General features: G+C 48.5%; 50 protein-coding genes (1 of these 50 only partly in view). 14 read left to right on the forward strand and 36 right to left on the reverse strand.

Annotated features, from left to right (window positions below):
- Window positions 1-121, forward strand: the 3' portion of a protein-coding gene (locus tag VIS94_10410; GenBank protein ID HEY9161485.1) for an AEC family transporter. Its footprint begins 377 nt before the window's first position; the window shows 121 of its 498 coding nt (coding positions 378-498); its start codon lies off the left edge, out of view; its stop codon occupies window positions 119-121.
- Window positions 122-144: 23 nt separating this feature from the next.
- On the opposite strand, the gene VIS94_10415 is transcribed toward VIS94_10410, so the two are convergent.
- The 3 genes from VIS94_10415 to VIS94_10425 all read right to left on the reverse strand — a co-directional run bounded on the left by VIS94_10415 (window position 145) and on the right by VIS94_10425 (window position 3,360).
- On the reverse strand, window positions 145-759 hold the full coding sequence (locus VIS94_10415; protein ID HEY9161486.1) for a CDP-alcohol phosphatidyltransferase family protein: 615 nt from the start codon (window positions 757-759) through the stop codon (window positions 145-147).
- Between the two features lie 43 nt (window positions 760-802).
- The gene (locus VIS94_10420; GenBank protein HEY9161487.1) at window positions 803-1,828 is read right to left on the reverse strand and encodes a hypothetical protein; all 1,026 of its coding nucleotides are present in this window, start codon (window positions 1,826-1,828) and stop codon (window positions 803-805) included.
- A gap of 161 nt (window positions 1,829-1,989) precedes the next feature.
- Window positions 1,990-3,360 (reverse strand): MFS transporter, encoded by a 1,371-nt coding sequence (locus VIS94_10425; GenBank protein HEY9161488.1) that lies wholly within the window; start codon window positions 3,358-3,360, stop codon window positions 1,990-1,992.
- Window positions 3,361-3,550: 190 nt separating this feature from the next.
- Between VIS94_10425 and VIS94_10430 the strand changes: the two genes are divergently transcribed.
- From VIS94_10430 to VIS94_10445, 4 genes are all read left to right on the forward strand, one after another.
- Window positions 3,551-4,480, forward strand: coding sequence for a CsgG/HfaB family protein (locus tag VIS94_10430; protein HEY9161489.1), 930 nt, complete (start codon window positions 3,551-3,553; stop codon window positions 4,478-4,480).
- 23 nt (window positions 4,481-4,503) lie between these two features.
- A complete protein-coding gene (locus VIS94_10435) occupies window positions 4,504-5,865 on the forward strand; it encodes a hypothetical protein (GenBank protein HEY9161490.1) in 1,362 nt (453 codons plus the stop codon).
- Window positions 5,866-5,869: 4 nt separating this feature from the next.
- Complete coding sequence (locus tag VIS94_10440) at window positions 5,870-7,000, forward strand: hypothetical protein (protein HEY9161491.1); 1,131 nt, start codon at window positions 5,870-5,872, stop codon at window positions 6,998-7,000.
- Window positions 7,001-7,234: 234 nt separating this feature from the next.
- Window positions 7,235-8,623 carry an MFS transporter gene (locus VIS94_10445; GenBank protein HEY9161492.1) on the forward strand — a complete coding sequence of 463 codons (1,389 nt, stop codon included), beginning with the start codon at window positions 7,235-7,237 and terminating at the stop codon, window positions 8,621-8,623.
- Window positions 8,624-8,671: 48 nt separating this feature from the next.
- Here the strand turns inward: VIS94_10445 and VIS94_10450 are convergent, their stop codons facing one another.
- The 6 genes from VIS94_10450 to VIS94_10475 all read right to left on the reverse strand — a co-directional run bounded on the left by VIS94_10450 (window position 8,672) and on the right by VIS94_10475 (window position 14,502).
- Entirely contained in the window at window positions 8,672-9,169 is a 498-nt protein-coding gene (locus VIS94_10450) for a CsgG/HfaB family protein (GenBank protein ID HEY9161493.1), read from the reverse strand.
- Window position 9,170: 1 nt separating this feature from the next.
- On the reverse strand, window positions 9,171-11,114 hold the full coding sequence (locus tag VIS94_10455) for a tetratricopeptide repeat protein (GenBank protein ID HEY9161494.1): 1,944 nt from the start codon (window positions 11,112-11,114) through the stop codon (window positions 9,171-9,173).
- A gap of 52 nt (window positions 11,115-11,166) precedes the next feature.
- Complete coding sequence (locus VIS94_10460; GenBank protein HEY9161495.1) at window positions 11,167-12,366, reverse strand: serine/threonine-protein kinase; 1,200 nt, start codon at window positions 12,364-12,366, stop codon at window positions 11,167-11,169.
- Between the two features lie 3 nt (window positions 12,367-12,369).
- Complete coding sequence (locus tag VIS94_10465) at window positions 12,370-13,308, reverse strand: serine protease (GenBank protein HEY9161496.1); 939 nt, start codon at window positions 13,306-13,308, stop codon at window positions 12,370-12,372.
- The gene (locus VIS94_10470) at window positions 13,305-13,673 is read right to left on the reverse strand and encodes a hypothetical protein (GenBank protein ID HEY9161497.1); all 369 of its coding nucleotides are present in this window, start codon (window positions 13,671-13,673) and stop codon (window positions 13,305-13,307) included. Before VIS94_10470 ends, VIS94_10465 begins: the two co-directional genes overlap by 4 nt.
- A 97-nt stretch (window positions 13,674-13,770) precedes the next feature.
- Window positions 13,771-14,502: a Stp1/IreP family PP2C-type Ser/Thr phosphatase gene (locus VIS94_10475; GenBank protein HEY9161498.1), complete on the reverse strand. Its 732-nt coding sequence runs from the start codon at window positions 14,500-14,502 to the stop codon at window positions 13,771-13,773.
- A 61-nt stretch (window positions 14,503-14,563) separates the two neighbouring features.
- Here VIS94_10475 and VIS94_10480 point away from each other — a divergent pair, with 61 nt between their 5' ends.
- Window positions 14,564-15,490, forward strand: a complete 927-nt coding sequence (locus VIS94_10480; protein ID HEY9161499.1) for an FHA domain-containing protein — start codon at window positions 14,564-14,566, stop codon at window positions 15,488-15,490.
- A 35-nt stretch (window positions 15,491-15,525) separates the two neighbouring features.
- On the opposite strand, the gene VIS94_10485 is transcribed toward VIS94_10480, so the two are convergent.
- From VIS94_10485 to VIS94_10525, 9 genes are all read right to left on the reverse strand, one after another.
- On the reverse strand, window positions 15,526-16,827 hold the full coding sequence (locus VIS94_10485; protein HEY9161500.1) for a fibronectin type III domain-containing protein: 1,302 nt from the start codon (window positions 16,825-16,827) through the stop codon (window positions 15,526-15,528).
- 99 nt (window positions 16,828-16,926) lie between these two features.
- A complete protein-coding gene (locus tag VIS94_10490; protein ID HEY9161501.1) occupies window positions 16,927-17,256 on the reverse strand; it encodes a hypothetical protein in 330 nt (109 codons plus the stop codon).
- A gap of 110 nt (window positions 17,257-17,366) precedes the next feature.
- The gene (locus tag VIS94_10495; GenBank protein HEY9161502.1) at window positions 17,367-18,083 is read right to left on the reverse strand and encodes an MBL fold metallo-hydrolase; all 717 of its coding nucleotides are present in this window, start codon (window positions 18,081-18,083) and stop codon (window positions 17,367-17,369) included.
- Window positions 18,080-18,808: a glutamine amidotransferase gene (locus VIS94_10500; GenBank protein HEY9161503.1), complete on the reverse strand. Its 729-nt coding sequence runs from the start codon at window positions 18,806-18,808 to the stop codon at window positions 18,080-18,082. The genes VIS94_10495 and VIS94_10500 overlap by 4 nt, the downstream gene beginning before the upstream one ends.
- Window positions 18,793-19,461, reverse strand: a complete 669-nt coding sequence (locus tag VIS94_10505; GenBank protein ID HEY9161504.1) for a class I SAM-dependent methyltransferase — start codon at window positions 19,459-19,461, stop codon at window positions 18,793-18,795. The genes VIS94_10500 and VIS94_10505 overlap by 16 nt, the downstream gene beginning before the upstream one ends.
- Entirely contained in the window at window positions 19,454-20,353 is a 900-nt protein-coding gene (locus VIS94_10510; protein HEY9161505.1) for an SDR family NAD(P)-dependent oxidoreductase, read from the reverse strand. Before VIS94_10510 ends, VIS94_10505 begins: the two co-directional genes overlap by 8 nt.
- A gap of 69 nt (window positions 20,354-20,422) precedes the next feature.
- Complete coding sequence (locus VIS94_10515) at window positions 20,423-21,049, reverse strand: LysE family translocator (protein HEY9161506.1); 627 nt, start codon at window positions 21,047-21,049, stop codon at window positions 20,423-20,425.
- Window positions 21,049-21,597, reverse strand: coding sequence for a hypothetical protein (locus tag VIS94_10520; protein ID HEY9161507.1), 549 nt, complete (start codon window positions 21,595-21,597; stop codon window positions 21,049-21,051). The genes VIS94_10515 and VIS94_10520 overlap by 1 nt, the downstream gene beginning before the upstream one ends.
- Before the next feature lie 99 nt (window positions 21,598-21,696).
- Window positions 21,697-22,719, reverse strand: coding sequence for a metallophosphoesterase (locus VIS94_10525; GenBank protein HEY9161508.1), 1,023 nt, complete (start codon window positions 22,717-22,719; stop codon window positions 21,697-21,699).
- A gap of 481 nt (window positions 22,720-23,200) precedes the next feature.
- Between VIS94_10525 and VIS94_10530 the strand changes: the two genes are divergently transcribed.
- Both VIS94_10530 and VIS94_10535 read left to right on the forward strand, forming a co-directional pair.
- Entirely contained in the window at window positions 23,201-26,542 is a 3,342-nt protein-coding gene (locus VIS94_10530) for a pyruvate formate lyase family protein (protein HEY9161509.1), read from the forward strand.
- 95 nt (window positions 26,543-26,637) lie between these two features.
- Window positions 26,638-27,105 (forward strand): DUF4019 domain-containing protein, encoded by a 468-nt coding sequence (locus tag VIS94_10535; GenBank protein HEY9161510.1) that lies wholly within the window; start codon window positions 26,638-26,640, stop codon window positions 27,103-27,105.
- Window positions 27,106-27,508: 403 nt separating this feature from the next.
- Here VIS94_10535 and VIS94_10540 read toward each other — a convergent pair whose 3' ends face one another.
- A complete protein-coding gene (locus VIS94_10540; protein ID HEY9161511.1) occupies window positions 27,509-27,898 on the reverse strand; it encodes a hypothetical protein in 390 nt (129 codons plus the stop codon).
- Window positions 27,899-28,256: 358 nt separating this feature from the next.
- On the opposite strand from VIS94_10540, the gene VIS94_10545 reads away from it, so the two are divergent.
- Window positions 28,257-30,653, forward strand: coding sequence for a CocE/NonD family hydrolase (locus VIS94_10545; protein HEY9161512.1), 2,397 nt, complete (start codon window positions 28,257-28,259; stop codon window positions 30,651-30,653).
- Window positions 30,654-30,821: 168 nt separating this feature from the next.
- Here VIS94_10545 and VIS94_10550 read toward each other — a convergent pair whose 3' ends face one another.
- Complete coding sequence (locus tag VIS94_10550; protein HEY9161513.1) at window positions 30,822-31,397, reverse strand: flavin reductase family protein; 576 nt, start codon at window positions 31,395-31,397, stop codon at window positions 30,822-30,824.
- Window positions 31,398-31,618: 221 nt separating this feature from the next.
- On the opposite strand from VIS94_10550, the gene VIS94_10555 reads away from it, so the two are divergent.
- Together VIS94_10555 and VIS94_10560 are read left to right on the forward strand one after the other, a co-directional pair.
- Window positions 31,619-33,181, forward strand: coding sequence for a M28 family peptidase (locus tag VIS94_10555; GenBank protein HEY9161514.1), 1,563 nt, complete (start codon window positions 31,619-31,621; stop codon window positions 33,179-33,181).
- A 115-nt stretch (window positions 33,182-33,296) separates the two neighbouring features.
- Window positions 33,297-33,977, forward strand: coding sequence for a hypothetical protein (locus tag VIS94_10560; GenBank protein ID HEY9161515.1), 681 nt, complete (start codon window positions 33,297-33,299; stop codon window positions 33,975-33,977).
- Window positions 33,978-34,252: 275 nt separating this feature from the next.
- Here the strand turns inward: VIS94_10560 and VIS94_10565 are convergent, their stop codons facing one another.
- The 6 genes from VIS94_10565 to VIS94_10590 all read right to left on the reverse strand — a co-directional run bounded on the left by VIS94_10565 (window position 34,253) and on the right by VIS94_10590 (window position 42,486).
- Window positions 34,253-35,710, reverse strand: coding sequence for a hypothetical protein (locus tag VIS94_10565; protein HEY9161516.1), 1,458 nt, complete (start codon window positions 35,708-35,710; stop codon window positions 34,253-34,255).
- Between the two features lie 196 nt (window positions 35,711-35,906).
- Window positions 35,907-36,737, reverse strand: a complete 831-nt coding sequence (locus VIS94_10570; protein HEY9161517.1) for a glycoside hydrolase family 16 protein — start codon at window positions 36,735-36,737, stop codon at window positions 35,907-35,909.
- 90 nt (window positions 36,738-36,827) lie between these two features.
- Window positions 36,828-38,429, reverse strand: coding sequence for a C1 family peptidase (locus VIS94_10575; protein HEY9161518.1), 1,602 nt, complete (start codon window positions 38,427-38,429; stop codon window positions 36,828-36,830).
- A 176-nt stretch (window positions 38,430-38,605) separates the two neighbouring features.
- Window positions 38,606-40,642: a transporter substrate-binding domain-containing protein gene (locus VIS94_10580; protein ID HEY9161519.1), complete on the reverse strand. Its 2,037-nt coding sequence runs from the start codon at window positions 40,640-40,642 to the stop codon at window positions 38,606-38,608.
- A gap of 323 nt (window positions 40,643-40,965) precedes the next feature.
- Window positions 40,966-41,445, reverse strand: coding sequence for a hypothetical protein (locus VIS94_10585; protein HEY9161520.1), 480 nt, complete (start codon window positions 41,443-41,445; stop codon window positions 40,966-40,968).
- Window positions 41,446-41,463: 18 nt separating this feature from the next.
- Window positions 41,464-42,486: a clostripain-related cysteine peptidase gene (locus VIS94_10590; protein ID HEY9161521.1), complete on the reverse strand. Its 1,023-nt coding sequence runs from the start codon at window positions 42,484-42,486 to the stop codon at window positions 41,464-41,466.
- A gap of 178 nt (window positions 42,487-42,664) precedes the next feature.
- Here VIS94_10590 and VIS94_10595 point away from each other — a divergent pair, with 178 nt between their 5' ends.
- Both VIS94_10595 and VIS94_10600 read left to right on the forward strand, forming a co-directional pair.
- Entirely contained in the window at window positions 42,665-44,164 is a 1,500-nt protein-coding gene (locus VIS94_10595) for a S41 family peptidase (GenBank protein ID HEY9161522.1), read from the forward strand.
- 144 nt (window positions 44,165-44,308) lie between these two features.
- Window positions 44,309-44,920, forward strand: a complete 612-nt coding sequence (locus VIS94_10600; GenBank protein ID HEY9161523.1) for a hypothetical protein — start codon at window positions 44,309-44,311, stop codon at window positions 44,918-44,920.
- 61 nt (window positions 44,921-44,981) lie between these two features.
- On the opposite strand, the gene VIS94_10605 is transcribed toward VIS94_10600, so the two are convergent.
- From VIS94_10605 to tssI, 10 genes are all read right to left on the reverse strand, one after another.
- Window positions 44,982-45,629 carry a hypothetical protein gene (locus VIS94_10605; GenBank protein ID HEY9161524.1) on the reverse strand — a complete coding sequence of 216 codons (648 nt, stop codon included), beginning with the start codon at window positions 45,627-45,629 and terminating at the stop codon, window positions 44,982-44,984.
- Window positions 45,630-45,749: 120 nt separating this feature from the next.
- Window positions 45,750-46,442, reverse strand: coding sequence for a M15 family metallopeptidase (locus VIS94_10610; protein ID HEY9161525.1), 693 nt, complete (start codon window positions 46,440-46,442; stop codon window positions 45,750-45,752).
- Window positions 46,443-46,547: 105 nt separating this feature from the next.
- Window positions 46,548-47,357: a hypothetical protein gene (locus VIS94_10615; protein HEY9161526.1), complete on the reverse strand. Its 810-nt coding sequence runs from the start codon at window positions 47,355-47,357 to the stop codon at window positions 46,548-46,550.
- A gap of 49 nt (window positions 47,358-47,406) precedes the next feature.
- Complete coding sequence (locus tag VIS94_10620; GenBank protein HEY9161527.1) at window positions 47,407-48,210, reverse strand: cache domain-containing protein; 804 nt, start codon at window positions 48,208-48,210, stop codon at window positions 47,407-47,409.
- 83 nt (window positions 48,211-48,293) lie between these two features.
- Window positions 48,294-48,689 carry a DUF4150 domain-containing protein gene (locus VIS94_10625; GenBank protein HEY9161528.1) on the reverse strand — a complete coding sequence of 132 codons (396 nt, stop codon included), beginning with the start codon at window positions 48,687-48,689 and terminating at the stop codon, window positions 48,294-48,296.
- Between the two features lie 212 nt (window positions 48,690-48,901).
- The gene (locus tag VIS94_10630) at window positions 48,902-49,555 is read right to left on the reverse strand and encodes a DUF3540 domain-containing protein (protein HEY9161529.1); all 654 of its coding nucleotides are present in this window, start codon (window positions 49,553-49,555) and stop codon (window positions 48,902-48,904) included.
- A 55-nt stretch (window positions 49,556-49,610) separates the two neighbouring features.
- Window positions 49,611-50,660 (reverse strand): pentapeptide repeat-containing protein, encoded by a 1,050-nt coding sequence (locus VIS94_10635; GenBank protein ID HEY9161530.1) that lies wholly within the window; start codon window positions 50,658-50,660, stop codon window positions 49,611-49,613.
- A 2-nt stretch (window positions 50,661-50,662) separates the two neighbouring features.
- Window positions 50,663-53,311 (reverse strand): DUF2169 domain-containing protein, encoded by a 2,649-nt coding sequence (locus tag VIS94_10640; protein HEY9161531.1) that lies wholly within the window; start codon window positions 53,309-53,311, stop codon window positions 50,663-50,665.
- Between the two features lie 3 nt (window positions 53,312-53,314).
- On the reverse strand, window positions 53,315-53,686 hold the full coding sequence (locus VIS94_10645) for a DUF3592 domain-containing protein (GenBank protein HEY9161532.1): 372 nt from the start codon (window positions 53,684-53,686) through the stop codon (window positions 53,315-53,317).
- Between the two features lie 13 nt (window positions 53,687-53,699).
- Window positions 53,700-55,913, reverse strand: coding sequence for a type VI secretion system tip protein TssI/VgrG (gene tssI / locus VIS94_10650; GenBank protein ID HEY9161533.1), 2,214 nt, complete (start codon window positions 55,911-55,913; stop codon window positions 53,700-53,702).
- Between the two features lie 179 nt (window positions 55,914-56,092).
- Between tssI and VIS94_10655 the strand changes: the two genes are divergently transcribed.
- Window positions 56,093-57,571, forward strand: a complete 1,479-nt coding sequence (locus tag VIS94_10655) for a class I SAM-dependent methyltransferase (GenBank protein ID HEY9161534.1) — start codon at window positions 56,093-56,095, stop codon at window positions 57,569-57,571.
- Window positions 57,572-57,671 lie beyond the last annotated feature (100 nt).

A 57,671-nucleotide genomic window follows, 5' to 3' on the forward strand; every position in this document is an offset into this window, starting at 1 on the left:
TCCTGGCCCGGTTTTCGCAACTCAATATGACTGCGCGGCCAGGACGGCAACCCTGCTGACGTTCACCCACATCGTCATCAGCCCGGTTGTCGTTCCGGTTGTCTTTACTTTGTTCCCATAAGACGTGTAATTGCGGCTGCTGTGTTATCCCGCAGGCTTCATTATCCAGAAAACAGAAACAATAACGGCAAGGGCCGGGAATATCACATAGAAAATACCCTTCGGCTTCGGGAACGGAACCTTAAGCAGAAACAGAACGCCCACAGCCGCATATGAGGCGCGGACCGTCCAGATGTATGAAGGTCCGGAAAGCATAAACTTCACAGAAAAGACAAGCGGGAATATCATTGCCGAGAATGTGACTGGCAGGCCGGTATAAAACTTGACCGGCCCTTCCCCGATAAGACCTGAGATATTGAAATGTCCGAGCCTCATGGCTGCGGCACAGCAGTAAGCTGTCAACAATATATGATCAACAGGCGAATTGAACCCAGAGTGAAGTGCGATCATGGCGGGTGCCGCACCGAAATTGACAATATCGTTTATCGAGTCGATCTCTGCACCGAATGCCTTTTCCTGTTCGTTCAAATCGAACCTGCGTGCTATGAAACCGTCGAACAGATCGGATATGCCGGCCCATATCAGGCAGACAAGGGCATATCCTATATAACCGTTAAATGAAAAAATGCATGACGCCATACCGAAAATGAGCGCCAGAAAAGAAACAGCAGTAGGAATGTTATAGACTCCCAGAAACATAGTCTTACCCCTTCGGCAAGCCCGCTATAAAGAAGCTTTAGATTCAAATTATCCCTTGCTCGTAAAGTTCGCTTTTCAGATAGGCATAGTAAATCGGCGCGGCGATAACTCCCGGGATGCCGAAAGCGGCTTCCATGAATATCATGGTAACAAGCAGTTCCCAAGCCTTTGAATTGATCTGGGAACCCACAATCTTCGCATTCAGAAAATATTCCAGCTTATGTATTAAGATCAGAAATATTAGTGAAGATACGGCAATTCCCGGAGATATGCTCAAGCTGACTACAACTATGACCGTATTCGAAATAAGGTTTCCTATTATCGGTATCAGGCCCACAAGAAAGGTCAGGGCAATCAGGGTCTTGGCAAAAGGAAGGTGAATGCCCAGAAGCGGCAATGCAACTTCTATATAAAACCACGTAAAGAATGTATTCAGCGCCGAAATTCTCACCTGGGCAAAAACTATGCGCCTGAATGCCATATGAAACATGTAGACCCTCTTGCTCAGGGCCAATGTGAAAGGCTTTTCAGCAGGGTCATGAGTGACTTCACTCAAAGAAACGATGACGCCTATTATCATGCCGATGAGGATCATGGTCACCCCGCGCGCCGCCTGTTTACCTGCCATCGGCAACTCATAGGCATGCTGGTTCAGCCAGGCTATTGCAGACTCTTTCATTCCTTCAGCATCCTGGGGGATATATGCCATCAGCCAGTCAGGGATAAGCCTGTGCGAACCGCCGATGATCTCTGCCATCTTTCTGAACAGATTGGAGACATTATCCGAACCGCTCCTTAAAAACGATATGGCGCCCCATGAAACGCTTATAAGAATTGCGATCACGACAACGGAGATAGCCGCAACAACAACGGCTTTTGCACGCGAGCTTCCAAGATACCTTCCTGTTACATACGGGGAAAGGCTGTGGACGATTTCATAAACCAGGAAACCGGAAATAAGTGCGCCTAGCAGATGAAGCTTGAGCACAAGTATAAGCATTAAACATGCAAGTATCCACGCGATTATATCGCTTGCTGCAATACGTCCGGTTTTTTCAGTATCAGTCATTAAATAAAGTCCTGTCCCGTTTTCTGGCATTCTTTACTTGCCGGCAAGAATATGCGCACGGATTATAGGTTAATTTACAGACCTCGTAAAGATGAGTTCAAAGCACAGACCGTAATTCCGTAATAAAGGGCAGTGTTCTGATATCAGGCGCTGTTTCAGCGTCATTTGTTTTTATCTCTGGCCAGCGATGCAAACATACCGGCAATACAAAGCATTGAATTAAGAATAAAGCACAGACGTACAGCCTGTATGAACCTCGGATAATACTGAGGTGTTATCTCGACACGGCCGATCATCATTGTGAATATCATCATCACGACAGCCATGCTTATGGTCTGGCCGGTAAGTCTCATGGTGGCAAGCATGCCTGAGGCTACGCCGTAAGCGCTTCTGTCCACAGATCCCATGATCGCATTCGTGTTCGGAGAAGAAAACAGGCCCAGTCCGGCACCAAGTATGAGAAGTGACCCGGCTGCATACAAAGTATCCGATTTATCCGAAAGGAAAATGAGAAAGAAAAGCCCGAGGGCGGTAACAGCCATTCCCAGCGATGAAAGTATCCTGGCGCTTATCTTATCCGACAGCCTTCCTGAGAGAGGAGCAATGACGGCCATTACAACAGGTGAGGCAATAAGGACCAAACCGGCTTCCTCAGGCGACATGCCTTTTATGTACTGCAGGTAAAGGCTCATGATGAATCCAGTGGCAAATGTGGCGGCATAATTTATGAGCGCCGCAATGTTGGAAAAAAGGAAAATTCTGTTTCTGGTAAAAAGCTTAAGATCGATCAGAGGGCTGGATGATTTGCCTTCCCATAAAATGAAGGCAGCCAGCAAAGAGCCCCCTGCGACAACCAGAAAATACCCCCTGCCCGGCATGAGGGAAAACCCGTATATCGCCAGAAACAGTCCCAGCGCATATGTGAAGGAGCCTGTATAATCCATGGCGCATTTCTGAATGCATCCGTCTTCGGAAGACGTTATCCTGATGGCGAGAAAAAAGGCAGCAACTGAAAACGGTACGGTTGCAAGAAAAATCATCCTCCATGAATAGTGCTCGGTCAGCCATCCTCCCAGAAAAGGGCCTGCAGTAAGTCCGATATAGACCATAGCGATCGAATATCCTATCACCTTACCCCGGACTTCGGGTCTGTATACCATGGAAAGCATTGCGACACCCGTACTGAAGATGAAGGCACTCCCTATTCCCTGAACAACCCGCGCGGTTATGAGTACTTCAACTGATTTTGAAATCCCTGCAAGAAGAGTGGAGATGCTGAATATCGCCATACCAATGGCAAATATTCTTGCCCGGCCGTGGATATCCGCTATCCTGCCCACAGGCAATAGAAAGACTGCTGTCGCAAGAAGGAACGATGTGGCTACCCAGTTGAGCATAACCGCATTCAGACCGAACTGCTTGGCAATCTCAGGAAGGGCGATGTTAACAGATGATGACATGAAGGGTGTGATGAACGACGAGAGGAGCACGATAAATAAAATCATACCCCTTTTTGCAGCATTATCATCCATCTGCATTTTTCCCATAATTATTCCGAGTGTCCGTGATTATAGCCCGCCAAGTCAACATAATACTTGCAATAAAAGCAATGCTTGTGCTGATTAATCAAATTGACATTTTCCCTGCTTGGATGGATTATTACCCTGAATAAAAAACTTCGGTTCCCTTGAAATCAAAAAATCATATTGCGGGATGGTTATTATGATTGGAAAAACAAAATATATTTCAGTAATGACAGCTGTTCTCATCATCTTGAATGCAGCATCCTTGTGTCTGGCAGGAGAGGTAATTACAGATACCGCAAGACAGTGGGCTAAAGAGGCCGTCAGCCAGGAAAAATCCCTTTCATCCCCTTCTTCAGGAAACACGGTCGCAGTACTTAATTTCAAGAATGCATCCGGCGACCCGGCCCTGAATCCGCTGCAAAAGGGTTTCTCCTTCATGCTAATGACAGACCTGGCATCGGTTCCAGGTATACAGCTTGTTGAAAGGGTGAAGCTTCAGGCTCTCATGCAGGAACTTGAAATGGGGGCTTCAGGCATAATCGAAGACGCTTCGACTCCCAGAATGGGAAGGCTCTTAAGGGCAAACTACCTTATCGGCGGAGAGCTTACTCTTCCCAAGGCTGATGATCTGAATGTAGGTTCTTATCTGTGGGGTGTATCGGGAGACAGAATGCTAGGACAGCCGAGTGCAAGGGGAAGTCTCAACGATATATTCGACCTGGAGAAAAAGATACTTTTTGAAATTATCGATCAGCTGAAGATCAGCCTCACCGACGAGCAGAAACAGAAGCTGAAAAAGCCCTTTACGACAAGCGTCACCGCACTGTACTACTTTTCGAAAGGCATCGACAGCAGCGATAGAGGCAATTACAGGCAGGCCCAGATATACTACAACAGGGCAGTCGCGGCAGACCCCCAGCTGGGTGCGGCGAATTCAGCAAGAAATGAGCTTATCAGAATGAGGCTTGCCCCTGCCAGGCCGAAAGAAGACGCGGTTATCAGGTCAATGGAGGCACAGAATTCAAACTCTGCAAGCCTCAAACAGAATAATTCCACATTCAGGGCGCTTAATCCGTATCAGGTCGAAAAAGGACACGGTTCAGGCCAGGTAAAAGTGTCATGGTAGGCAATATGAAAGGGGGGCGTTTTATGAGGGGTTATCGTAATATTGGCATGCCGGTATTAATCGTCTTCGTATTTCTCATCTGCTCCTGCGGCACGTCGTCAACAGACAGCCCGTCAAATGAAACCGGATCAGTCAGGTTCTCTATTGATGTTGCGGAAAAAAGCCCGGCAGCCGTATCCCCTGGTATGGCGACAGTCGACTGCGAAAGAATGAGAATCTCTACGGTAACAGCCGAGTTGAGAGACAACCGGAACAACCTGACAGCAACCGGCGGGCCATGGTCCTGCAACACAAGACAGGGGACATTGAGCGGCATTCCTGCGGGCGAAGGATATACCCTGATAATCTTGATGAGAGATGCAGACGGTAATGTGCGCTACCAGGGGTACGTGTACGATATATTGGTTCCTGCAGCAGGAACGGCCGATGCGGGCACCGTTACCGTAAGAGCTGTAAACAACCCTCCCGTAATATCCGAGATAAGAGGGAATAACCGTGTAACAGGCGGCTCCGGAATAATGCAGCTCGAAGTCATTGCGAGTGATCCTGACGGAGACAACCTTACATATTACATGACCGATCTTCCTGAAGCTGAAGAATCTGGATATTTCTCCGGCGCCTCATTCGATCCCGATACCCATATATTCACCTGGAATACCGTGAATTATTATTATGAGACCGGAGAATATCTTGTCTGGTTTATCGTGACCGATGACGGCGAACCCAGAAGAAGCGCGTGGAAAAGATGCAAGATATTTGTTGATAGCCCGACCGGTTCGCCAACCCCCGACACACAGCTTGTTCTGAATACCGACAACGACACGACCGAGGTGGTCGGGAGAAAATACGCATCCGCAGGCGAACAGTTCACAATGCAGCTGAAAGACACCTCTTCCCCTGTGCATACAGGACTCATTTTCTCCATGTACCCGGAAATAGGGACTCTGAATGAGACATCCGGTCTTTTCACATGGACGCCAGACATAATCAATACCGGAAACTCGCTGCTGATGTTCTATATCAGGAGCGCTATGGCTGAACCTGACTGGAAGAAAATCCTTTTGACTGTTGGCGGCGTCAATGTCTGTCCGCTCTTGGAACCTCTCGGGCTCAGGAGGGTGATGGAGATAAATCATTCATACGAATTCTACGTTACCGCTGAAGACCCGGACAGCGAAAACCTCACATTCGAGGCTGTGGGCGGAACAGAAGAATATTCCGATCCTTTCGAATACGGTGCTCAGTTTAATGCAAATACCCACAAATTTTCCTGGACTCCGGATTCTTCAGACATTCAGTACAGTCCATTCGGCGTTTTATTTACCGTCACGGACAGTTATGGACAAAGCGATGTATGGGCAGTCTCCATAGATGTGAGAGAGTGAGATTATGAAGACAAAAATTACATTATTATCGTTGATTCTGGCTGGTGTTTTTTCGGCATCACTTCCCCTTTTCGCGACTGAAATCAATTTCAATTCCGGCCTGATGTTCAATACATGGAAAGACGACAGTTCCGATAAAGGCTTCCAGTCCGCCATACCTGTTGAACTTTCTGCTGATATAAGCGGGGTGAATCTGGATCTTCTGAACGCCTTTGTCTATACATGGGTAAACCAGAAGGATATGCCGAATGCCAACCTCGGCAATTTTCTGGATACCAAGATCAATGCCTCTTACCTGCTTGAGGACGTCATACCGGTGAATATTCTCTTAGGACTCGGCCTTAATCTTCCAACAGGGACCACGGACCTTTCCCAAAGGCAGCTCATACTCGTTGCGGACCCTGATCTGATGCCGTTCACCACTTTCGGTGAAGGTTTCAATGTCAATCCGTACATCTCTTTGTCAAAAGAATGGAAAAAGCTGGTTGTCGGCATTGGTGCAGGCTACACCTACCGCGGGAAATATGACTACTCGGAATCGACACAGAATTTCAAACCCGGAAACCTTATAACCGCTTCGGCAGAGGTATCTTACAGCTTCACCGACACCATCCATGCAGGTATTTTCGGTGAATATGCAAACTACGGCACAGATACCGTTGAAGGCAACGACTATTACAAGGAAGGCGACCTGTTCGTGATAGGTATAGGGGCCGGTTATTCCCGGCCGTCATGGGAGCTTGACGTCAATCTCGCAGGCCTGTTCAGAAACAAGAGCAAATTTCTGACAAATGACCAGATACTCGAACCCGAGGCGAAGAACAGCCATGGCATCGAATATGACGCCGGCATAGCATACAAGTATTTCCTGAATGAACTGACCGCACTGGGAGCAGGGGTGGATTTTACCTATCTCGGCAAAAACGACTACGATAGCGATTCGCCTTATTATATCGGTAACAGGACAAAAGTTGCTCTTAGCGGCGGTATCGACAGGACATTCATGGACAATCTCAAGGGCGGCGTGTCGATAAACCTTTACACGATAAAGGAAGAACGCGACTGGGAGCATCCGGACGACTCCCGGACATATTACGGAGGCACTGTTACAGCATCATTAAGCTGCACGTTCTGAATAAACGTCCGACCTATTCAAGAGTTTAGACGGGATGTATCCCGTGCGCACAGGACTGCGGGTTTGAAGCCGAGTTGGAAAACAACCGCCATGAACACCCATACCATTAAACTGAATCCTGCGATGAGCCGAATTCATCTGCGTCAGGCATGCAACAAGTATCTATTGATTTAGGAAAATGAAGGCGTAGAATAAAAATCTATCTACATGAGTCCTGTGTTCAAGGAGATTGATATGAATAATGCAGGAGGCAAAGAGGCGGCTGTCATCCCGGGCAAATCGCACCGCGTACGGTTCGGCATAAAACTCAGCTATGGAATAGGAGATATATCCAACAACATTTTCATCGTTACTACAGGAATGTATCTGCTTTTCTTTCTTACAAATGTAATCGGCGTCAACCCGGCTCTGGCAGGAACCATGCTGCTTTTCCCTAAACTCTGGGACGTGATCTCGGACCCTGTCATGGGCATGATTTCTGATGCCACGCATTCACGCTTCGGCAGAAGGCGGGTTTATTTGCTCTATGGCGCAGTGCCCTTCGGTATATGCTTTTTCGTGCTGTTCAACGTGCCGGGACTCAAGACCGAATTCGCCAGCGCGCTAACGGTATCGCTTCTCTTCGCCCTGGCCTGCACGGCCTTTACGGTGGTCAATGTGCCATATGCAAGCATGGTCCCGGAGATGTCCGACGATTACAACGAGCGGATGTCCATAACCTCCTTCCGAATGACATTTGCTTCGGTCGGAGCGCTGCTGGCAGGAGGATTGGCCATGGTGCTGGTGAAGGCGGGCGGAGACGGAGCGGAAGGCTTCCGTTTAATGGGTGCCATTTTCGGCGTCATGATAGTCATCTCATGCCTTATATGCTTCTTCGGGACAAGAAAAGCGACCAGCCTGCCTCCTCAGGCGGAGATGCCGCCCATAAAACAGCAGATAAAAATAGCATTCAGGAACTACCCGTTCGTTATGCTTATGTCTAGCTATTTCCTGCAGGCGCTGGCTATCGGCGTGATGATGGCCGGCTTCATTTACTATGTCAAATATGCCATGGCTTTGCCCGAGACGACCATGAATACCGCCTTCCCCATATTCATGATAACAGGCGTGCTTTTTATTCCCGTCTGGCTGGCGGCAGGCAGGCGAATCGGCAAGATAAAATCTTATTACATAGGACTGGCCGTTTTCACCGCTGCAATGGGGTCGCTTTTCTTCACCCCCTCTTCACTCGTCTGGATGTTTTATGCTCAGATATTCTTTGCCGGTGTGGGCTTCTCAAGCTTCCAGCTTTTCCCGTTTTCCATGCTTCCAGATACCGTTGAGTATGACCAGATGCAATCCGGCCTCAGACGAGAAGGTGTATTTTCAGGCATGTGGTCGGCAGGACAGAAGATAGCCTATTCGGTTGGACCGCCGATCGTGGGGTTCGCCCTTTCTCTTTCCGGTTTCGTTGCCGAAGGTGTCCAGCCCCCCGGTCTTGATACAGGAGTGAGGGTAATATTCTGCCTCTTCCCTGCGGCCATGATTCTGCTCAGCTTTATCCCCTTCAGCAAATATATTCTCACCGAAGAGGAGTTTGAAAAGGTAAAGGAGAAAATCATAAAGTCACAAAGAGAATCATAGCGCCGCTTAAAAAGTGCACCTGATCCGGACTAACCAGCTTTCCTGTCTTCACATGAGCTTATCGGCCGCTTCACCCGCCGCATCAATCCATTCTTCGGTTTCTCCGGCGATCACAGTCTCCTTGGCTGTTTTCAATATCTTGCCTGTCTCGACGTCAACAAGCCTTAAATCAAGCCTCATATTCAAGCCTGAAACAAGGTAGCTGCCGAATACCATGCGTTTTGCTCCGAGCATCCTGCCTACTTTCAGCCTCACCGACTCGTCCGCCAGGTCAGAGCTGCCCAGCTGCAGTTCCTGAAGAACGCTGACGAGCTTCTGCCTTTCTATTATCTGAACACCGGGCTTTATGGACAGCCTGCCTACAATTTCTGAAGATAGAAGCAATCCAAGGTCTTCCCCTGTGGAATCTTCAGGGCTGAGATTTTCGATGTCGAAGACTGCAATGGTCATGAGCCCGGATTTTTTACCTGTTGTTGAATTTGTTGCACACCCTGCAAACATTGCTGCCATAACCCATATCACTGACAGCAGGATTATGGTTCGCATATTATTTTTCTTTGGTCTCAGCATCGCTCTTCTCGATAATTTTATCGTCCTGGGAAACTGGCCTTTCCTGTTTTACAATCTTTGCATTGGAGAAATCGAGTTCGGTAGAAACGACCTCAATTTCGCCCACTTTTTTTGGAGAAGCCTTAAGGACCTTACCTTTATATTCCGTGGCAGGCTGTTCTTCAATTACATTGAATTTCGTTCCTTTAACCACTCCCTGATTTGATCCCACGTTTATCATCAGGTTGCCGTCCTTGTTGCTGACGACATATCCCTTTACCGGATATTCCTTGATTAAGGCCGCAAGCAGTTCCCTGTTAAGACTGTTCACGTTATCTTCAAATCTCTCGTCTGTTCCTATGTCCCTGTTTATAACCTTTTTAATTCCGGTGGTTTCGGTATCAATAAGCCTCATTCTTAACAGTGACACGTCGGGAAGGTTGAACACCACTCCTGTGCCGAGAACCCTTGCCGCAAGTATTTTGCCCAGCTTGAGCTGCGTTTCGGGATCAGCCAGGCCGGATGAGCCTATTTTGAGTTCTTCAAGCAGCCTGTCCATAACAACCCGATCAACCGCCTTTACACGGCCGGAACTGTTAAGCTTGTCCGCCAGATCCGTTGTAAGAACAGTCGAGATACCGTCCCTTTCCCCGAGCGCACCCTTTTCCTCGAAATCCACGAAAGCAATGGTGGTGACCGGCGTAGTCCAGTCGTCCTTCGGTGCTGCGGATTTTTTCTGTTCCCTGTACTGCCTGACAAGATCATCTACATACTTGTTTATGAGTTCCCTTCGCTGAGCGTCCTTCTGGAGCTTCACCATCTCGGTGGCCCTGGCCGCCAGTATCTTCGTATATGCATCTCCTTTTACTGCAGCTTCGCCTTCCTTGTATGATGTGAGAGCCTTGTCGTAATCGCCCTCTTTTTCATAAGTTACTCCCTTGTTAGCCATGGCTTCGACATAATAGGGGTCGAGTTCCACGGCCTTGTCATAAAGCTCGCGGGAGCCCTTGTAGTCTTTCGCACCCGCATAAAGCCTCCCCAGTTTATTATAAGCAAGCGCCTTCTGGAATGATTCCCCTTCCTTTTTACCGGCGGCATTTGCATATTCCTTCCTTGCCTCATCCTTTTTGTTCTTTGCATAGAGCACGTCGGCCTTGATTATACTTGCATAAGTCCTTTCCGGCGCGATTTTTTCGACCTCTTCGGCAAGTTTGAGGGCCTTCGCAGGATCACCCTTTCTTGCATAGACGGCGGCGAGGCCTTCCTTTCCATATACGACGGAAATGCCTTTGCCGTTTGCAAGACCAGTAAATATCTTTTCCGCTTCACCGGTTTTGCCCGCTTTGAGCGCGGCATAGCCTTTTGTCATGAGCGCTTTGGCATCGGCAGGGGCTTTTTTTATGGCCGTATCGCTCAAGGCCTCCGCAAGTTCCGTCTGTCTCTGCTGGAGTTTCCTTTCAGCCAGCCTTTCCAGCATGACGCTTGTGGTCTTACCGCCTCCCTGTATTACGTCAATGACCTTCTGGCCGGGACCAATAACACATACGGTTGGAAGGATATTTTTTGCATCATAGGCCTCGCTTACCTTCGCATTGTCAATGAGGACAGGAAACGACAGTTTGCTGCTTTTCGCGAAAGTCACAGCCTTGTCCTTTTGCGAAGCTGTAACTGCAAGCACATTGAGATCTGCTTTTTTGTATTTTTTTGCAATCTGATCCAGGCTTAACAGGCCTTCGACAGACGACTGCGATAAAGGATTGAAAAAATAGACAATCGTCATCGGACTTGCCTTCATGGTTGCCAGATCGTATTTTTTGCCCTGAATATCGAAGAGAACAAAAGGAGCGGCAGGGCCGCCTTCGATCTGTCCGGCATAAAGAGAGCCGCCAAGAATAAATATCAGAATGAGAAACAGCCAAGTTATCCTTTTCATCTTATTCATCTTACTCCCTCCTGTAAGGGCTGATCGGAAAACTTCATTTCCCGCATACATGCTAATCCGGTTTAGTCTCCTGCGGTTCCAGTCTTACCTTAAGAGGCTGTTCGCCCTTTTTGTCAAGATTTACCTGTGCGTCCCAGTCGAGATAGCCCGGCATGCTTACCCTCACCTCATGCTCCCCCAGACTTAGCGGAATCCTCAAAGGGGTCGTACCCTCTGATTTTCCGTCTATGAATATCCGAGCACCTGCCGGCTCGCTCTCGACATTCAGGACAGCATCGAGAGCAGGAGGTTTCTGCACCGGCTGAACCGCCGGTTTTTCCTTGTTGCCTGTCATAAAGAATATAACCGCCGCTATCAGAAGCACCGCTGCGGCAAAAAGAGCCGCCGCTGCAATCCTTTTGCCTGATTTTTTCGCCTGAGGGGCAGTTTCCGCCCCTCTTTGCAATCCGGTTCCTGCTGCAGCAAGCGCTTCGGCCATATCCCTGCCTGTCTGATATCTTAGTGCAGGGTCCTTTGACAGGCTTTTCATTATGACATCACACAGACCCTGCGGCACATCCGGTAACAGGTCCCTCAGACTGACAGGTTCTGTCGATGTAATTGAGTTGAATATTGAGCCCAGGTTTTCTCCCTTGAAGGGTTTGACCCCAGAGACGAGTTCATACATGATAACGCCAAGGGAAAACAGGTCGGACCTGCCGTCCACCTTCTTGCCCAGTACCTGCTCGGGCGACATGTAATTAGGGGTCCCCAGTATCTCGCCCGCCTGGGTCTGCTGAGCCGCCTCGGGATCGTCTATATGCGCAATACCGAAATCGGTTATCTTCACATGACCGCCCCCGGTAATCATTATATTGGGTGGTTTGATATCCCTGTGGACTATGCCCTTCCCGTGTGCATAATCAAGGCTTAAGGCAACCTCCATACCTATCCCGGTTATCTGTTCAAACGAAAGTGAATTTTCCCTTGCATAAACGTTAAGTGGTGCACCCTCGAGCAGTTCCATTGCAATGAAAACGGTTTTATTATCCTCTCCCACATCATAGACGGTAACAATATTGGGGTGCGCAAGCCTTCCGATGGCACGCGCCTCCTTCAAGAAACGCTGAACGAAATCCGCGCTTTCGACCCTGTCAGGACGCAATATCTTGAGCGCCACCTCCCTGCTGATATTTGGATCATGGGCCAGATAGACCATGCCCATCGATCCCCTGCCAAGTTCTTTTATTATTTCATAACGCCCGTATTTCATATGCTACCTTTCCCTGATAAAGAATAATACAGTATCAAGCGGTATGATGTAAGTGTAATCAAGCCTTCCCTTGAGCCCTCCCTTGATAATGCCTGCAAAAACCCCGGTTTCCGTAAACACAGGGCCGCCGCTGTCTCCAGGTCTTACATTCATATGGGCCTGCCAATAGACCTGACCCTGGACTTTTCTGGAATTCCCGCTGATGACACCGTGTATCGTCTGGCGTGTGTTCTGTCCGGCGCATCCGAAAGCAACAACCTTCTGAGAGTCTTTCACGGCCGATAAACCCTTCAGGATATCGACTTCTGTTTTGAAGGCGTAATTGCAATCGACAAGTGCAATGTCTTTTTTCCTGTCAATCTTAATGAGTTTTCCGCTGAGCGTTTCCCCTGTTATTGTAAATACCTTTATTGCCGCCTTCTCATTCAGATAATGGGCCGTACAGAGTATCAACCCTTTCTTATCCGCTATAAAACCAGTAAGGTTGACTGTCCCGCTATTCAGTACGGCTTCAATGCAAACTATATTTCCTGAAACATCCCCCACCGCATCTGTTTTATCCGGTTCCGGATTATCATTTTTTATCTTCTCATTTTTTTCATACCCGGAAAGGTAATCCGAAAGTTCGGCCTGTGTCTTGCCGCCTTCCTGAAAGTCATCGATGCTGACAGTTGAAGCCAGGGGGGAATCGGTTGAAACCCTTAAGTGAATATCGCCATTCTTTCCCGATGCCTTAATAAGCGTTACATCACGGTTTTCCTCTTTTGTGATCTCATAACCCTTCTGTTTCATCCATACCTCGATAACTTCTTCGGTCTCGGATTTCGGCATGGCGCAATGCAATATCTTAGCATCATCGAGGCCATAAAGAACCGGCGGGAAAAAAATTACCATGAAGACGCATGTTAAATATTTTATCAGGTCTGAACCGGGTTTGCTCATCGCTTCAACCTTGTACCACACTTCGGACAGTCTTTTCCGGTGCCTTCTGTGCCGTCCTTTGAACCTGCCGGCAAATTCTTCAGCAGTTCACCGCAGGCAGGGCATTTAAGAAAATTTTCCCTTATTACACGCTCAAAAATACCCAGAACAATCAGAAGGATCACGCTTGAGCCCAGTATGATCCCTTTCACATTCAGGGCACCTGCCCCGCCACCGAAGTATCTGTAGAAAAATACCGCCGCGGCGATAAACACCGCAACCAGTACAAGCATCGCAAAATGCGAGATATGAAAAAGTACCATCTGGCCTGCAAACTTTTCTATAATTTTCTCATCATGGAAAGTCTGTTTCTGGTCATCGCTCATAATCTGATACCGTCCTTATAATGAATTCCTTCCCATTTTCGAAAAAGACATTCCAACAAAAAGCATCAGACATATCAGGCAGTGCCGTATTCTCCGGCTATACTTCCGAGATACGGGCCAGTACGACAGTGATGTTATCCTTTCCTCCGCCTGCATTGGCAAGGTCGACCAGGCCTGACGCCATCACGTCAAGTGCAGAATACGAATTCATGCATTTTTCAATCGCATCATCATCGGCCATATCCGTCAGACCGTCTGAGCAGAGAAGGTAAATATCACCCTCGACCGCCTTTGATCTGATTATATCCAGGCTTACATTTTCCTCGACTCCCACCGCGCGCAGGATAACATGCCGCATCCTGTGGTTTTTCGCCTCAAGGGCGGTGATAATACCCTTGTCAATCTGTTCCCGGATAAGCGAATGGTCTTTCGTTATCTGTTTCAGTACACCGTTCCTGAGCCTGTACGTCCTGCTGTCGCCCACATGGCCTATTATGATGAGATCGTCCGAGATGCTGAGAAGTTCCGCAGTCGTTCCCATTCCCTTATGCTCGGGGAACCGGCTGATATGTTCGATAATCCTGCTGTTCGCGGTTATGTAGGTCTTCTGAACGGGTAAAGCCGGGTCTTGCTTATCGCTCCGCATCCATTCTTCATAGATACAGGTAGCAGTATCAACAAATATTCTGCTCGCAATTTCGCCTGCAGCAGCACCTCCCATTCCATCGGCTACCGCACAAAAGTTAAGGTCTTCCCTGATGACATATGAATCCTCGTTGTTTGTTCTTTTGAGGCCGGGATCGGTTTTTCCGAATGAGTTAATCTTCATATGTTACACTAGTCATACCACTTGACAGGCCGCTGATTCAAGTTGTACTTGAGGCAATATTATGAAAGTGCCTCCCATAATCACGGTTCAGTTAATCCATCTTCAGGGGCCGCTGAAAGGCCAGATCCAGGAATTCTCAGAAAACACGATATCCATAGGCCGCCAGACCGACTCCAGCGTACAGTTTCCCAAGGACATGACTACGATATCAAGACAGCATGCAATAATCGAACGTGACGGAAACAGGTTCAAACTAACCGATAAAAGCGCCAACGGCACCTTTGTAAACGGCAAAAAGATAACTGAAACCTATCTCAAAGACGGAGACGTCATAATGTTCACCGAAGGCGGACCCAAGGTGAGCTTTATAGCTGAAATAAAAGAGGTTGCCGAAGAGGCCGCTCCGGTTGCTGCGCCTCAGCCTCAGAAACAGGAACCAGTAATTACTCAACCGGTATCTGCGCCGGAACCTCCGGCAGACAAACCCGCCTTTATTCCACCCTCACCTGAAACTCCCGCATCTGTGCCGGAACCGCCATTAAATGTACCTTCCGACAGCAACCGGGAAAAAGTCCAGGTCCCGCTCATGATACAATTCGGACCGGCGCTGCGTTCATATAAAGAGCTTCCCGTCACAATCGGAAAAAGCCCTTCAAGCGACTTCGTCATGGCCCATCCGAATATCCTGGCAAATCATGCACAGATTGTTTTCAGCCAGGGTACATACAGAATACGGGACCTCACGGGGAAGAACCTGATCAGGGTAAACGGCAGGGCGATTGAATTCGAGGCTGTACTGGGAGCGGACGACGTCATACATCTCAGCCCGAACGGTCCTGCCCTGCGGTTTCTGGGAGAAGGAAGGCTTGCGGAGCATGAGGAAATCCAGGATGAAGAAGCCGTCACCCCACCTCAGGCAAAACCCGCCCCGCAGAAGGAAGAAAAGCCAAAGGGCCTTAAAGGATTCATGGATCTGTTCAAGAAATAGTGCTTCATTGGCCCGCCGGAACATCTTGAAGCAAATCATTTCCGAACAGGGTCTGCCGGCAATGTGTCTGATTTATCGATTTCAAAGCTGTCTATAATACGAGAATCAACAGCCGTATCTTTACCGCCATTTACTGCAATCATGGAAAATTTCATGCCTTTATAACCGGCATCAACGAGCACGAATCCGCAGACGCCTTCGCATTTTTCGTAAAGACCTTTCTTCCTCTCAGGCACATTATCTTTGCACCCGTAGACCCATGAGCCGCCGCTGCCGGCAATCATATACACTGTCCCTGTTTTATCAGGTTTCAACCCCTTCAGCTGTTTTGTCCTTTCGTAAACATGCTCGTGTCCTGAAAAAACCACATCGACGCCATATCTGTCGAACAGGGGCACCCAGTACTTCTGAATAATCATGTTGTCGCCGTGCAGGCCCATGCTGAATGGCGGTTTGTGCATGACAGCAATCTTGTTTAAGGCCGCCTTATTGTTTTCAAGGTCATTTTCAAGCCATTCATACTGTTTCGAACCGGGCTTGATACCGGCACTATTTTCAGAATTGAGCATCATGAAATGCGTTCCTGCAACATTAAACGAATACCAGTATTCACTTGCACCCTTTATACCGTTATCGGGCAGAGCAAACTGTTCGAACATATTCCTGCATAAGCCGTTTACCTGAGCACAATAGTTGTCATGGTTTCCCATGACGGTCATAATTGGAATCTCCGCTATAAGCCCGCCCATATCCTCAAACCATTCTACCCAGAGCTTTTGGCTTCCGCCCGCGTTTGTGACGTCTCCGCAGTGAATTACGAATAGAGGTCTTAAACTCCTGACAGCACCAGCAATGTTTTTCCTGATACTTCTGTCATTCTGAGTGTCACCCACAACGGCAAAAGAAAACGGGCCTGCGGCAGGTGCGGTCCTGAATGAATGTATTTCACTCCAGCCGCTGCCATCGCTGCCGCAGCGGTAATAATACTCAGTGCCGGGTTTAAGACCTGTGACTGTTGCTTCATGTATAATCCCGGAATCGGTTTTCAAAGAAGACGGCGAATCTATTCTTGAAGCAAGGTCGGTTTCTCTCATGCCATATTCTACAAAACTATGGTTTTCTGATTTTGTCAGCCATGTAATTGTCATCGTCGAAGAAGGGTCTTCAGTCCATGAAAGGTGAACATTCAGGGGGGAATCAGTACTTGTAACTGATTTATGGTCTTTTGAAATACAAGTTCCGGTTGACGCTTTCCTTACTATACTCTTATCGAATCCGGAGCACCCGGTAATCAGTAAAATCAATATCAGCATCAATGCGGGGTTTTCTAGTCTCATATCTGCGTTTTTCCAGAATAAATGCAACAATTGCGGACTGAACTTAAGTGAAGGTCGCCGGACGGTTTGATCAAGCTTTCTACAATACGGTAATATCCTCTAAAGATATTTCACACCGATGCTGTTATCGGAAACATGCATTATTTCGGCTTTGATAATCTTGCCGTCGTTCGGCTTCGTGAACTCAATCGTCGTTCCCTTGAATTTTTTGAAGCTGAAGCCTTTAAGGTTTTCAGTCAGGCCAAGCAGGTCTATCATGCTGAACATCATGCCATTATCGTTCATGTTGATCACGCGTGCTATTCCCTTAATGCAGGGGCTGTTATTGCAGTAGGCTTCGTTAAGTTCTTCGGAAAGCACGTTGAACATGATAATACCGTGGCAATCTTTTCTGGGGTGAACTCTTTTGTCAGTATCGTGATTATCCAATGTAATCTCCATAAAGAATTTCGATTAGAATATTATTAAATTAATAACATAACATATAAAGGTCAAGTCCCTTTTGAACTTGATATAACATTTATATTTTCAGTCACTATTCAGGTGTACTGCTTACTGATTTTCCTTTCATAGTGCCTTTTAATTATCTCTCTTTTTTTAGGAGTCCCGTGATTGGGTATGAAAAGTGAGCATCCTGTATCAAGAAGTGTCTTCCAGCTTTTTATTATGCCCGGAATGTCATCGCCGAAAGGTGGCAGGATCGAACCACTGAAAACCCCGACCATGTTATCACCGGTGAATGCTATTTCATTATCGATAATAACAGCAATGGAACCTCTGGTGTGCCCCGGCACATGGATAATACGGGCATTGAATCCCAGAGGGTTTAAATCAAATTTATCTCCTACCGGTATGTCACAGGTTACCGGGTTGTACCTGAACATGGGCTGGGCCTTTGTCCTGAATGCCTTCATGAGCCACCTAGTATAAAAGACTGTACCATCAGGCAGCGGGCTGTCGCCTGTTTCAAGATATCCGGCCTCGGTTTCATGGACGATTATCCTGGCTCCGAATCGCTCCTTGATGTTTGCGGCGTTCTCGGCATGATCAAAATGGGTGTGCGTAAGGATAAGAGCCTCGAGGTTTTTCTCACTAACCCCCAGCTCTTCAAGGTTGTGCTTGAGCCGCGGCCATGCATAACTTCTGCCGGAATCGACAAGAATATACTTCTCACCGTTAAAGATCAGATACGAATTGAAGAAAATACCGTTTGCATGGATTATTTTAAGATTGTTCCTTGTCGTTATTGTTCTCATAAATTCACCTTTGCAAATTTTTCCAATATACTGAAAGCCTCGGGGGTCTGCCTGACTGAACGGGAAAGAGCCTCGACATCAAAACCTTCTTTCTTTAAATCATCGTATTGTTCCAGTATTGATGCCCGCATTACCGTTTGGTCAAATTCCGGATGGAACTGCAAGCCCCATGCGCACTTACCGATCCTGAATGCATGATTGGAATCATGCCCGTTATATGCCAGACTGACTGCTCCGTCGGGAAGCGTCAGAACACTTTGCTTATGCGAAACATTGGCCGGAAATCTTAAAGGGAGAGATCCAAATAGGATATCATTCTTGCCTGAACTGTTCACATTGATATCAACCGTGCCTATCTCCCTGCCCTTGCCATTGAAATCCACCTTCCCCCCGAAGGCATACGCAAGAAGCTGATGGCCGAAACATATCCCGAGCACCGGTATCCCGGCATCCACAATCAAATGAACCCATGCGGCCAGGGCATTCACCCAGTCAAGATTTTCGGTCACATGCGAGCGTGATCCGCTTATCACGACCCCTTCACATTCATGGATATCAGGCAGCGAAACACCGGTCCGGATATCAATAACTCTGATATGCTCGCGGCCGCATCCCAAGCCATTGATTATCCATTCTTCAAAGTCACCGCATCTTCTTGCGACATTTTCAAATGTGGCGCCGGCTTTTATCAGAATAATTTTTTCAGTATTTATTGTTTTGTCCATACTATTGAATATCTCCAAAGCAGATGTCTTCTTATTTCAGCATCGGGAATATGGATGTTACAAATTCTCCTTAATTCTGAAAACCTCATGTATATTTCATTTTTTCCATGCTCTTCCCATGCCCTTCTAATATGTTCCGGCTCCTTCAGCCTGCCGTTCTTTATCAACATCATTACCCTGCTTAGAGGAAAGCTGACAGCACCAAGAAGGAAATCAGTAAGGTTTTCCGCCTTCAGCATATCCAGGATAATCAGTCTACCCCCGGGTTTAATGGAAAAGACCATTTTTTCAAGCATGAACGCAAGAGGAAGGTGATGAAGCGTTGCGATGGAAACTATGCAGTCGAAATGGTTCTCAGGCCATATATAATCCAGAATATTTTCGATGCGGTAATCGATATTTCTGAAGGTAGTCGAGTTCAGATTTGCCATACGAATCATTTCAGGGGACAAATCAACCGCAAGAACATGCTCTGACTTCAGGGCAATGATGCGTGTAAATTCCCCGAGGCCACATCCAACCTCAAGTATATCGATGCAATTCCATGGAACATGCCTGTTCAGAAAATTGTAAAAGAAACTGTTATGCGTCCATCCCTCATCAAGGACTGCTATGTCATCAAAATCCTTCCTTACTTTCTGAAAGCTATCCATTCAATCCCGTTAGCCTTTCGCTCAGGATCCAGAGTTTGTCATTAAGAGCGGCATCCCTGGCCTTTTTGATAAGAGGCATCTCCTTTTTGAGCATGAAGAATTTTCCGGATACACCTTTCACTTCATCCGATACGGCCAGGTGGATTACAGGTTCTGCGCCCTGTTCAGGGGATTTCCAAAGTAATTTTATGATCTTCAACATTTTTCCCAAAATACCGTCCGTTACCCTCAGACCGGTTTTAATCACACCGGGATGAAGCATATTGACCGTGATGCCGGTTCCTTCAAGGCGCTTTGCCATTCCGGTTGTAAGCAAGACCCCGGCAAACTTGCTGTTGCAGTATGAGCGAACCATGCTGAAATCCCTGCCGTACGGGGTGCGGTCAAGGTCAAGCCTGCCGAAAACATAAAGTCCGGCATTTACATTCACAATCCTTGCCGGAGCGCTCTCTTTAAGCCTTTCCAGAAGTAGATTTGAAAGCAGGAACGGCGCCAGGCAGTTGACATAAAAGGATTTTTCAATGTCGTCTTCATTCAGCTCGCATTTCATCATCCAGATGCCTGCGTTATTGATGAGTGCGGCGATCTTCGGCACCTCTTCCAGAATGGCCGCCGCTGATTTTCTAACATCTGCATTATCCGAGAGGCCGCCGATTATAAGCTTGATATCCGCATCTTTAACCTTAGACCTTATATCATTCAACGCCGCCAGGGCTTTATCTCTGTTGCGGCACAGCATTGCTACAGGCAGGCCTTTTTGGGCAAGACCTATGACTACGGCCTTTCCAATCCCGGCATTGGCGCCGGTTACCAGATACCATGCTTTCCGGTTAGTCTCTTCCAATCCAGCTGTTTTAACGCCGGTTTTATCCGTTGTTTCGAATTTCGGCACTTATCACCTCCCGTTAAAAACTGTAACCCTCAAACTGGGCCCTTCAAGTTTTCGCCGGAGCAGTTTAATTTAATTTCTCCTTTCAAAGGCAAGCCTCAATCCCAGAGCAATGAGCACAAATCCGCTTATGCGGTTTATCCAGTCAGACACTGAGGGTCGCGAGCGCAGCCAGTTTGAAAGGACTCCCGCTGTAAATCCCACAGGTCCTTTGACCATGAATGTAAGCGCTGCAAATACCGTCCCGAGAAAGAGCAGCCTTATTGTAGTATCTGCCGAACCGGCCGGAACGAACTGCGGCAGATAGGCAAAATAAAAAATTGCGATTTTCGGGTTTGACAGGTTTGACAGAGCGCCCTGGAAATATAATTTTTTTAGCGGCATGGAAGGCATGTTCTGTATGTCCATGTTCAGTTTATTGTGCCAGAAATGAGTAACACCCATGTAAACAAGGTATGCCGATCCTGCGATTTTAACCGCTGTAAAAAGCGCTTCAGACGCAACGAGAAGCGCTCCGAGCCCGAGCGATGCAAGCAGCGTATGGCCGATAAGCCCGGTGCTCACGCCGGCTGCCGTCATTACGCCGGCCTTTGCACCCTGGGATATCGAACGTGACATGACCAGTATCATATCCTGTCCGGGCGTTATGATAAGCACCAGAGACGCAATTATGAATACGATTGGTAATGTATCGCCCATCAATTCCCCTTAACTTCGGCTTTTTCCGACCCGGCAAACCCTCTGATGAAGCAGGCGAAGTCCTGCCTCAACTTTTCTTTTTCCGTCTCGACCTTTGCCACATAAGAGCTGAAAGCCTGAAAGCTTTCGAGAAAGATCCTCTCCTGTTCGCTAAATTCGGCGCTCTCTTTTTTATGCTCAAAAAGATCGGTCTTGGGCACCGATATATTATTAAGCTCTTCCAGAAAAGGCCTGTCATTATCTTCGATATGCTGGAACCTGCTCAAGCCGGTATATGCCCGTGCAATATCCTCCATCGCTTCGACCTCCCTTTTGAATGCAAAGGAATGAAACTGGATTTTAAGGGCTGTCTTGATGTGTTCCCTTGAAAAAGGCAGAAGCCTTTCGTCAACAATAATCGCCCTGTTCGCCCTGAAAACCTCACCATAGGCGCTCACGACATCACTGCTGAACTTAATCAGTTCAAGCCTTTCAACACCGTGAATCTTGTCCAGGGCGGCAATGCCTTCTTTGTCGATTTTTTCAATATGTCCCTGCAGTATGTCCATGACAATAAGCGAAGTATCAGCTTGAAGACGTTTTTGTCAACAACACCAGAGGGGTCGGGAGTTATTTAAAAGCACAGGCCAGACAGCCGATGCAGTCATCTATAGGGAGTCTTCATCAAGTACTAATGCTTGCCCTCCCTGATCCGTGAATACGAGCTGATTTCTATAAGTAAACCCTCCATCTTTCTTTGTGACGTTAATCAGCTTTATTGTCGGCTCCTTAAGAAGATTGCCGCCTTCAAGCTGCCTGGGCTGGTGAAGGGCTCTCGTCACATAGACCTTGTATCCTCCTTCTCTGAGGTCCTGCTGCATCGGAACATGATAGTGCCCGGCATAGCTTGCATATATGTAATCCTTAAGCGGCAGAGTAAAAGAGGTGATGGTCTTGAAATCCTCATATGAAAAAGCGCCCAGGTCCATTTTTGTAAGCGGATAAACCGGGGAAACATGCATCGGATGGTGTGAGAAAACGAGAATGCTTTCCTTATCCCTTCCTGTTGAAGCAAGTATATCCTCTTTGAACCACGGCCATGTGCCTCCTTCGAAATCATAGAGCTCGGCCTGTTCGGGTTCGAGCACTCCACCGTCATTATTTCTTGTGTTCCAGTCCGCACAGACTATATGCAGCCCCTTATAGTCGAATGAATAGTTCTCAAGATACATTTCTTTATCAGTCTGCGGGTTCATGACATGCGCCGGGGCCTTGTTCCACGAGTCCGCGAAAAGCAATGCAAGCTTATCGAACTGAGAAGAGAAGACATCATCGAATACCGCCTCATCACCTCCGTGGATTTCATTATCGCCTATTACAGGAATATATGGTGCTGCAAGTCCGTCAAGTTTTCCCTTCATGATTGAAAGATTATTTCCGCCCCATGCCATATCACCGACAATAACGACCAGATCGATCTTTTCGGCAGCCCTGTTTTCATTGATCCATGATATCGCCTTGTCCATACGGTCCCAATGTTCAAGACTCCCCGAACAATGCGGATCGGCAATAACAGCAATGGAAAAATCGCAGGTCGGTTTACAGGAAACAACTGTCAGCATTAAAAGGAAAGGAAGGATAATTACCAGTAAAAATACGGAAAAGCTTCCAGCCCGATTCAGTCTCCTCATATCATTCCCCTTTCTTCCTCAGATATTGAATATATTTCGATCAGCCTGTTCTGTGCTGTATAAGATATTATAAGGAAGGACCGGCTTATTGTCCATGTGTTACGGTAATTTTTCAACAGGTTTTTAAAATTGACTGTAAAGCAATTTTCTTAATATTTGGCAGAATATTTCCTTCGATCGGAGACCGGTGGGATAGACTATAAGATTTATCATCACATGCACTTTCACCTTAATAAGCAATTAATCTCCTCATGTCGCAACAAAAACATCATAATACAACAATATCATAGGAATTATTTATTCTTATATCGCTTGAAAACGGATGCGAAAAGAGCTATATACTGAACGTTTAAATAAGGTTAAATCTGTGGCACTGATATTGCTTTATTTGTATTAAACTTGATTCAAATCATATTTGTCACAATTAATTTTATTTTATAGCAGAAGTAAGGTTATGAATATAATTTAAAGGAGCAAAGTAATGGATACGATTCAAAACCCGCAGACTTCAGAGAAACCTGGGATCGAGCAGCCATCAAAGAAGAGCAAAGGGTTACCCCCCGGTAAATTAAAAGTCCTTAAAATACAGCGCACATGCGTTCATGACGGCCCCGGCATCCGCACCACGATATTCTTTTACGGCTGCGGATTGAGGTGCCTGTGGTGCCAGAATCCAGAAACGCTTTCAGCCAGGGCCGAAACCGCAACCGACGCCGACTATTCGATTCCCGGCATCATGGAGACTGTTTTGAGAGACAGAGACTATTATTATAAAACAGGCGGCGGCGTAACTCTGAGCGGCGGTGACCCTCTCCTTCAGACCCCGGAGAGCCTGATACCCCTTCTGGAACAGCTTATAAAAGAAAAAATCCACATCGCGGTTGAAACCTCCCTTCACGTGCCCTGGGATAATATTGATAAGATCGCCCCTTACATAGACCTGTTCCTTGTTGATCTCAAAATCGTAGGAGACGACAAACTGCATAAAAAATTTACGAAGCAGGACACCTCACTGATACACGAAAACATAAAAAAGCTTATCGATATGAACGCCAGCGTCAAATTCAGGATGGTCATGGTGCCTGGTTATAATGACGCAGAGAGCAACATCAAAGCGGCTGCGGAATTTTTGAAGTCCCACGGCCATGATTCCATTGAACTTCTCAAATACCACAACATGTACGAGGAAAAGGCTAAACGACTGGGCATCGAGCAGAAGTCATTGAACATTTCAAACGAAAGCGCTCTGGCCTCGGTCAAGGCTGCCGTAGAAACTTTCAAATCATACGGCATAAAGGCGGAATGCATAGACCTGGACACTACCAGACATAAGGCGGTCTTTACACAGCGTGTCTACGACATACAGAACGCCATCAGAACCAGCGACCACAGCCTGTCCTTCGAGGTGTCCAACCTGAAAACCGATTTTTACAAGAAGAATGGTTTTAATGAACCTTCATACCTTCACAGGGCCAAACGACTTGAATATGTCCTTAAAAACAAGAGCGTTATCGTCCATCCGGGTGAGCTTCTGGTCGGCAATTATACCGAAAAAAGGCGCGGTGCGCAGGTTTGGGAAGAACATTACGGGGCCCTTCTGGTTTCAATCATCCACCAGATTCACAAACAGACCCCGGTTTCATTCCAGTGCTCAACGAAAGACAAGCTGACTTTCTATTTCAAGATATTCCCCTTCTGGCTGAAGCACTGCCTCCTGATGAAAGTCAACAAGACCTTCAAGGATTTGAGGATGATGATTGCACGCTCTTCAGAGATGAATGCCGGTTTCAACAACAATATGGCATCTATCGCGCATTTTGTAGTCAATTACGAGCGTATGCTTGAACTCGGGACAACGGGGATCATCAAAGAAATCGAGACCATGAAAAAGGAAAAGCCTGAGAATAATCAGGATTTTTATGACGGCGCAATCATAACCCTTAAAGCTCTGGAAGCATGGGCCGAGCGCTATGCCGATAAACTTACGGAAATGAGTAAAACAGAATCCGACCCTGCACGCAAAAAAGAGCTCGAAGACATGGCCGCAATCTGCAGGTATGTACCCAAAAACCCGGCGCGTACATACCATGAGGCGCTCCAGAGCATGATGTTCATCCACATCGCGCTCTGCCTTGAGACCTTTGAAAACGCGATATCACCGGGCAGGCTCGACATGATACTCAACCCCTACTACGAAAGAGACAAGGCTGCCGGTATAATCGATTACGAAAAGGCGAAAGAGCTTCTGGCTCTCTTCATAATCAAGATGGACGAAGCCATTTTCGTAAACGACGGAGATACGTATTTAAGGGTCGGAAGGCTCTTTGAGACCATGTCCACAGACCAGGCGGTAACCGCGGGCGGCCTCGGCAAAGACGGCAAGGATGCAACGAACGACCTTACTTATGCCCTGCTGGATATCTGCGAACTCCAGCCCTATGCCATAAACATGACTGCAAGGATTCATCAGGACAGCCCTATTGAATATCTTGACAGGCTTGCCGAGGTGTACATAAACGGCGCGCCCATGCCTGCGCTTTACAATGACGAGCTTTACATCGAAACGCTTCAGAAGCATTACGACACCACGGTTGAAGACGCCAGAAACTATGCGATAATAGGCTGCGTCGAACCCAATGCATCGGATGACCATTACGGGAACACCGACTGTGCGAACATGAATGTTGCGCTGCCGTTTTTACAGGCACTCAAAGGTGAAGAAAACGACCTGTGGAACTTTGACTTCTGGGACGAGCAGGAAAAAATCTACACCAAGTTCATCGAATATAACTTCAGCGGCGACGGCAAGGTTTCAAAGTTCATATTCAACAATTACATGAAGGCAAGAGATTTCTACAAGAAGATGAGAACACCGGCCCCGAATCCGCCAAAGAGCATGGATGAGCTGATGGAGCGCTTCCAGACACGTCTCAACCATCTGGCGACCTCCATCCTGACCGACCACCAGAAGATAGAAGCGGCAATCCGCAAAGACTTCACCACCCCCCTTGCCTCTTCCCTTTCAAAAAACTGCATTGCAACAGGAAAGGATCTGAACGAGGGCGGCGCAAAATTCAACAGCAGCGGAATTCAGGCCGTAGGCATCACGGATGTGGCGGATTCCCTGCACGCAATAGACGTGGTCGTTTTCAAGAAAAAGCTTTATACGATCATGGACATAATCAATGCCATCAACCATGATTTCAAAGGCGAATATTATTCCCAGATAAGAGAGGCTCTTCTTGCAGTGCCGAAATTCGGCCAGGACGAATCCCAGGAAGCAATCGACTGGGTGAACAGGACCTTACAGGTTTATATAAACGCGCTCGCCCAGGTGCCCAACTGCACGAGAAATGGCATATATGCAGCCGGCTATTATGCGCTTAACGTAAGCGACGTCTACGGCAAGAAGACACCGTCGCTGCCTTCAGGAAGGCTCAAGGGCGTGCCTCTGGCAAACAGCGTGGCCCCTCATTACGGGATGGAGTTTGGCGACCTCCTGTCATCACTCAATTCGGTTGCAGGCGTTGATTTTGTAAAATACGCACCGAACGGAACGACCGTCACATTCACAATTGATTCTGCCCTGTTCCAGGGTCCCGGCGGCGTTAGGAACCTGGCCAGCATATTCAGCACCTATTTCAAGAAGGGCGGCATGCAGTTCCAGCCAAATGTCATCGACAAGCAGATACTGATCGATGCATACGACCACCCGGAAAAATACCCGTTCCTTCTGGTCCGCGTCGCAGGTTACTGCGCCTATTTCAACGACCTGTCGGACGATCTTAAGAAGATAATCATCAACAGGACCTGCTATTGCTAGAATAATCTATAAGGGGCCATGTCGTTGAGACATGGCCCCTTTTTTATTCTTTGCGTTTTCTGATTAAATATAAGGAGGGGAAAATAGAAATTCCAATGATTAGAAGAATATCATGTATGGTATTGTTACTTTTTACTATTGTTCCTGTTTGTCTATATGCCAATGATTATCCAGTGGAAGAAGATGATGAAGAAGAAATTAATCCTGTTATTAATAAAGAGGCGGTTGATTTCGCATACAAATGGCTCAAAATAATTGACAATGGCAATTATGAACAAAGCTGGGAGTATACATCAGATTTCTTCAGAAAAAGAATGCCGAAAGAGAAATGGATAGAATCCCTGAAATCTTTTAGAAAACCTCTTGGCAAACTTTTATCAAGAAGTCTTGAATCAAATTACTATTTTTCATCAGGTCTTCCCGCCGCACCTGATGGGGATTATATAGTGCTGCAATTTTCAACATCATTTAAAAAGAAGAAGGCAACAAATGAAGCACTTCTTCTGTTCCTTGATAATAATGGAAAATGGCTTGTTTGTGGATATTCTATCCGACAGGATTGATATATATCCGCAATGATTTGGTAAGAAGACAACACTACAATACAAAGGGGGTCGTACAGAAGATGGCAAAAGGGGGCAAAGTTCCTTCCCCATGCGCGCGAGGCGGCATCAAGCCTGGAAGAAATCAGGCGTGACGGGGCCGGACACTGGCTTGAGTCTCAGAAAAAGCGCTGGTCCTGCCCTTCCTGCGGTACGCCGTTTTCATGGTATGCTAAGGAATGCGGCAACTGCGGCTTAAACCTTGCGGCCAGATTAAACATGCTGTCAGGATGGAGGAAGCTCCTGTGCCGCCTCGTAATCCCCGCCGTGTACAGAAAAGAGAAGAAACAGCAACAATCAGATAAATAATCCGATCATCTCCCCATTCCCATCCGGGTTGACTCCGAACTGAAATAGCGGCTTATTATCTGATAACGGCGCTCCAGGTGCCTGCGTACCGGCCGTTGCACGAATACTGGCCGCTTGCCCCTCCGACATGTATTGTCCCTGTGTATGTGCAGCCGCCCATAGAAGACCCGCCGCCTCGGATTATCTCAACCCTGTCGTCGCCTATGATATTTATTGTGATATTGTCGTCCGTAAGCCTCTGCCCGTTGGGGTTTTTCCACTCACCCCTGAAAAAGGGCCCGCTCTTATGTGAGAATGCAAATTCCCACCGGCAGCATTCGTTTCCGATCCAGGTAGTCCCGCGCAACGCTTCTATCTGCGTGGGCAGATTGTCGGAAAAGACACTGTTGGCCGGGATAAAGAAACATGCGGTGAGGATAAAAAAAGCTATGGCTGGTCTTCTCATGGATACCCTCCTTTAACTTTTTTGTTATATCTCCCGTATCGGCATACTTCATGAAAGAAATAAGATGGTTTAATGGAAAGGAGCAGGAGCAGAAGACCGCCAACATCTGAAAATTACATATATAGACCTCTCACCCGAATAGCTTGAGATATAACCTTTCGGTTAATTAACCTGAAAGGGTAATCTACGGCATTTCCCGGAAATATTTGTGTTTGCTTTTCAGAGCGGGCTTCTTAATATAGATAATATATTTTACTCATCCCGTCGTTATCAGCCGGGATGCTTGTATATTAACAGTGTTCGTTTCAAGCTCTTGTATCCGTACACATTTCGATTCGTATGAATGAAAGGGGGGTTCATGAAGAACATACGTATTTTATCCGCCCTGCTGGCATCCGTTATACTGACCGTCTGGCCTCTTGTGCTTACTGCAGCAGATACCATGACTTCCACCGAAAAGTCTCTGCGTGAGGGCCTGGAAAAAATAGGGATCAAGGATGCGCTCGTCGATGTAAGCGTGAGGATTCACATACCTGACAGATACCGGAACAACGACCTCGGACAGCCCGAACTCATGCCCGCGGTTGACCTCTGGGGCACGCTCATCCGGCCCGCAGGAGATGTGAAGCGTCCCACCATACTGATATCCACCGCCTACCGCAGGGAAACGTGCATCCCGATGGGATATTCGCTTGTCAAACACGGTTATAACGTTCTGGCCATCGACAACCGGGGGACTGGTTCAGCCGGAGGCCACTGGACGGCCTTTGACATTATCGAGCACTATGATACCGCTTATGTCATCGACAGCTGGATTCCCTTTCAGGACTGGTCCGACGGCAAGGTCGGCATGATAGGCGCCTCATATATGGCGATCATCCAGTTTATGGCAGGCGGCCTCATCAATACAGATCCAGCAACAGGCGAACCCGTACATTTAAAGGCCCTGTTCCCGCAACTGCCCATGAGCGACCCATACCGCGTGATCGCGGTTCACGGCGGCATGTATGAGAGAGAATTCATGATAATCTGGCTCACAATCACCAATATAAGCTCCATAGTAATGCCGCTTATAGCTACAAACGACCCCGGCGCACAGGCCGAGAAATGGGACATCTGGACCTCGCACATTGAAAATATAAGCGATACGATAAACTGGGTTATGAACCCCGTGCATATGAACTACTGCGACTGGTTCAAGCTCAAGAACGCATCGCTCTACTTCCCTGTTAAGCCTAAGAAAGGCTGGCGCTACGATAACGGCGCGCCTATCGAGGAAGGCAAACGCGTGATCCCGGCCAAACTGCCTGTTTTCATGATCGGCGGCTGGTTCGACATCTTTACGCTCGGCGAAAGTGAATGCTATGAATACGGGCTTGCCAACCACGCACCGGGCGATAAGGCCATGGTCATCGGCCCCTGGTACCACATCACCGGCGCGATGGGACTGGGCCTTTCCGGTCTCGGCAGCAACGAACTGGCTGCACGCTGGTTCGACTGGAAGATCAAGGGGATCGATGACCCTTTCATGAAGGAATATCCGGTATTGCAGTATGTAATGGGAGCAGACAGATGGAGGGCTGAAAAGGACTGGCCGCTCACAAAAGTCAAAGGCCGGACTCAGGAAAAAAAGCTTTACCTTTCAGTGCAGCGCCCTTCCGCAATCGGCAGTGACTGGTTCTCTGCACTGAATGCCACAGGCAATTACTCCCTTGTCGAAGACGTAAGCATCGCTGACCATTATGGCACGGCGCCTGTATTAAGGCATGACCCTCCCTTATTCCACGGAAGAAAGTCACGCTCGAATGCTCGCTGGCTGGCAGGCGGACAGGATATGAGCTATGACATATCCCTTTATCAGGATGGAGTCGACAAGGACAGCGAATCCCCCTCCGAGGACGAACGCAAAGATGAGGTCGGTGTGCTCACCTTCTCGACAGAACCACTTGAAAAGGACATCGAGATAACCGGACCGCTCACCCTGACCTTCCTGGCAAAGACACGGTTCACGAGGCTGCTCACCCAAGCTGTCGTCGATCAGTGTATCGCATTGCTCAAGGATGCCATGAACCTGGATGACGTCATGCTGCTGGACATCCGTACCAGACGGGATGTACAGTGGATAGTGGAGCTCAACGACGTGTTCCCGGAAGGACGGGCCAAAAATATCACCTCGGGCTGGCTTTCAGCATGGCACCGCCCCTACGACCCTGAAGACCCCGCAAAGACCGATCCTGACTATACACCGTTCAATCCCTTCTATTATGCGGACACCTATGATGCTCAGCATCCCGACTTTAATCCGATCGAAGATGGCAAGGTGTACCGCTATGTCGTTGAGCTCTGGCCTACATCAAACGTATTCAAGAAAGGGCACCGCATCCGCGTGAGCATCTCGAACTCGGACTTCCCGCATCTGGCACCGGTCCTCATACCGTCCGAAAACACCATCATGCTCTATAACCCGGATGACCCGGATGACGAGGAAGACTGGGCAAGAATCGATTTCACCACCACCACAACGTCCGGTGAAGGCATTACCTGGAAATGGATAACCGGCGCAAAGGCAGGCGGCACAATACCCGGGGAGTTTTCAGCAGCAAACGACTACCTGATGAACAGCAGGGACGGACAATCTCAGGAAGAATCATCCGGCGGTGACAGCAACGGCAGCAAATCCGGTTCTGAATCATCAGATGACGGATCATCCTCTGGTATGTGCTTTATCGGGGTTTCCGTCCTGTCCGGAACATAATCAGCACATGAAAAATGGAATAAAAAAACAGGGTTGAAAAAAACTGCATTATAAAGGGGTATGTCCTGGGTGTTAATACCCTGGACGTCAGACAGGCCAAAGGCATTGGCTTTGCGATTCCTATCGAGGTGATTTTCGAGGAATTCCCGGATTCCTTATAGCCCCACTCTATCGTTTCAATTCGTTGCCGACAGAGAAGGCATCGGCAAGCTTGCTGCCGATACCATAATACGCCATGCTGCCATATGAACCCCAGAGCATGGGCCGAACCTTCTCGATATCGGGAAACTTCTGGGGATTTACAGCCTCGCTCTCGGCGACCATGCCCACAATCTCCCCGATGAACATCGTATGCAACCCGAGTTCGACCATTTTGATAAGATTGCATTCAAGGGCGTAGGGAAATTCTTTTACGACAGGCGCATTGACAAGTTTGCTCTTTTCAGGAGTGAGCCCCGTCTCCCTGAACTTGTCATGGTCTCTTCCCGATACCATGCCGACAAAGTCAGCCTCTCTGAAATACTTTTCGGATGGTATGTTTACCGTGAACGCCCCGGCCTCTTTGATATTGTGATAAGTAAGCGTCGCCTCCCTGAGAGACACGCTTACACAGGGCGGCTTGCTTGATGCGATGCCGCCCCAGGCGGCATTCATGATATTGGGTTTGCCGTCCGGGCTGTATGACCCGATGATGAGAACCGGAGCGGGGAGCAATATGGTTTGAGGTGAAAGGTCGATTTTCATAATTTTCTCCTTTTGTCTGAATTAGGGTTGCTGCCGTTCATTTTCAAGACCGGAACGTCCGCCAAGATAATCCGTTTTCTCTGATTCAATAAGGATTTTTATCATCAATTAAACCTGCACACTGCACGTATTTGATTATTTAAAAGATTAATAAAGATTTTGCCCGAACGTCCGTTAAGTCAGATATGGGTATCTGTATATCGTTACACCCGGAGGATAGAATGCATCATGGAATTTATGCCAAATCTGCATTCAGGTACATTTTATTACTGGTGAGCTGTTTTTTTCTTTCAACAATCCTCGCCTGCTCCGACTCGACGCAAAGCCCTAAAACGCTTGAGGAGTCTGTTGACATAAGAATGGTACAGCACCATCAGTTAATGCTTCAGAATATCGCTGACAGCAACAATGGCAACCGCTTTCCCGGTACTCCCGGTTTTGAACAATCAGTCAGTTATGTTAAAGACTGGCTCGAATTTTCCGGATACAAACCCGTTATTCAGGAATTTGACCTTCCAATTTACAAGGATCTGTCAGCCCCTGTCTTAAATCAGGTCAGTCCAAATTCCGTTATCTATCCACCTGATGTTTCAAATGGTTTCATGACCATCGGCTATTCCGGAAGCGGCAACATAACGGCCGAAGTGCAGCCGGTGGATCTCATCATTCCCATGTCTGCTGATAATCCGCCCAATACATGCAACAGCGGTTGCGAGACGGCCGATTTTACCGGCTTCGTTCCGGGCAGAATCGCCCTGCTTCAACGAGGGAGCTGCAGCTACGGCCTCAAAGCCGCCAATGCACAGGCTGCCGGAGCTACCGGTGTCATTATCATGAATGAAGGTCAGCCCGATCGCACCGGTGCTGTAAGATCAACATTGGGAAGCTATAATATTACTGTTCCGGTCGTGTCTTTAAATTACAATATAGGCGTAGAATTATACAATCTGATAAATACTGGTATGACGGTCAGTATAAATTTGAAGGTTGATGGTGCTTTGGAAGCACTTAAAACCTGTAATATCATCGCCGACACAGCGGGCGGTGACGATAATCATACAGTAGTTGTCGGCGCTCATCTCGATTCAGTCTCCAACGGCCCAGGGATCAATGACAATGGCAGCGGTTCAGCCGCCATTCTCGAGGTTGCATGCAAAATGGGACTGCTTCATATCGACCCTGCTTACAAGGTACGGTTCGTTTTCTTCAGCGCTGAAGAAGAAGGCCTGCTCGGCTCCGAATATTATGTGTCACACCTGTCACCTGCAGAACTGGCAAAAATCTCAATGTATTTGAACTTCGACATGCTCGCCTCACCCAATTACGTTCGTTTCGTGTATGACGGCGACGGTTCCGATTCTCCCAATCCGGGGCCGCCGGGTTCGGAACAGATAGAAAAGCTGTTTAATGATTACTTTGCATTAAACAGCCTTCCGACAGATCCAACGGCCATATCAGGCTCATCCGATCACGGTCCCTTTGCCGACAGGAATATCCCTGTAGGAGGGATATACGCAGGATCCAGCGAGATTAAAAGCGAAGAACAGGTGATGAAGTACGGCGGCACAGCAGGTGATCATTGTGACCCCAATTATCATACCCCATATGATACCGAGGCTAACCTGAATTACATAATCGAAGAACAGATGCTCAAAGCCGCTGCCTATTCCGTTAATACTTACAGCCATACCCTGCCTGATATGCTGATGAAAAGTAACTCACTTAAAGCGAAAAACGAACAGGCTTATCATTCAACGTACAAGGGCCCGTTTGCAATTGAGTAAAATATTGTCCCGAAATCAGATCGCATCAAAGCGTTGATTCTTGACATATCCTTTAAAATACCAAAGATTAATCCTGTGACTGAATTCATGATTAAATCAAAAGGGGACTGCATTTATGAAAGTCTTTGATAGACCCGGGCCTGTCAACACCGATGAGACCATCCGAATTGCAAAGTCGGCTTCCTCGAAATATGAATATATCGTTGTGGCTTCGATAACCGGAGACTCCGCTATAAAGCTTGCCGGAATTCTCCCTGATAAAAAAATAGTCTGTGTGACGTGCCCGCAGGGGATGAGCTGGGAAGTAGGCAAAATGAATACCGGCCCCTTTGCAGATATTGCCGAACTGGCGGTTATCCGTGACCAATGGGCAAACCGGGGTTTGTTGAAAGTTCCCATGACTGTAACACCTGAAAACAGAAAGGAGCTGGACAGACTCAACGTAAAAATCGTCCAGGGGACAATACCATTTTTCGGCCCGTCTTTTTCAATGAGAGTACACCTGCAGAAAGTCACCGGACTTGATCTTATGGCGAAAACCCTTGAATTGATATCCACGGGAACGCTGGTCTGCCTGGAATGCGTTCTCATGTCCGTGGATGCCGGTGTAATTCCTGAAGGCATTGAAGTGCTTGCATTGGCGGGTACCGAGCGAGGCCTTGATACGGCATGGATAATCAGAGGAAGCGCTTCCGCCAATCTTTTCCATCCGTCAAAAGGCGCCAGATTCGTTGAACTCATTGCCAAACCCGGGGTTTCTTCAATACCGGATGTCGCGATAGAATATCTCAGATAAAGTCCATACAGGACTCTCTCAACCAAACAGCTTCATAGTACGCAATTTCGTTAGACATCTGCGCTTCTCTAATGTGTACAGGTATTTCTAACCTTTCGTTCCAGGCTTTCCGATATAAGATATAAATCCGCTGTTGAATATCAATGGGGGAGATGAGTATGAATAGTAGGTTATATGGATTTCAAACCTGTATCAAAAACCCGCAGTTCATGATTGTCGCTAAACTTTAAATCCTTGAAATCGGATATCATAATGCCCGTCCGCGGAAGTGGCGGTTACCGAATACGGGGAAACTTCCTGGTATATTCGGCCGATTCACTTGCGTAATCCCTCTTCAGACGCGCCTTGACTGTCACCTCGAACGAAACGCTGTTCCCTGACAATTCGGGCTTCGATGGGAAAAGGATCAGCGGCGTAGGATACCATTTGCCTTCCACCCCTACATGCCTCTGTCCGTTTCCGTCATAGTAGTAAAGCGTTGCGAAATAATCCAGAGGTTCGCCTTTTGGCGCTGAAGCCCCGTTAATACATACGTGATTGTCTTTCGACGGGTTGTAAAATCCGATCTCTCTTGCTTCTATACCTATTTGAATCACATCCGTCGGCGCCTTGATGGGTGTGATGGCAAGATTGTTGCCGTCTGAATAAACGTTGATGCTTTTATCTCTATAGATTTCATCGGGCATGACCCCTGGGATTATTATCCCCATCAGATAAGATACCGATGCAGCGGACATAATACCGCCGTAACCAAGATATTTGAGAGCCGCCAGAGCAATATATTTGGCGTTGTTGCTGTCCACATTCACGCCTGCATGGTCGTGTATCTTCCATGTCAGCTGTGAGCAGTAAAGGCATCGCTTCTGATATGGAGGCTTAATACAAATGTCCTCGGTTTTTTTGTCGTGAGGGACGAATACCGTCCAGTTATAACCCGACATGCTGGCAGTCCCGTAACGTATAATAGCCCAGTCCAATGCCGATGTTATTTGGTAAACCGATTTACGGTTGCTGTGCGCAAGCGCAACGCGGCCGTAATCCGATTTCCACACCGACAGCGGACGGATGATGACTCCGTCCGAGACCGCTTCATAAACAAAGCTGTTGCCCTGGTAGTTGCCCGCATGGGTGAAGTCGATCACATATGGCAGATGAGGGACTATACCTGACGATCTGCCGAACAGGATATCTCCCCTCTGCATGGAGTCATAATCGGGACGGCCGCTCACACCTGCTTCGCCTGACGGGGACGAATCCTTGGTATTATCGAGCATGGTCGCAACCGCATCCTGCACTATGTTATAATTCATGTCGTCCCGGCGCATCTCTTGAAGGTCCTGTTCAATCTGATCCAAAAGGACGTCACTTCTTTCAGTGTCTATTGCCGGGTCCGCTACCTGTTTGTAAAGATCATTTATTTCAAGCTGAAGTTTGATGGTTTCATCGGAAAAAGGCATCTTTGCTAGTAATGTCGTCAAAGCATTTTGAAACGCCGCCTCTTCCTCGGGAGAATCGATGCTGTCAGGGTCGCCCGATTCCTTCGCGACATCAAGGGCCTCGTTGACTGCCTCGACAAGTTCGTCCGGGAGGCCGTCTTCGTTTTCATCAATCATCAGATTTATTTTCGCCGGTGCATCATTACTGCTGCTGCTCCCGCCGCATCCACAGGACATGAACAATAGAAAGAACAGGCTAAAGGCCGCCATCATAACCATCATTAAATTTCTATTCATATCCATTCCCCTAAGATAACCTGATAAATTGTTTAATATTTGTATCGACAAAATTATTTTAAATATAACGGTTATTAACTGAAACTTTTTAAAAGATAGATACCAGAGATCGCAGCTTCTTGGAGGGTTGTGAATTTATCAGGACTTTCCCGAGTATATAAAGCCCGATTCAGGGCCTGTTCGTCTCTGAACAATCCTATCCTGAAACCCTCAAGGCATACACCCTGACATAATCGACCAGGAAGGAATCCGGCAAATCGGCTTTCTTGATGTCTCCTGCCCAGGTGCCGATCTCATCGCTTATGATGAGTTCCCCTGGCTTTTCGCATACGCCTCCATAGCTGTGGCTCCAGGTCTTTACTCCGTCGATGTAATAGACATATTTTTGAGGCGTCCATAAAAGGCCCACCGTGTGCCATCCTTCCATTGCGCCCTTTAAAAAGACCTTTCTGGCTGAAGACTTGTGCTCGCTTCCGTAACCGTCCCAGTGGATAGTCTGCTGAATCATGTTATCGAGCGTGGGCTTTTCGAATATGTCTATTTCCGCACCGTCAACGCCTCCGTTTCCAATGCTGCCTTCATCGCCGGCCATCATCCAGAATGCGGGCCAGTGGCCCTGCTCTCTGTGAAACTTAACCCTTATCGCATAATAGCCGTAAGGCTCTTCCATGAGGCTTATGAGCCCTTTGGAGGTGATGCAGCCGTCGATGAACCTGCTGTCCTCTTCATATGTAGTCATGACGAGATTGCCCTCGCCGTCGAGGCTTACCGCCTCTTTCTCCCACCAGCCGTCGCGCCTGGGCGAGTTGTCTTCAAAGCTCCATTTGCTTTCATCGAGCGCCGTCCCGTTAAAGTCGTCTTCAAAAACGAGTTCAAGTTCATAGCCTTCTGGAGATTCGGGGACAAAGCTCTCGCGGTTTTCGGGCTTTACAAGACCATCCGGAATCCAGAAAAATGTTATTGCAGGGATGCAGGCAACCAGCGTCAATAACAATCCTGTCAAAAAGGCTCTTTTAAGGTTCTTCATAATCCCCTCGATATAGAAAAATTAAAAACTATTTTAATATATACCCGCTCAAAAAGCTACCACGGCCTGATGAAGTATTTCCTGCTGTCCTCACAATACAGCACTGGTAATAAAACAATTGCCCCCGCCTGATGATGAACTTTCCGGCACAGCGCTTTCTGTTGTAAACGAAGTTAATGATGAAGCTTGGGATTCGGCTCCACGGTCATCCCGGTATATTACCTGCCAGTAGTACTTCGACCCCGAGTCAAGCAAGCCGGAAGGAATTGTGAATGCAGTCCTATTGACCGTATCAAAAGAACCTGAATAGACGATGCTTCCCGATGAATCCTGAATAAGCCACCGGCTTGCTTCATGCGCATCACCGTCTTCATCCATAAACTCCGATGTGGAAAGTGTAACCGGCTGCCCCATATTTACCGACCCGTCATCGGGAGGCTGAAGATTTACCGGTTGATCAGGTCTTGTGTTGGCCTGGCCGCTCAAAGATATGCTCCTGCTGATCCCGGCGGAGTCCACCTGCAGCTCTGCCGTATTGGTGGTCTTTCCTGCCTGTCCGGTGAACATCACCTGAATATCAAGCGATGCTGCCGATTCTATATCCAGATCGGAAAAAGGTATCACGGAATACATCGGGTTTGTCACAGTGCAGGAGGTATCCGTCAACGTCACGGACCCGTTATTCGTGATTGTAAATGATCGGGTCAGGAACGGCTGATCGGGAAGCAGGAGCATGCCGAAATCAATGCCGGAAGAGCTCAGTACAAAGGAAGCACCTGGTACCGTGGCGAAGTTTACGGTATATACCTCATCCTCTATATCGCATTCGTTCGTACCGGCCGCTATCCTGAAATATCCGTTTTCACCCCAGCCAGGCCCCCAGCTGTTTTTAATTATCCAGCACTGCTGTGCATCATCGTAACCGACTATTGCTACAGCATGTCCTCCTTCAACCTTGCCGGTTGTGTGACGATAGATCCCCGACTGGTAGTAAAAAAAGTCAGTATAGACTGTAAATCCGGTTAATACCGGCCCATACCGGGCAATCGCGCTTTTTATTGACTCTACCGAAGTTGAAACATCTTCAAATGACGTAATCCGATATGTATTTTGCCGCCAGTCGGCACATCCTTCACATCTGCCGGCTATTCCGCTTGTCCCGGAAGTGTAAGGGTAGCATGCTTCAAGGGGTGCACCCGTTTTTTTCAGAAAATCAAACGCAACGTCCAGAAACCCTCCGTCGCACCCATAATTTTCAGAGTCACATGAAACCATCGACTGTTCAGAAAGGTCCAATTCCATATCGGGTGACCGGCTGGTAATGAGTATGCGGGATTCAAGAACGGCCGTTGCGGCAAAGGCATAACATGAACCGCAATTCCCCTGGTCCCTCACACCTGTGACGTAATTGTGGCCGCCCATGTTTCTCCAGTCAACATGAGCAGGTATTATGGCCTCGGCGGAAACCTTATTTGATTTGGCTTTCATGCCGGACTTGCTGCCGGGTTTCAGCGATACGAGGCGCTTGATTGCCTCAGGCGGAAGTTTCGAGATCGACGTTTCCCCTGCAATCCAATCGGCGCCCTTTTCGCGAATGGCCTCATTTACTTCTTCCGCATCGATCGCCAGGAGAGGCGAGGAAACAAGAATGAGCAACAGGAAAAGAACAACCCTTATGAACGTTTTCTTCACGCCGCTCTCCTGCTTTCCGAGGATATTTTATTCATTCAACTTGTACATATTCTATCGACATTTAACTGATTAACTTGAGTTGGTACCCCCTGCGGATTTGAAACTGAAGGCATGAATAAATGCGGGGCCGGGACGACCGCATGTGCCGCCCTGCCCTGCCGGGAATACAGATTTATTTACTGACCGGCTTTCTCAATATATATCCCGGAGCCTATCCAGATCGTGTCGGTAAGCTTCGTTGAATAGCCTTTCTTAAGCCATATTCTGTTGCCGTCCTCAGGATTGGGCCAGATGAACAGGACGAAGCCGTCGCTATATCCTTTTTTCCTGTAGGCCGCGTCCGATACCATCTGGAAAAACTTGGCGTCCTTCTGCTCTTTGATCCCGTATTGAGGATAGGCCTTCATCGCGAAACCGGCATTGAAGAAATCCTTTCCGATCATATCAGGTTTGGCGCCATGCGCCAGGCATTTGATTTTTACGACGCGTCCATCCTTCATTTCGTTTTCATAGGCATACATGTAGAGTTCGCCCTTCTGAAACCGGCATTTGCCTGCTTTGCACTCAGGATCTGACGCCTGCTTGTCAAATTCCTTGAAAGTCGCGGCCAATCCGGCCTCCTTGCCCAGCTTTTTCATATTGGCCAAAGCGAGCGCTTTGGCGCTGCAGACGAATTCCATCAGCTCATTTTCTTTTGGCGGCAGTTTGGACATCCCGCTGCACTCGCCTGGATAATAAGAGGACGATCCCTCTACACTCAAGAGATCGGTCATGTCCGCACCCGGGATATAGTTCAGGTATATCTTTTCAAAGGTGCCGTCAGTCTTGATGCTGTCTAACGCTGATTTCCATTTATCGATGGTTTCCTGCGGTGTTCCGAGAGAAAGCGCAATATAGAAATAGGAGCTGCTGAGTGTCGCGACAGGCTCCAGATCGTCCATGCTGTATCCGGCGCTCTTCACGATGTCGCCGACCGTGATGTCCGTGAAGACGCAGAGCTGGACTTCGCCGTTCATGAGCTTTTTGACGTTATCGGCAGGAAGCTGCGAACTGACAAGGTTCGTAAATCCCCTGTTCATGAGGTCCTGCTCGTTGAACCAGCTGGTTACCGTGCCGATGGCTGCCACTTTCCTGGCATCCTCCAGGCTCTCCATCTTTATGCCCGAACCCTTTTTAGCGTAAAATATCGAGCTGTTCTTTCCGACCGGCCCTACCCAGTTAAACAGCTTTTCCCGTTTTTCAGTTCTCTCGCAACTGAACAGCACCACATTCGGATTGATAAGCGCCAGGTTGTAGGCCTCGTCCCAGGAGGTGAGCCTTACATTGTCCGGGATTCCCTGTCTTTTGCTTATCTCGCGCACGATTTCGGTAACAAAACCAGTGACCTTTCCGTCCTTCATGAATGTAACCGGCGGATATTCTTCGGTAACCATCTGGATTATTTCTGGCGGCGTCTCGGCAGGCAGCCATTTTACGTATATTTTTCTGAAGGTGCCGTCGTTCTTCATCTCATCGAGTTTCTTCTGCCACATGGCTACAAGCTTGGGGGAAGTCCCTTTGGAGAAGGCGATGTAGCCCATGTTCGTGGACAGGTTAAGGACCTTCTCCACATCACTCATGGTTGCCCCGTTATTTTTCAGCAGTGAGGGCATTGTGATATTGCCGCTCGGGAAAAGTTCCGCCTCGCCGCTGAGGAGCTTCTTTATGGCTGCATCCTCTGTTATGACTGTTTCCAGGTTCGTAAACCCCGCTTTCTTAAGTTGCTCCTCCGAGGCATAGTCCTTCACCACGACGATCTTCGAGGCCTTTTTTGCGTCTTCAAGCCTGACTATTCCTGTATTCGTACCTTTTTTCGCATAGAAATTCGTGTCCTGAATGACAATAGGCCCTACCCACTGGAACATCTCTTTTCGTTCGGGTGTCATGGCCATCGAGAAAAGTGCCGCGCCCGGCTTATTCATGACTGCCTTATACCCCTCTTCCCAGGCGGCCACCTTGATGTCCGCTTTCGTCCCGGTTCTCTTGATGAGCTCTTGGACCACCTCGGCCGATAATCCGGTGAGCCTGCCGTTATCGAGGTAATTGAGGGGCTCAAATGAATCGGTATAAATCCTGAGTTTTTCATGTTTGACTGGACCGGCCTGAACCGTCGTTACCGTGCCTGCGAGAAATATAAAACTCATTATCAGGGAAAAATAAGCTATTTTTTTCATAAATCTTTCCTCCGGAATTATTGTGCTCTCATACAATTTAAACAGCATTTGTCTAGACGCCTTATTTTCTGGTCTCATCCGTTAATGTAGTTTTTCCACACAGGACGGGAACGAATCATTTCTTTTCCAACATATTATCGACTGAAGTATTGTAAATGATTAGTTTTATTTTTCTTCTCACAAGATTGCCGTTTATCCACAGCCATTATCCCTGATAAAAATAGAGCAAGAGTATATTCGGAACCCAGTGATCTGCCGCCCATAACAAAAACTGAAAACCAATAATGAAAATATCAGGAATAAAGACCTGTTACAGCAAATCGCTAGGGCTCCAGGTTTATCACCATGTCGACATAATCGGTCCAGGCATTGGCGCCGAAGAGCACTATCTCACGGTAGAATGACGGCGGATAAAGGTCGTCGGTTACCCACATGTCATGGAAGATGCTCAATCCCGAGGCCTCGGGATACTTGTACTGCCTTTGATATATCACGGCATTGCTCAAGGCGGTCATGACCTGACCGGCCCTGGATTTGACTGCTGCACCAACCCCTTCGCTGATAATGATATGATAGAGATAATCTCCCAGATCGACACAATAGAAATTGTCGATGTCATTCTGCTGCATGCTGAAGCTGTCGCTGGCCGCCCTGTCGTAGTATGCCGCTTTCAAATAGTCATAATCGATGTCGGCAAGAGCCTCCAGGGCATATTCGTTAACCGCATCATAGAGGACATCCATCTTTGAGAGGTCGACCAGGGAGAGCGTGAATGCCCGCGGATTAAGCCTGCGCTCAGCCATCAGCTTATATGCGCTGTCTCACATGCTTCGTGCAAGGGATACAGGTGCAATATCCGGGTCGCCGATGACAGCGTCGATTCCCTGATAGGAAAAAAGATCGGCAGGAAAATTCTCTTCAGAGCTCAACAGGTAATCTGCACTGCCGCGCACCTCATAGGCCAGTTCGATCCCGCCCATCAGGCAGGCAAAGGGATAGAATATGTCGACTGGACGGCCGATGAGATCTTTCAGATAGGCCATGGTCTGCCCTAATTCCTTATGAGTAAGCCTGTCATTGCCGTTTCCCTCATCGAACCCTATGCCTAGAACGCGCGGCGTGTCGGGCGGCAGATCCGTAAATCCGCTGCCATGGTCGAATATAGAGTACATGTAGTGTTCCGACGGGTAGAGCGTGGCGGCCCAGCTTAAAAAGGCTTCCGTGTCGCTTAAGGAACCCGAGTTGATTTCGCCTGTCTGCACCACGAGGTCTTTATTGAAGTCTCCCCCGCTAAGGTAATAATATCCATCCACATATTTAGCATTTTCGCCATAGGCATCCATCATCAGGACAATCTGTATATTGTTGTTCAGGTCCCGGGCCTTAATATCTTCCAGTGTCTGGAGATAGTATTTAAGGATAATCCCCATATCGTAGCTTATATTGTTGTCCACGGCGAAATGCGTGATAAGCGTCCACTTGTACGGGGTATCCTCGACCTTGATGGAAAGCTCCTGTTCCGCCTTGTACAGGCCCTTCGGCAGAACGGCATCAACAGCCTTCACACTGAAGGTATAAACACCTACGGAACCGCTTTCAATGGTGCCTGAAACAGTACCATTCTGCGCCAGACTCAAGCCCGGCGGCAGCACCCCGGACTCAAGGGTGAAAAGGTAATTGCCGGTGCCGCCTTTAACAGCAATCGCGGCCTTGTAATAGCCTCCCGCCTTGCCGTCATGCAAAGGGCCGCTTACTTTAAGACAACCGGTGAGAATTCCCGCCGAAAGGATGACCCCCAGGACTGTAAGCCGCCATGAATACCCGGACCTGATTTCTCTTATCATGACTTGATACCCCCTCATAATTCTTCAGAATCATCCCGGTTGCAATATACTGAATATATCATACTGCCGGGTTTCCGGACAATAACGGCATCGTTTTTTATCAGCCAGATATCCCACGTAGATCCCGGCTGTCTGAAATGCCCGTAAATTATTTCAGGAAACTTCCGATATGTCCTTCATGAAGAAGACTTCCTTAGCGGGATTGGCCGCTGTCTTAATCATCATTCTTTCCCTTGCGTCCGCCTGTTCGGAAAGCAGCAACAGCAGAGCACCCGTTGCGTATACGCCGCCTGTTGACCAGGATTTCAGCTCCTACGGCTGGGCCGAAGCGTTCAGCAAGGCCCATGACAGACTTTCCCGGGAATATGCATTCACCGACTGGAAGAAAATAGATTTCGACGCCCTTTATTATGAGTTCTATCCGAGGATAGCCGAGGCCGAGGCATCCCATGATGCGAAGTCCTATTATCTTGCAATCAGGGAATACCTCTCAAACATTCATGACGGCCATATCTCGTTTCCGGCGATCGACGAGATCATAATGAAAGAAGAAGTGGGATATAGCTACGGACTTGCCATAGTGGGACTTGACGACGGGCGGTACATCGCCGCAAAGCTTCTGCCGGAAGGGCCTGCCGAGACCGCCGGGATCCTTCAGGGTGCGGAAATAATAAGCTGGAATGGCATCCCGGTCGAGGCAGCGGTGGCTCAGGTAAAACCCATCTGGAAATCAGGCCCGCCTGCAACGAATGACTACTCGAAGATTATCAGGCTCAACTATCTGACCCGCGCACCTATGGGAAGCGAGGTAACTGTAGTCTATAAAAATCCCGGAAGCATATCATCTTCAAGCACGGTGCTGACGGCTGCGGATGATTCTTATCAAAGCCCGGACATCACAGAGTGGTTTGCCAGAAGGCCCACCATGGAACAGGCGAAACGTTTTCTCGATTATTACATGCTTCCTCAGGGTTACGGCTATATGGCCCTATATATAGAGCTGGACATGAGCGACCCATATTCATTACAGAACCGCGTTATCGACAAATTCAGGCAGGCCCTTGAGTACTTTATAAACAACAATGCCAAAGGCATCATTATAGATATCAGGGCGAACTTCGGCGGATCAGACCAGATGGCGGCGGACATCTGCGGATTCTTCAACAGGGACCGGCTCTTTTATGAAAGGACAGTACAGTATGATGCAAGTCTCGATGCATTTGTGGACGTAATGACGGACCCTGAAACGCAGTTGAGCTTTATTGGAAAAACCCCTGCTTTCATACGCCCGCAGAAGCCTTATTACGGCGGTCATGTAGTCGCCCTCGTCTCTCCCGGCAATATAAGTTCAGGCGAAGGGGTCGCCATGGGCATTAAAAATCTCGCAAAAGGATATGTCATTGGCTTTAACGGCACAAACGGCTCATTCGGCATAGTGGGCGTGCACCTCACGCTGCCCGGTCCTGATACTGATACACATTATACCTTCAGGTACGCATACGGCCGCTCTCTCGACTCAAAAAGCGTCGTGCAGATCGACAGCAATGCCGAAGGAATCGGCGGTATCATTCCGGACATGAGGGTCCCGGCCACATACGACAACATCATCGCACTTGCAAACGGCACCGATGTCGAACTCGAGTATGCAATCGACTACCTTAATAGCGTCATCAAGTAACGCCCATGAAGAATTTAATGCCGGACGATCATCTGGGCAAATCGATTTGAGGTTGCGAGATTGCGGGCAGACAGCTTCATTCATTGAAAAATGGTTATTGGAATTGGGGTTTGTTTTTGAGGTCCTTTGAGATATATTTTACCAATGTCGATCACATCATTCACAATAATACTTGTAGTGATCTATCTGATTTTTCTTAACTGGAATTACCGATGGCTTAAAAAACCGCTCACAAAGGCTGAAATCGACAGGCTCTCCGCCAAAGGCGGGTATGATGACATGAGCGCCGTTGGAAAGGCGAATTTCCGGCGGTTCATGGAGGCCGACGACGGAAAGCCCTTTTATATGGTCAACCTCATGAAATACCGGGAAAAGGCGCTCTATCATGAAGGGGAATTTCCCGATGTGAAGACCGGAGAAGATGCAGCGAAGCTTTACAACAGGGCCGTAATCAAAGAGCTTATCAAGCGCGGCTCCTACCCGGTATTCTATTCGCGGAAAATGGCAAACCTCATAAGCGACAGCGACGGTACGGATTTTTTCGAACATGTCGGCATCGTGCGCTACCGCAGCAGGAGGGACCTGCTCAACATGGTCGAAAGCCCGGTTTATGAGGAATGCATAAAACACAAGTGGGCGTCGCTTGAAAAGACGGTCGCCGTTCCCACACGCAGGGTCATGATGATAGACCCGGCTGTTACCGTCACGCTGGCAATGGTCATTATCTGGCTCGCAGTCATACTGGCAGCCTCTTGAAATTAAAAATTATATAAACAGATTTCATCCGCAGCCGATAGTAAGCTATTGGCATAAAATTCTACCTGAGCGCCTTCTGAATATTCTTGTCATTGAGCAGTTCGGTCATTTTTTTCTGGTACCACCCCGGTATGGTGTCCTGCGGCCAGCCTGACTCGACATTAACGATTTCTTTCATCTTCTTTGTGCCGAGTGATTTCCTGTTGTTGTCCATGACATTTAATTCAACGTCGATGATAAGCTCGCTCTTTTCAGCGCCGAAGCTCTTCGGATAGTAGTTGCTCCACCAGTCATTCATCACCATCAGGACCAGACGCTGGGCGCCTGTCGATTTCATTTCAGTAAGCATCGCCGAGGGGTCCTTTGCCACCACAGCTTTCTTCGATACTACTTTAAAACCCTTGCCGCTCAGAGATTCCGCAATATTAGAAGCCATCTCGTCAGACAACCGCAAATCGCTAGTTGTCCACAGGTCGAACGGGTTGCCGTAGCCGCCCCGCATTGTTCCCACGAACCTGGGGTCGTTCTCCCCGCTTATCACATAGGGCCGTTTATCCAGCACTCCGACAGCAACCGTCCGGGTACCGCTGTAATTGAGGTCCGCCCTGACGTTTGAATAATTGATGCGATAGCTGCTGCCGCAGTTTATGATTATCCCCAGCGCGAGAATCAGACAGACTAGTGGAATCAGTTTAATACGTTTATTCATGGGCTGCTCCTTCTCTTGCAATTTCCTTCTTGTTTTTCCGGCTTTCAAATATACTTTATCGGCTGAAACTGAAAAAAGAACAGGGGCAGTTGTTCCGCCGTCCTTTATCCTTAAGCCCGCCTACTCAACCGGGAAATTAAAATACGTATTCGGGTAAGGCTCGTTCGCAAGCGTGAAGTGCCACCACTCTTTATCATATGGTTTGAACCCGTACATTATCATGAGCGTTCTCAATAAAAGCCTGTTCGCTTTTTTATCGGCCTGCACCAGGCTGCTGTCCGGCCAGGAGACCGGCCCGAAAAAATCGAATGTGCCACCCATATCAAGCTCTTTGCCCGAACCGGACTGAATGATCGTCAGATCGACCGTGCTGCCTCTGGTATGGCCAGACCGGGAAGCGATATAACCGTCCCTGAAAAGATTTGTTTTATCGACATCAGGATAATACTCTTTTTTCATCTTCGTATCGCCTATATCAGCCGCCCACCTGATAAAATTATCCACAGCCGCCTGAGGCCTGTAGGCATCGAATATCTTGAGTTCCAGCCCGAATGGCAGGAGGTCATCCTGTACCTTTTTAAGCGCCAGTGCTGCTGGTTTTGAAATTATGCAGCGAGGCTTCAGATAGCCGTCCACCCGGCGGCCCGTAAAATTATTGTCGGAATAATAGCGCATTTCAAGCCTGATCCCAGGTATGACATCGTCAAGGTAGACAAAACCTTCAGGCAGTGGCTGGGCAGCGTTTATTACCGCCGGTATCAATAAAGCCAAAGTTATCAGGGCTGAAACGAAATGCTTCCCTCTGTTATTCATAATCGCCCCCATAAGGTCTTCATCACTCAATCGCCAAACCAGCTAACCGGAGCAGAAAATAAACCTGTTCCGCTCACGCTAATCAGCTTATCGGATTAATTGCTTTTATTTTTTCCTTTTGTCTTTTGCTTCATTACTTATTTCCAGCAGCCCGATGGCATACCACCAGCCCGTATAATTCGATTTCATGAAAGCCACACGGCGCTTTCCATGAAAATCATATTCAACTATGCCTTCTTCCATCGACAGCATTTCCTTTATCGCCATTGTCATTGAACTGCTTCCCTGGGCCTCAGGGTCCATAAATACAAGTCCGGGCTTTTTATTGATGGCGGTAATATGATCCTTGTTAAGGGCATAGAAAATTGCTTCGTCAGGGAGTCTCATCATCTTGTTGATGAGAACACTGAGCTTCCTGGTAAAGAGCGATACCCCCAGCACACCGGTCACGGAATCACCTTTTTTTACCGGAACCGCAATTATTGCCGAAACCTGATTCGTTGATTTGCTGACGACAAGCTCACCTACCGATATTTTTCCTGAAAGGACCACAGGAAAATACGCGCGGTCACTCAGGTTCTTGTCCATCAAACCTTTGTCAACCGTGTAATATGACCCGTCAGGAAGCGCAAACCAGGCGACCGCATCTCCCTTTTCCTGTTCCTCGATTTTTTCAAGCAGCGGTTTTATTCTCTCCCAGTTTCCGCTTGCGGCCTCTTCAGTAACGGCAGCCACTTCAAGTCTGTCTGAAACGGATTTGATATATGCATCGGAGATAGTCATCAACGAAGAAACAGCAACTCCGGCATCGAACATCAAAGGGGCCGGACGTTTAACCTTTTCGGCGGCATTTGAAACCGTACATAATAACATAAACATGATGGCAATCATCAGAATCATCATTCTATTCTTCATTCACAGTCTCCTCTTCATCCTAAAAAAGTGATTATTCACGGAGTATGAGCTATTCCTCCTGCTGGTATACAACCAGCACCCACTCATTTCCGTAAAAGCTTAATGTCCTCCACGCCGCATCCTTCCTGACGACTTTCTGTTTGTCTTTAACAAGGAATGTATACGACCCCTCGCCGCTTTCTTCCTTCACCATTCTTTTGCCAAGCTCTATGAGTTCGGGATAGTTTTTGTAAAAGGGGCTGGTAAACAGGTTAAGACCTATCTGAGAGTGATCGGTTTCATAGATTATAAGCCCATCCTTCTGCATGACCCATGTTTTCACGCCGCGGCCTGCCTCGACCTGAACAGCGGCGAATTTGATCATCTCTTCAATCCTGGTCAGCATACTCACGCTGCCCAGAAACTCATTTTTCTCCGAGAAAACGGGCGCCTTGAAATCAACCGCCTTTATACCCTCGACAGAATCGATAAGATTGCTCATGACAGGTTTTCTGGTCTTCAGGATTTCTTTGACGGCATCCTGGTAGCTTATGTCGATTCCCTCGGAATTTTTGTATTTATCAGGTTCGATCACTCTGATAACGCCCTTGTCATCGACAAAGGCGCAGTCTATCACGTACGACCTTCCCAGCCGGCATTCTTTGAGGACCCTTTTTGTTTCAAGGTTTGATATCCCCATCTTGCCGATTACCGATGCAGACTTCGTCAATGTCCTGTCAATACCTTTCAGCATCCCCATTATGACAGATTCCAGATTTCTGGCAGACTTTTCAAGATTGTCTTCCACGGCCCAGAGTGTGCCTGAACACATCACAAATATTACCGTCATGGCTGTCATGATCAAACGTTTCATCCGGTTTTCCTCCCTGATTGTTTAAAATTATTGTCCCAGTTTTTTTATATACATACAAATCTTCACCGGACGCCAGGCTGTTTCTAGGGCGCCAGGAGCAGCACCTTTGTCTGGCTGGGCGCTACACGCACGCCCGGACAGTTTGTGGAATTCTGGAGCGATGCGCTTGTAAGCTTTGTGGCGGGCATCCCTCCCACCAGCACGGTGAATGATGCCGTCAGATGCCTTGCCGGGCCCATGACCATGCCGGATGCAACCCCCGTTGCCACACCGGCGTTGTCGCCGTTACTGAGCGGAATCTGAGTGTTCATATTATGTGCGGGCGCCGCCATGAAAAGCACCTTGTATGCCGCAGGAACCCCCATCGGGCCGTTGGCAATGTTCGGATAAGGGACCGGCACAGGCCCCGCCGGGCTCGGCGTCAGGCAGACATCGGGAAATCCCGTATCCATTCCGCCCATCTGTGTGTTGGCGAACATATATCCTCCCTTAGCACAGGGCGTGATAACTTTGCATACCTTTGTCCCTCCTTGCCTCGTCATTGCGGCATACGCTGAAAGTATGCCTCATTCCTCGGCTTCGTCGCTTCGCGGTATGCATTGTTCTGACGCCCTGTATATTCATTTTTACTTACCAGCTTAACAGCTTTTTCATTTCTGTTTTCTCACCACTCACCACTCTTAACCGTCTTTTACCCCAGATGAATCTGGTCGCCCTCTATTTTGACCAGTTCGTCCGCCGTAACCAGTGCGTTCTGACCTTTGAGGCTCATGTTCTTTTCCGCCCTGTAATCGATCTGATTGCTTCTTACCTGATCGATCTCTTCAACAATTTTATAGCTTCGTTTGACCTTCTGGCTTATACGCCCGGCAATCGTATCGAACATTTCGCCTACAAACTTGAAAGCGCCTGCCTGCGCCAGAACCTTGCGGCCAACATACGAGAGCTGATCGAAGAAAACCCGGGCCTTATCGGAGTGCACGGCAAGCTCGGTTGAAGTCATCGCTATGTCGCCAGCAGATACAAGGTCAACACCCTGCGCCGAGACGACACTGAAGCGGCCTTTCGGGACACCCAGATGAAGGTCGCCTTCGACTGTTATCTTGGTGGCAGATGCCTCCTTTTGTTCGAGCACGGCTATTACAAAGATATCCCCTTCAAGGTCTCCCGCAACGAGGACACTGTCTCCGACAGCCGGTTCGATAAGGCAGCTCGCCGCCCGTCTTGCGTAAACAATCCCGTATTCGCAATCAACGAAGGCCCCCCTGTCGTCACGGCCGGTGACGAAGCCGTGGGCCTGGACCTGGCAATTATGTCCTGTAATCCGTCTCAATGCTTGCTTCATCTTTTACTCCTTGATCTTTTGCTCATCAACTCATCAGCTTAACAGCTAATATCTTCTAATACACCGGTTTCCAGTTCTCGGCCTTCATCAGTTCCGAGTCGTTTCCCAGCGCCGATTCACGGTCCGTAATAACCGCCTTTTGATCTTTTATCCCGTGCAGCTTCGCCCTGAACATCCTGGCACCATAGAGATTGGCCGCACTCAGGTCCGCATGAGAAAAATCCGCATAGGTCAGGTCGGCATTGACGAAACGCGCCTGAACGCATTTCGCCTTCGTAAGGATGCACTGCCGCATGTCAGCCCCTGACATATCCGCAAGACCCATATCAGCATCAATGAAAATCGACTGGTAAAGCTTCGCATCACGGAGAACCGTTTCATTAAGCATGGCCTCCACAAAAAGGGCGTTGTTCGCCCTGGCATCAGTCAGGTTAGCCTTTTTGAGATTTGCACCCTTGAAATTGCACTGCGTAAGGTTTGTACCGCTCAGATCGCATCCCGACAGGTCCGCGCCCATAAACTGTGTAAAGGATAAATCCTGTCCCTTGAGGCTCATCCCGGAAAGGTTCGCTTCAATGAGAATGGCCGTCTGAAAACTTGTGCCGGCAAGTCTGGCCGTTCTAAGGTCGGCCTTGAGAAGTACGGTGTGTTCAAGATTTGTTTCAGAGAAATCTGTGCCGGCCGTCTCAACTTCAACAAACGTTGTGCGTTCCAGTTTGGAGCTGCAGAATCTGGCATCCGTCAGCATGCTCTGTGCAATGGCCGCTTTCCTTAGGTCTGCACCGGTAAAATCAGCGGACATGAAATCACACTGGCTTATCTGTGATGCCCTCATGTCCGCCCCTGCGAGGTTTGCCGATTTGAACGAGCACATATGCAGACTTACAAGGTTAAAAACCGTGCCGCCAAGGTCAGCCCTGTCAAATGCGCACCTAATAAGAATTGATTCCTTGAATGTCGCACCCTTTAGGTTCGTTTTGCTGAAATCCACGTCCTCAAATATCGCTCCCGAAAGCACCGCATCTCTCAAGTCAAGCCCGGCAAGGCTTTCCTTCGAAATCTGCTCGCCACGGCTGATCCTGCTGCACAAGGTTTCACGATCCATGATCAACCGTCCCCTTTGGGAATTATTTTGCGCGGGTAAACCCGCACTTTTGTGGTGAGGGCCTCACCAAGTTTGGTGTCGTGGTCGGCATACACCCTTGCAAAATCGGCCTGGTACAGGTTGGCCCCGGAGAGATTGGCACCCCTCAGGTCTGCCCTTTGAAAGGACGCATTCATTGCGTTTATCGATACCATGACCGCACCTCTCAAGTCGGCCTTTATGAATCGCGCATCTTTTGCGACAGCCCTGTAGAACCTTGCCTCTTTCAATCTGCACTCGCTGAAATCGGCCCCGTTCATCCGGGCGGCCGTGAAGTTGCAGCCGCTCAGATCGCTGCCCCTCAAATTGGCGCTGTCGAGGAGTACTCCTGAAAAGTCAGCCTTTTCAAAACCGCACTGCATAACGAATCTTACATTGGTCATGTCGGCGTTCATAAAATTGACCGCGTCCGCCTTTACCTCCAGAAAAACAGCCGAAGCAAGGGAAGCACCGCTGAAGTCCGCCTGGTTCAAATTAACCTTGAGGAAGTTGCATTTATCGAGTTTTGCATTCTTCAGGATCAGGCCTGTAAGTTCGGTCTCGAAAAAAGTCACCATCGACGCCTGAACCCGCGAAAAATCAGTATTCCCGAATTTCGCCCCGCTGAAGTCCGCTCCTTCAATCCTGGCCCCGGAAAAACCGGCGCCGCTCAGGTCGGCCCCTGCCAGTATCGCTTCCGTCATGTCAGCCCCTGCCGCGTTTACACCAGCAAAAGCCGCTTTACCCATATTCGCATTGATGAACACTGCATCTGCCAGATTCGCACCATTAAATACTGCATGGGCCAGAACCGCATTTCTGAAATTGCAGCCTGCAAGGTTTGCACCCGTGAAGTTTACGCTTTCAAGAAAAGCACCTTCAAAATCAGCACCTGTAAGATTCAGGCCGCTCAGGTCCGCTCCTGTAAGGTCAACCTCCGACAGGGACCGCTTTTCAGAATACGCCTTCATTACTGACTCACGGACGCCCCGGACCTTATCTTGATCCATGGCAGGCGCCGCATCCTGATTGTGTGCGTTTATCCTGTAAACCTCTTTTATCTTTTTCTCGCCTTCATAAAGGCGGCCGCAGAATGTTTCATCGGCAAGGTATGCATCTATCTCGGCAGGCTCTATCCCCTGGGAGCGCAGCTTATCCGCAAGCGCCTTCAGGGCATCTATCTGGGCCTGAGCGTTGAAGCTGGGCGGGCCTTTCGGTTTGTGCGCCACTTCTTCACGGATCACGTTAAAATCCATGCCCATCTTTTTAAAGAGCTCTTCGGTTCTGTTAAGGCTCCTGATCTTTCCTTCTTCGGCAAGCCTTTTCTGCTCGCGGGCCTCGGAGAAAAGCTTATCCATCAATTCAGGAAGATGCTCCAGATCGGGCGGCGGCTCTTCGGGAGACGGGATTACAGGACCGTGTTCGTCGGGATCAAGGCCGTATCCTGCGACAACCGCACGCGCCCTTTCCCTCTCCAATGCCGCGCGTATGCCAAGATTCTTCCTGATAAGCCCCTCGCCTTCGAAAAGGGCCTTGTCATCGGCAACGGAAGCATCGATGCTTTCAAGCCCGTCAGGCAGCAGATCGGAGTCCCTGAGCGCGTAAAGGGGGCCCTTTTCCTTATCGAGTCTCAGCCTCATGACATCAAGGTAGTGCTCTTTCGGCTTCTGCTCGTCAGTCCTCTCCGCACCTATTACGATATGTGAAATCTCGGATGCGTCTTCATCGCTCACTTCGCACAGGCCCTGATAGATGAGTATCGCCCTTTCCGCATGAGGGAAAAACCATACCGTTGTCAGTCTCTGCTGTATCTCGTCAAAGCTCTCAACACCATCTTTAAGCCTGTTTATGAAGCACCGTGCCGAGAATCCGGGAAGGTTTCCGGTGATGACGGGTTTTTCCGGGTGCATGTTGGTAATCTGAAATGATTCACCCGTCCTCAGGGGATGCTCAAGCCATTGATCGGGCTGGGCCGTATTGAAGATGGTCCAGTCCATGTCAGGGGCGAAGCCCGGGAAATCCTCCTTCAGCCATTTGTCGTCATGAGTCCCGGCCTTTGAAAAGCGCTGGGGCCAGGAGAAGTCCACAGGGCAGAAAGATGCCGGCTCGTGCTGCTTTTCAGGCGAGATCACTCTTTCTTTCGGATAAAGGACATTCGGTATGAGCTGCACCTTCATGTCCTTTATGTTCACAGGTTTAAAGCCCTTTCCCAGCGGATTTTTTTCAAATCCTTCTCCGCCGTAGGCATGCTCCCAATCGACCTTCATACTGGAAAAACCTACAGGTTCGCTTGGCGTGTCCCCGTTCCAGAAGCGCTCGCCGTAAACATAAAGCTCTTTTTCAACATTGCCCAGGCGAACCTTGACCGAACAGCCTATGCTTTTTTCCTTTCCCGGGACGAATGCGTAGCCTGCCACCAGGAATTCCGGCTTCTCCTTGGGTATGCACGCGTCCAGCGCCGCGTCCTTGCCGAGTTCGGCGGCCGCAAATTTCCACATGCCCGCTTCCGAATAGAGTTCCGGCCTGTCCGAGAGTGGTATGTACATAAGGACACTGGCGGCAAAGTAGAATTTATGCCTGAATTCAAAGCACCTTGTAAGTATGCCCAGTTTCTGGGGTTTTATCGTTTTCAAACTCTATTGCCCTTTCTCGCCTGTATCAACAATTGCAACATTCTTATCATCCTTCGGGTCATACTTGACTTTTACGGTTGCCCCGGCTTTGTATTCCATCAGTTTGACAGGAGACACGGGCGAGGTTATCTCGGCATCGTATTCATCGCCTTCCACAGCCTTGACAACAAGCCTGATTTTAACAACAGGGTTTGTATTATGCCGCCTTCCGGTATCAGCCACATCGATAATCCTGGCTGTTGTCTCTACACCCGAACCGAGCACCTCACTTTTCTTGAAATGATTCCAGATGACAGGGCCCACAGTAACGGCCAGCACAACACCCAGGATAATTATAAAGACAAGGTTTTCTTCAAGTGTGGTCTTTCCAGCCATTTCTTATCCTCCCTCAGTCGATAAGAGTAAGTGTATACATGTAAAGCCCAATCGCGCCCGATTTGAGCTTGGTGGAAGCCTGCTTGAACGTTAGCGGTTCGTTGGCCGATTTGACCCCGCACCTTTCCAGGGCAATCCCTGTCACGTCGATTTTGGTGGCCTGCATGGCCGTGGACAGGCCTGCAATGGTTGTCTGCATGGAGAGTATCGCGGTCTGGACCGCGAAAAGGTCTTCATCCTTGCCGCCTATCTTGGTGAACCAGGAATCCACTGTCGTGTTACCGCCCGGGGCTACCACAGTATACCCAGCCGGGGCGTTGATGGTAATTCCAGCGGGCGAGTTTATGGTCATGCCCCCGCCGATATTCTGGGTAACCGCCCCGCCGATTGCTTCAGTTATCGCACCTGAAATTGTCCTTGTTTCGTCTCCGACCACGGTTTCGGTGATTCCCCCGTTTATCGTACGTGTTTCTCCGCCGTCCACGGTCTCGGTTATTCCGCCGGTAACGGTCCTGGTCTCGCCTCCGGTTATCTTCTGGTTCATGCCGCCGTTGATTGTTTCTTTTACCCCCGAATCGACCTGTCTTGTTTCGCCGCTGTCGATGTTTTCGGTAAAGCTTCCCTTTACATGCGTCTTGCGGTTGCCGCCGACTTCAAGTGTCTTGTCGGCTTCTACCGTAGTGTCCATATTTTTCTCGGCATGTACCTGAATCTGCTCCGAGCCTTTCTTGTCCTCGAAGCGTATCTCGTTATAGTTCGCATCCGACCCGCCCTTGCTGCTGCGCGTCTTGATGCCTGACTGTGTTGCGTTCGCGGGAAGCGCATATGGGGGCGTCTGATGACCGTTATAGACGCTGCCGGTAATTATGGGCCTGTCGGGATCACCTTCAAGGAAATCGACTATTACCTCCTGACCTATCCTGGGAATCCATATCGCACCCCAGCCCTGGCCCGCCCATACCTGACCGACTCGTATCCAGCAGGAACTCTTATCATCCTTTTTTCCTTCCCTGTCCCAATGGAACTGAACCTTCACCCTGCCATGCTCGTCGGTATATATCTCTTCTCCTCGTGGACCTGTGACAATGGCTGTCTGAGCACCGTAAACCCTGGGCTTTGGGGTCTTTCTTTGAGGCCTGTACGTACCCTCATGCGGTATGCAGGAAAAGAAGTTTTCATATTTTGCATCGATCTTTTCGCCTCCTGCGCCGACATCTTCCTTCGCCTCGTGCCTTATGGCTGTAATTACGTATTCCTTTTTGTTCATGTCTTCCCGGTAATGGTCATGAAGCTCGAAACGGTATCCTGAAGCGAATGCCCGGCATCTGCTGCTGCCCGAAATTATCGTAATCATCGCCTCCTCTTCCTGCATGCGGATATTCGCGATAGTGTCTCCGTCCTTCCTGGTTTCATAATAACCCGGGTATTCGTAAATCTCCCTGCCGGAAGGGCCTATGGGCAATTTGGTATCATTCTCAATCTTCAGGTCGGTGGACGGCATCTTGAAATTGAAATCAGCCGTTGAATACTTGTCGGGTCTGATATCGACAGTCCTTTCAAGCCCCATGATATAGTCTCTTTCAAGAAGGCTGCTTGAACCTATCTGGCATTGCGCCCTTTCCTGTCCCGGGCACGGCTTATGGGCTGCCGCGGAATCGGCAATGACCATGGTGTGCTTCCCGTTCTCATGTTCAAAGAAATAAAAGATGCCCTCGTGCTCCATCAGTCTGGATATGAAGTTAAGGTCGGTTTCATTGTACTGGACGCAATACTCGCGCTTCACATAAGATTCCTTCTCGTCAATCCTGTAGTTCTTAATCTCTTTTTCCGTCAGAATCTTTTCTATGATCTCGAGAGGCAACATGTTCTGGAATATCCTGGAATCAGTCGTGCGGGATAATATCCAGAAAGAAGGGACCATAATCGCCTTATATTGCGCAAGCTGAAGATGTTTGTCGGTTCCGCCTGCTCCGCGGGTCTGCCTGAAGCTGGATATCATGCCGTTGAAATAGCGTTTGTTGCCGTCATGCAGCATCATTGAAACGGTTACGCTCTTGCCTATGATGTCTTCGAATCTGATGTCGTTTTTTTCCGATACCATCTCAAGTTCATATCTGAACAGGCTTGATATCCCTTCGGTACCCGAAAATCCGGTAAGGATAAGAACATCCTTTCCCAGAGGCGTTTCAATATCCATTATCCTTTTATCCTGCGTGAATGTTGCCATGGCATCACCTCGCTATTAACCCAAGTAGTCAGAAGACAGGAGACGGCAGCCGGCTGAAACTGAGAAACAATTCCTGTCCGCTGCATTCGTGTTGAAAACAATATCAACAATATAAGGTTTTCAAATGTCTCTGTCTACAGGCTACTGACTAGTTGACCGTTTTCTGTTATCAAGCATGGATGAAGAATTTTCCAAGACTTAACGACAGAGATTATCCACGGCTCAAAAAACTGTTAAAAGAAGCGGCCTTTGTCGAGGAAAGTATTCTGAGCAGGATAGGCGTGCCCGATTTTCCCTCTCTTAAGGGTACAGATATGCCTGTCCTGCTGAAAAATACCGATTCCGGCTCGGCCCTTGACACACTGATCAGACTGTTTCTCATTGATGCGCCGTGTACTGAAGATACAGTCAGAAATACATTCGGGGCCATTGATATTGAAGTCCTGTGTGACGCCGGCATCCTGAGCATGACAGATGGAGGAATGATCGAGGCCGGCATTAAGATTATCCCTCACAGGGGCCTGCACATAGCTTTTGACCGGCCGGGCATACTCCTGACCGGGCTCAGGGAAAATTATGTCATGGGAATAGGATCAAGTACGCTCACCCTTGCTAACATAACAGTAAGAAAACACTCAAGAAGAACTCTCGACCTGGGCTGCGGCTGCGGCTATCATGCGCTCCTGGCCGCATCGCACAGCGGGAAGGTTTACGCATCCGACATAAATCCGAGGGCTCTTGATTTTACACGCTTCAATGCCGCCCTGAACGGTTTTGAGAACATCATCTGTGTTGAAGGTAGCCTGTTCGAGCCTTTCGCCGGACAGGTTTTCGACCTGATAATCAGCAACCCCCCATTTGTCATATCGCCTGAGAAGAGATATATCTACAGGGATGGAGGAATGGCTGGCGATGAATTTTGCCGGCAGATAGTAAAGCTTGCCGGGAATCATCTGAACGAAGGCGGATTTCTGCAGATGCTCTGCAACTGGGCCGAATACGAAGACACGGACTGGCGTGAGACGCTTTCAGGCTGGTTTGCAAATTCAGGCTGCGACGCATGGGTCATAAGGAGCGAGACAAGAAGTATCGGAACATACGCATCTACATGGATAAAGCATACCGAAAAAGAGGACAGCCTCGATTTTACCGGACGATTTGAAGAATGGCTCCAATACTACAAAAGCCTGGGAATCGGTTCAGTAGGAGCAGGCATTGTAAACATGAGGAAATCGTCCAAAGAAAAGAACTGGTTCAGGCCGGACGAGGCCCCTGAAAAGATGCTGGGGCCCTGCGGCAAAAATATCGAACAGGGATTCAAGGCATTTGATTACCTTTTCACGGCGGACGACGAAACGCTCCTTAAGACGAAATTCAAACTTTCGGATGACGCAAGGCTTGAAAGGGTCAGCGCTCCATCCCCCGAAGGCTGGGCGGATGAATCGATCAAACTGACACTCGTCAAAGGCCTTGTGTATTCCGGCGGGATCGACCCGGTCATGTCGAACATGCTCATTAAATGCGACGGCGAAAAACCCCTCGGAGAACTGCTTGCCGATATCTCTTCATCCGTCAACATCCCTGTTGCAAACCTTCAGCAGGGGTTCTGCAATATGATAAGGGAGATGGTGGCAAAAGGCTTTTTATACAGGGCGTAATAACTTTGCATCTCTTTGTCGTTTCCTTGTCTCGTCATTGCGGCACACGCTAGAAGTATGCCTCATTCCTCGGCTGCGTCACTCCTCGATCTGGTCCCAT

The sequence above is a fragment of the Desulfomonilia bacterium genome (genome assembly GCA_036567785.1).
Lineage (GTDB): Bacteria > Desulfobacterota > Desulfomonilia > UBA1062 > UBA1062 > DATCTV01.

Coding starts and splice junctions, on each gene's coding strand:
- VIS94_10415 (HEY9161486.1), bottom strand. CDS start 759: ATGTTTCTGGGAGTCTATAACATTCCTACTGCTGTTTCTTTTCTGGCG.
- VIS94_10420 (HEY9161487.1), bottom strand. CDS start 1,828: ATGACTGATACTGAAAAAACCGGACGTATTGCAGCAAGCGATATAATC.
- VIS94_10425 (HEY9161488.1), bottom strand. CDS start 3,360: ATGGATGATAATGCTGCAAAAAGGGGTATGATTTTATTTATCGTGCTC.
- VIS94_10430 (HEY9161489.1), top strand. CDS start 3,551: ATGATTGGAAAAACAAAATATATTTCAGTAATGACAGCTGTTCTCATC.
- VIS94_10435 (HEY9161490.1), top strand. CDS start 4,504: ATGAGGGGTTATCGTAATATTGGCATGCCGGTATTAATCGTCTTCGTA.
- VIS94_10440 (HEY9161491.1), top strand. CDS start 5,870: ATGAAGACAAAAATTACATTATTATCGTTGATTCTGGCTGGTGTTTTT.
- VIS94_10445 (HEY9161492.1), top strand. CDS start 7,235: ATGAATAATGCAGGAGGCAAAGAGGCGGCTGTCATCCCGGGCAAATCG.
- VIS94_10450 (HEY9161493.1), bottom strand. CDS start 9,169: ATGCGAACCATAATCCTGCTGTCAGTGATATGGGTTATGGCAGCAATG.
- VIS94_10455 (HEY9161494.1), bottom strand. CDS start 11,114: ATGAATAAGATGAAAAGGATAACTTGGCTGTTTCTCATTCTGATATTT.
- VIS94_10460 (HEY9161495.1), bottom strand. CDS start 12,366: ATGAAATACGGGCGTTATGAAATAATAAAAGAACTTGGCAGGGGATCG.
- VIS94_10465 (HEY9161496.1), bottom strand. CDS start 13,308: ATGAGCAAACCCGGTTCAGACCTGATAAAATATTTAACATGCGTCTTC.
- VIS94_10470 (HEY9161497.1), bottom strand. CDS start 13,673: ATGAGCGATGACCAGAAACAGACTTTCCATGATGAGAAAATTATAGAA.
- VIS94_10475 (HEY9161498.1), bottom strand. CDS start 14,502: ATGAAGATTAACTCATTCGGAAAAACCGATCCCGGCCTCAAAAGAACA.
- VIS94_10480 (HEY9161499.1), top strand. CDS start 14,564: ATGAAAGTGCCTCCCATAATCACGGTTCAGTTAATCCATCTTCAGGGG.
- VIS94_10485 (HEY9161500.1), bottom strand. CDS start 16,827: ATGAGACTAGAAAACCCCGCATTGATGCTGATATTGATTTTACTGATT.
- VIS94_10495 (HEY9161502.1), bottom strand. CDS start 18,083: ATGAGAACAATAACGACAAGGAACAATCTTAAAATAATCCATGCAAAC.
- VIS94_10500 (HEY9161503.1), bottom strand. CDS start 18,808: ATGGACAAAACAATAAATACTGAAAAAATTATTCTGATAAAAGCCGGC.
- VIS94_10505 (HEY9161504.1), bottom strand. CDS start 19,461: ATGGATAGCTTTCAGAAAGTAAGGAAGGATTTTGATGACATAGCAGTC.
- VIS94_10515 (HEY9161506.1), bottom strand. CDS start 21,049: ATGGGCGATACATTACCAATCGTATTCATAATTGCGTCTCTGGTGCTT.
- VIS94_10520 (HEY9161507.1), bottom strand. CDS start 21,597: ATGGACATACTGCAGGGACATATTGAAAAAATCGACAAAGAAGGCATT.
- VIS94_10525 (HEY9161508.1), bottom strand. CDS start 22,719: ATGAGGAGACTGAATCGGGCTGGAAGCTTTTCCGTATTTTTACTGGTA.
- VIS94_10530 (HEY9161509.1), top strand. CDS start 23,201: ATGGATACGATTCAAAACCCGCAGACTTCAGAGAAACCTGGGATCGAG.
- VIS94_10535 (HEY9161510.1), top strand. CDS start 26,638: ATGATTAGAAGAATATCATGTATGGTATTGTTACTTTTTACTATTGTT.
- VIS94_10540 (HEY9161511.1), bottom strand. CDS start 27,898: ATGAGAAGACCAGCCATAGCTTTTTTTATCCTCACCGCATGTTTCTTT.
- VIS94_10545 (HEY9161512.1), top strand. CDS start 28,257: ATGAAGAACATACGTATTTTATCCGCCCTGCTGGCATCCGTTATACTG.
- VIS94_10550 (HEY9161513.1), bottom strand. CDS start 31,397: ATGAAAATCGACCTTTCACCTCAAACCATATTGCTCCCCGCTCCGGTT.
- VIS94_10555 (HEY9161514.1), top strand. CDS start 31,619: ATGCATCATGGAATTTATGCCAAATCTGCATTCAGGTACATTTTATTA.
- VIS94_10560 (HEY9161515.1), top strand. CDS start 33,297: ATGAAAGTCTTTGATAGACCCGGGCCTGTCAACACCGATGAGACCATC.
- VIS94_10565 (HEY9161516.1), bottom strand. CDS start 35,710: ATGAATAGAAATTTAATGATGGTTATGATGGCGGCCTTTAGCCTGTTC.
- VIS94_10570 (HEY9161517.1), bottom strand. CDS start 36,737: ATGAAGAACCTTAAAAGAGCCTTTTTGACAGGATTGTTATTGACGCTG.
- VIS94_10580 (HEY9161519.1), bottom strand. CDS start 40,642: ATGAAAAAAATAGCTTATTTTTCCCTGATAATGAGTTTTATATTTCTC.
- VIS94_10585 (HEY9161520.1), bottom strand. CDS start 41,445: ATGGCTGAGCGCAGGCTTAATCCGCGGGCATTCACGCTCTCCCTGGTC.
- VIS94_10590 (HEY9161521.1), bottom strand. CDS start 42,486: ATGATAAGAGAAATCAGGTCCGGGTATTCATGGCGGCTTACAGTCCTG.
- VIS94_10595 (HEY9161522.1), top strand. CDS start 42,665: ATGAAGAAGACTTCCTTAGCGGGATTGGCCGCTGTCTTAATCATCATT.
- VIS94_10600 (HEY9161523.1), top strand. CDS start 44,309: ATGTCGATCACATCATTCACAATAATACTTGTAGTGATCTATCTGATT.
- VIS94_10605 (HEY9161524.1), bottom strand. CDS start 45,629: ATGAATAAACGTATTAAACTGATTCCACTAGTCTGTCTGATTCTCGCG.
- VIS94_10610 (HEY9161525.1), bottom strand. CDS start 46,442: ATGAATAACAGAGGGAAGCATTTCGTTTCAGCCCTGATAACTTTGGCT.
- VIS94_10615 (HEY9161526.1), bottom strand. CDS start 47,357: ATGAAGAATAGAATGATGATTCTGATGATTGCCATCATGTTTATGTTA.
- VIS94_10620 (HEY9161527.1), bottom strand. CDS start 48,210: ATGAAACGTTTGATCATGACAGCCATGACGGTAATATTTGTGATGTGT.
- VIS94_10625 (HEY9161528.1), bottom strand. CDS start 48,689: ATGTTCGCCAACACACAGATGGGCGGAATGGATACGGGATTTCCCGAT.
- VIS94_10630 (HEY9161529.1), bottom strand. CDS start 49,555: ATGAAGCAAGCATTGAGACGGATTACAGGACATAATTGCCAGGTCCAG.
- VIS94_10635 (HEY9161530.1), bottom strand. CDS start 50,660: ATGGATCGTGAAACCTTGTGCAGCAGGATCAGCCGTGGCGAGCAGATT.
- VIS94_10645 (HEY9161532.1), bottom strand. CDS start 53,686: ATGGCTGGAAAGACCACACTTGAAGAAAACCTTGTCTTTATAATTATC.
- tssI (HEY9161533.1), bottom strand. CDS start 55,913: ATGGCAACATTCACGCAGGATAAAAGGATAATGGATATTGAAACGCCT.
- VIS94_10655 (HEY9161534.1), top strand. CDS start 56,093: ATGAAGAATTTTCCAAGACTTAACGACAGAGATTATCCACGGCTCAAA.